The organism is Pelagibius sp. (assembly GCF_028289705.1).
Classification (GTDB): domain Bacteria; phylum Pseudomonadota; class Alphaproteobacteria; order Kiloniellales; family Kiloniellaceae; genus Pelagibius.
Genome location: NZ_JANQOI010000184.1, coordinates 1 through 52,442 on the forward strand (window position 1 = coordinate 1; position 52,442 = coordinate 52,442).

The window sequence follows — 52,442 nt, forward strand, 5'->3', positions numbered from 1 at the left end:
TCGGTGATCACCATTCCGGCGACCGAACAGGTGGCCTACCTGCGCGACGTCCTGAGCGTCTCGCGGGCCTACCAGGACCCGCCCCAGGCCCTCGCCTACTACAACGGCCAGCCGGCCATCGTGCTCGCGGTCTCGATGCAGAAAAAGGGCGTGAACGTGCTCGACTTCGGGCCGCGCGTGAAAGCCAAGGTGGCCGAGATCGAAGCGGAGCTGCCCATCGGTTATGCCCTCGACTTCGCGACCTACCAGGCCGACTACGTGGCCGAGTCCGTGGACGGCGTCACCCTCAACGTCTACGAGACCCTGGGTATCGTGCTGGCCATGGTCATGCTGTTCCTGGGCTGGCGCACCGGCCTCATCGTCGGCTCCATCGTGCCGCTGACCATGCTAGTCTCGCTGGTCTTCATGAGCGTGCTGGGCATCGAGCTGGAGCGGGTCAGCCTGGCCACCATGATCATCGCCCTCGGCCTGCTGGTCGACAACGGTATCGTCATCGCCGAGGACATCGGCCGGCGCATGGCCGCGGGCGCGAGCCGGCAGGAGGCCGCCCTCGGGACCGGCCGCCAGCTCAGCCTGCCGCTGCTGACCTCCTCCCTGACGACGATCCTCGCCTTCCTGCCGCTGATGCTGGCGAGCGACAGCTCCGGCGAATACATGCGCTCCATGTCGCTGGTGATCATGATCGCGCTGATGAGCTCCTGGCTGCTGGCCATGTGCTTCACGCCGCTGCTCTGCGTCTGGTTCATGGGTGAGCCGAAGACGACGCCGGCCCAGGTCAAGGCGGCCTACGACGGCCGGGTCTATCAAATCTACAAAGCGGTTCTGCGGTGGCTGCTGCGCGCGCGCATTCCCTTCGTGATCGCCGTCGCCGCGGGACTGGTCGGCGGCTTCACGCTGCTGGCGCAGGTGCCCCAGCAGTTCTTCCCGGAATCCTCGCGCAACCAGTTCTACATCTACCTCGACCTGCCCAACGGCGCGACCACCAAGGCCACGGCCGAGACGGTGCAAAAGGTGGTCGCCTGGCTGGGCGACGAGGAGGTGAACCCGGAGGTGGTGTCCAACGTCGCCTATGTCGGTTACGGCGGCCCGCGCTTTTTCGTGCCCCTGGCGCCGCGCGACGAGGACCCCCACGTCGCCTTCATCCTGGTCACCGCCAGCGATGTGGAAGCCGTGGACCCCCTAATCGAGCGGTCCCGCCTCTATCTCGCGGAGAACCACCCCGAGGCCTATGGCCGGCTGAAGAAGTTCTTCCTCGGCAATTCCGAAACCGGACTCCTGGAGGTGCGGCTGCGCGGTCGCGACCTCGAGACCGTGGCCGCTTACGGCAAGGAGGTCGAGGCAGCCCTGCGGGCGGTTCCCGGGGCCCTGGACATCCACAACAACTGGGAGAACCGCACCACCAAGGTGCTGGTGGAGATCGACCAGGTGCGCGCGCGCCGGGCCGGCGTCACCTCCGAGGAGATCGCCCAGAGCCTCAACACCTTCTTCACCGGCGAGGCGGTCACCGCCTACCGCGAGGGCGACCAGATCATCCCCATCGTCCTGCGGGCCAACGACGCGGAGCGCACCAATATGGACCGCCTGCGCTCCATTGAGGTCTATTCCGCCAGCGGCGGGCACAGCGTCCTGCTGTCGGAGGTGGCCGACTTCGTGCCGGTCAACCAATACAGCCGCATCGAGCGCTATAACCTCAAGCGCACCGTCACGGTGCAGGCCAAGCACTCCTGGCTGCAGGCGGTGGAGCTGCTGGCCGCTGTCGAGCCGGCGCTGCAGCGGATCGAGGCGAGGCTTCCGGCCGGCTACAGCATCGAGGTGGGCGGCGAACCGGAGGACGCGGCCAAGGGCGAGCAGGCGCTCTTCGAGTTCGTGCCGCACTGTCTGGCGCTGATCGTGCTGATCCTGGTCTGGCAGTTCAATTCCTTCACCAAGCCGGTGATCATCTTCATCACCATTCCGCTGTCCTTCGTCGGGGCCGCCGTCGGCCTGCTGGCGACGGGTGCTTTCATGGGCTTCATGGCCATGCTCGGCTTCCTCAGCCTGGCAGGGATCATCATCAACAACGCCATCGTGCTGTTGGATCAGATCAAGGTGGAGATCGAACAGGGGGCGACGCCCTACGACGCCGTGATCAACGCCTCGGTCAGCCGCCTGCAGCCGGTGATGATGACCACCCTGACCACGATCCTCGGCCTCTTGCCGCTGATGCTGCCGCCGGACCCGCTGTTCTTCGCCATGGCCGTGGTCATCGCCGCCGGGCTGTCGGTGGGCACGATCCTCACACTCGCGACGGTGCCGGTGCTCTACACCCTGTTCAACGGCGTGAAGATCCCCAGCAAGACGCCGGCCGCGAAGCCGACACCAGCAGCGGCGTGACCACCCCGCGGCCTGTCAACCAGGGCCGCCCTGTCTACTGCGTCGCAGTCGGCGGTTCCAAGGTGACCAGCATCACGCGGTTGGTGCCGCTCTGGTGGATCAGCAGGTTGCCGTCGCGGGTCGGGCGCATGTGCCGGATAATCCCGGCATAGACGCCGCCGGAGGGAATGGCCCAGCTCTGGAACCGCTCGCTTGCCGGGTCGAAGCGCACCAGCGTGTCCGGGCGCTTGCCCGACTCGTTGTACCAGACGATGCCGTCGACAATGGCCAGGGCGTAGGGGTGAGAGGCCGGCCCGCTGGGCGAGGGCCATTCCCGGATCGCGCCGCTCACCGGGTCGAGCCGCCCGAGCCGCCCCTGCGACGAGTTGACGTACCAGATCATGCCGTCTTCGGCGATATCCAGGCGCCGCACCGTGGTCGCGGGAATCGGCAGGTCGACCACCGTCAGGGCCATGGTGGCCGGATCGACCTTCACCAGGCAGTTGCTGCCGTTACATGCGAACCAGGGATTTCCCTCGGCGTCGATCTTGATGCCGTAAGGCCGCGCGCCGGGGCGCGTCATGGTCACCAGCCTGACCGCGCCGCTCACCGGGTCGAGCCGTCCGATCATGTTGCTGTGCTGCAGGGTGAACCACAGGATCCCCTCGGCATCGAAGATCGCCGAGTGCGGGTCCCGCGCGGCGGGATCCGGCATCTTGTAGACGGTGATCTCGGCGGTCGCCGGGTCGAGCTTGCCCATGGTGCCGTTCTTGTTTCCGGTGAACCAGACGTTGCCGGCCCGGTCGAGGGTGACGGTGTGCGGCATCGAGCGCTCGGGCAGAGCATACTCCTGCATGGCGCCGGTGGCGGGATCGATGCGGCCGATCAGGTTGCCCCACTGGCCGGCCCACCAGACGGTGCCGTCGGCCGCTTCGATGGGGTCGCGCGGCCGCTGGCCCAGGGTCGGGACCACCCATTCCTTGAAGGCGACCCGCGCCTCGCCGGGCACCAGCCTCGGCGTCCGCCGGTCGTTGGGCGGGAACTGCGCCGCCAGATAGGTGAGAATCTGATCCTGTTCCGCAGGGCTGGCGGAGAGATCGACCATTGTGTCCGCCAGTTCCCGCCAGTCCGCGTGACTGTAACCTGAGCTGCGGGTGATGCGGTTGACCGGATGGCAGCTCGTGCAGACCGCCTCGACGAGATCCTTGCCGGCGGCCTCAGGCAGGCCGGCGGCGTGACTCCCGGGCGATGCGAGCAGAGCGCAGAACGTTGCGGCGATGACGAGAGGACGGCTGGACATGACCACCTCCAATGCGCCTTGGTTGTGGTAGCGGTCTCCAGCCTCCCGCCGGCTGTGGCGGGGAGTCAAGTGAAAGCTTGATGATCGGCCCGGTGCGCGGATGCCGGAAATCCCGGACAAGGGCACGGCCAACGGATAAACTGTTCGCCTTTTTGCTCAGCGAGGGAGGACAGGCGGGTGGCCGTACCTTTTTGGATTGCTCTGGCCTGCGTCGGCGTCGGCGGGATCGCCCTGGCCCTGCAGGCCCCGATCAACGCCGCGCTCGGCGACCGGGTGGGCGACGGCGTGCTCGCCGCCACCATCTCCTTCGGCATCGGCTTCGTTCTGCTGCTGGGCCTGACCAGCACCCGCGGCCCGCTGCCCTCCCTCGGCGTTCTGAAGGCCGTGCCCTGGTGGTGTTGGATCGGCGGGGCCCTGGGCGCCTACTTCGTCTGGGCGATGCTGTGGAGCGTGCCCAAGCTGGGCGTGGTCACCACCTTCGCCGCGGTGATCCTGGGCCAGCTCACGGCGGCCTTGATCCTGGACGCCGTCGGCGCCTTCGGACTTCCGGTCCAGGAGATCACCCTGCCGCGGGTCGGCGCGGTCGCGCTGGTCTGCGCCGGGCTGATCCTCTCCCGCCTCTGAGCGAAAGCCTTCTAACTGGTTGCCGAACAGGCAGCCTTGCGGAGCACGCCACCCTTCGAGACGGGCCTGTCGGCCCTCCTCAGGGTGAGGCAAGGCAATGGATTGATTGGCCTCATGCTGAGGAACCGGCGAAGTCGGTGGCTCGAAGCACGAGGCCAATCACAAAACTGGCTCTTCCAACAGCCTGCTAAAGGGACTTCATTGCGGCCGCGATGCAGTCCAGCGTGCGATCGATGTCGTCGGCGTTGTTGTAGGCGTGGAGCGCGAATCGGAGCTGGCCGCGCCGGATGGTGTGGGCCACCTTGGCCTCGCGCAGATAGGCCGAAAGCGGCGCAATCATAGGATCGCTGGAGAAGCCATGCCCGCCGGCATCCAGCGCACCGAAGGTCACCACGTGTGACTGGCTGGGCCCCTTGCTGGGAACCGCCGGCGTGAGGCCATGCGCCGCGCCGCCCTCGGTCAGCGCGCCCGCCAGCGGCAGCACCCGCTCCTCGATGGCCGCGATGCCGAGGTCCAGCAGGAGGTCGAGGGCCGCATCGGCAGCATAGGCCCCGGCCAGGTTGTAACTGCCGACCTCGAAGCGGCGGCTGTCCGGCTGCAGTTCGTAGTCGTGTCCGCCCATGGTCGAGTGGTCGTCGGTGAGCATCTTGACCGCCGGGCGGGAGAGGTAGGCCGGCTCCAGCCGCTCGATCCACTTCGGTGAAACGTAGAGGAAACCGAAACCGTAGAGCCCCAGAAGCCCCTTGGAGGTGGAGGTTGCCAGGCCGTCGATGGGCTCGGCGGAAAGGTCGTGGGCCAGGATGCCGGCGGACTGCACCCCGTCGACCAGCAGGAAGACGTCGCGCGCGCGGCAGGCCTCGCCCAGCCGCGCAATGTCGCTGCGGTGGCCCGGGGCGAAGGTGACCGAGGCACAGCTCACGATCCGGGTGCGCGCATCGATCGCCGCGATCATCGCATCGATGTCGAGGGAGCCGTCGGGCCGCGGCGCGACCATCCGCGCCTCGTTACCCCGCCGCCCCAGCCTCAGCCAGGGATAGAGGTTGTTGGGATGTTCCGCATCGGCGCTGACCACGACGTTGTCGCCCTCGGCCATGGGCATGGCCCAGGCCACGGTGTTGATCCCGTCGGAGACGTTGCGGACGGCGGCGATGGTCGCCGGCGCGACGTTCATCAGCCGGGCGAACTTCGCCCGCGCGCCCGTCACCATCTGTTCGTGGCCGTCGCGGTCCGCGGTTGCCATGGCGAGGCGGTCGAGAAAAAGCTCGACGCCGCGCCGCACCGCGTCGTGCAGGATCATCTTTTCGCAAATCGACAGATAGGTCTGCTCGCGCAAGGCCGGGAATCCCGCACGGAAGGTCTCGAAGGGGTCCGCTTCAGGCTGCTGGAGGATGGCTTCGCTGGTCATGGCTGTGCGTCGGTTCCCTGGCTCTGTCGTGGTCGCATCTTGTGGCATGCGCGCGCGGATCAGTGAAGGATCTGGCTGAGAAACAGTTTCGTCCGCTCGTTGCGCGCGTCGGCGAAGAACTGCTCCGGCGGTGCCGCCTCGACGATCTCCCCCTCGTCCATGAAGACAACCAGATCCGCCACCTTACGGGCAAAGCCCATCTCGTGGGTGACACAGATCATGGTCATGCCCTCCTGCGCCAGCTCGACCATCACCTCCAGCACCTCGCTGATCATTTCGGGATCGAGGGCGGAGGTCGGCTCGTCGAACAGCATCACCTTGGGCCGCAGCATCAGCGCCCGGGCAATGGCCACCCGCTGCTGCTGGCCGCCGGAAAGCTGGCCGGGGTACTTCCAGGCCTGATCGGGGATCTTGACCCGTTCCAGAAGCTCCATGGCACCGGCCTCGGCGGCCTCCTGCGGGGTTCCCTGCACCAGGATCGGCCCGAGGGTCAGGTTGTCCATTACCGTGAGATGGGGAAAGAGATTGAAGCTCTGAAAGACCATGCCGACCTGGCGGCGGATCGCCTCGATCCGGCGCACGTCCGGCACCAGTTCCACGCCGTCGACGAAGATCTCGCCTTCCTGATGTTCTTCCAGGCGGTTGATGCAGCGGATCAGGGTCGACTTGCCCGAGCCCGAAGGCCCGCAGATCACAACCTTTTCGCCCCGGCCCACGGTGAGGGTCACATCGCGCAGCACGTGGAAGTCGCTGTACCACTTGTTGACGTCGCGCAGCTCGACGATGGGCGCGCCGGCCCCGGAGGCGCCGTCTTCGATCAGGCTCATAGGTTCCGTCCCTTGCTCAGATCCCGCTCCACCCGCTCGCTGTACTTCGACATGGCGTAGCAGAAGACGAAGTAGAGCACGAAGATGAAGACATAGGCCTCCAACGCGTAGAGCACCCAGAGCGGGTCCTCCAGCGCCGTTGCGGTGGCGCCGAGTACGTCGAAGAGGCCGATGATGGATACGAAGGTGGTGTTCTTGAAGGCGCGGATGATGTCGTTCATCAGCGCCGGCAGCACGATCCGCAGGGCCTGGGGCAGGACGATGCGGCCGGTCTTCTGCCAATAGCCGAGCCCGATGGCATCGGCGGCCTCGTACTGGCCGCGCGGAATGGCCTGCAGCCCGCCGCGCACGATCTCCGCCGCATAGGCGGCGAAGAACAGGATCATGCCGATCTGCGCGCGCAGAAACTTGTCGATGGTCAGCCCTTCCGGCATGAACAGCGGGAACATCAGCGATGCCATGAACAGCACGGTGATCAGGGGCACGCCCCGCACGATCTCGATGAAGCCGATGCAGATCGCCTTGATCGCCGGCAGCGAGGAGCGGCGGCCCAGCGCCAGCATGATCGCCAGCGGCATCCCGCCGACCACGGTGCCGACGAACATCAGGAGTGTGAGCGGCAGGCCGCCCCACTGATGGGTGCCCGTCGGCGTGAGGCCGAAGAGACCGCCCAGAAGCAGCAGCAAGACGATGCCGGTCGCCCCCAGCCAGGCGACGAAGAGCCAATAGGACCAGAAGCGTTTGAAGACCGAAACGATGGCCATGGCGATCACCACGGCGATCACCGCGACGGCACGCCAGTGCTCGTCGTAGGGAAAGGTGCCGAAGAGCATCACCCGGTGTTTTTCCGCCACCACCGCCCAGCAGGCGCCGGCCGCCGCCCGGCAGGCCGCCGGATCGTCGGTCTGCCAGACGGCATCGACGAAAGCCCAGGCGACGAAGTCCGGGATGGTGACGAAGAGCGCCCAGAGGGCAAGCAGCGTCAGGGCACTGTTGTAGACGGAACTGAAAAGGTTCTTGCGCAGCCACAGCAGCACCCCGGCTTCCCGGGCCGGCGGGTCCCGCCGCGGTGCGGAGCGCGGAACGGCGAAGGAAATGGAGCCTGTAGTGCTCATCTCTTCATCGCTCCTTGATCTGAACGGCTCTGTTGTAGAGGTTCATGACCACCGCGATGGAAAAGGAGATCGAGAGATAGATCGCCATCATCATCGCGATGGCCTCTGTGGTATGGCCGCTCAAGGTGACGATGGTGTTGTTGACGTTGAACAGCTCCGGATAGCCGATGGCGACCCCGAGAGAGCTGTTCTTCACCAGGCTGACGTACTGCGCCGCCGTCGGCGGCACGATGACGCGCAGCGCCTGGGGCAGGATGACCTTGCGGTAGGTGTCGGACGGCCGCAGGCAGATGCTGCGCGAGGCCTCGATCTGCCCCTTGCCCACCGACTGGATGCCGGAGCGCACGATCTCCGCGATGAAGGCGGCGATGTAGAGCGACAGACCCAGCAACAGCGCCAGGAACTCCGGCGAGACGGCCAGGCCGCCGGTGAAGTTGAAGCCCTTCAGGTAGGGGATGGAGACCGCCGTCGGCGCGCCGCCGAGGGACCACACCAGAAGCGGCGCGGCCAGGATCAGGCCGAGGTTCCACCAGACCACCCGCACCCGGCGCCCGGTGCGGCGGCGCAAGCGGTCCGCCCAGCGCAGCAGGAGGACCGCCGCCCCGCAGGCGCAGACCAAGGCCAGCGCGGTCCAGAGATAGACCGGATCGGCTTCCGGCCAGGGCAGAATGAGCCCGCGGTTGGTGAGGAACACCGCATCGAAAAGACTGAACGCCTGCTTGGGCGCGGGAAGCTGGGTGATGAGGGTGTACCAGAAGATGATCTGCACGAGCTGCGGGGTGTTGCGGAAGATCTCCACATAGGCCGCGGAGAGCTTCGCCACCAGAACGTTGCTGGAGAGGCGGGCGATGCCGAGGACGACGCCGATCAGGGTCGCGAAGAGGATGCTGAAGACCGAGACCTTGAGGGTGTTCAGGACGGCGACGCCGTAGGCGCGCAGGAAGGAGTTCTCCGAGTTGAAGGCAATCAGCGACTCGCCGATGTCGAAGCCGGCTTCCTCCCCCAGGAAGCCGAAGCCTGTGGCGATGCCGCGCCGCTCCATGGCGTCCTGGGCGTTGCCCACCATGTAGACGGCCATGCCGATGACCGCGGCGACCACCGCGATCTGATAGGCCCAGGAGCGAACGGCGAGGCTATGCCAAAGCCCGCTCAGGCTTAGAGGGGGCCGCTTGGCCGGCGCCTGCCGCCGCGGGGCATGGGAGATCTGCTCGATCATCGTCCGGCCCTGTCAAAAGGCTGCCGGTTTCGAGGCGCCCGTCAGGCACCTCGAAACTGGGCGGCGACAGAAGCGGCTACTTGAACGGCGGAGCGTAGAGCAGGCCGCCCTGGGTCCAGAGGCTGTTGATGCCGCGGGCCAGTTTCAGCGGCGAGCCGTCGCCAACGTTGCGCTCGAAGACCTCACCGTAGTTGCCGACCTGCTTGACGATGCGGTAGGCCCAGTCGTTGTCGAGGCCGAGGGTCTCCCCGAGATTGCCCTTGCCGCCCAGCAGGCGAACGGTTTCGGCATCCGTCGAGCCCTTCATGTCGTCGGCGTTCGCCGAGGTCACGCCCAGTTCCTCGGCGCTCATCATGGCATAGACCGACCAGGCGACGATGTCGCGCCACTGGGCGTCGCCCTGGCGCACCACCGGCCCCATGGGGTCCTTGCCGTAGACGCCCGGCAGGATGATGTAGTCGTCCGGGTTCGGCGCCACCGTGGCCCGGGCCGAGCTGAGGCCCGAGGTCGACTGCACATGCACGTCGCAGCGCCCGCCGAAGAAGGCGGTGTTCAGCTCCTTCTTGCTCTCGATCACCACCGGGGTGTAGCTCAGGCCGTTGGCCTTGAAGACGTCGGCAGCGACCTTTTCCGAGGTCGAGCCGGGCAGCACGCAGACCGTGGCCCCGTCCAGGTCCTTGACGCTCTCCGCGCCGGTGTTCCTGTTCACCATGAAACCCTGGCCGTCGTAGAAGGTCGGCGCGACGAAATCGATGCCGAGCTTGGCGTCGCGGCTGAGGGTCCAGGTCACGTTTCGGGTCAGCACGTCGATCTCGCCGGTCTGCAGGGCGGTAAAGCGGGTCTGGCTGGTCGTCTTTACGAACTGCACCTTGCTGCCGTCGCCCAGCACGGCGGCGGCAATGGCCTTGCAGGTATCGACGTCCATCCCGGACCATTCGCCGCGGCTGTCCAAGGCGGAGAAGCCCGCCCGGTTGCCGTTGACACCGCAGATGACGGCGCCGCGCTCGACAACGGCATCCAGGGTCGGCCCCGCGTTCGCCGCGCCCGGCAGGGTCGCCGCGAGGGCAAGAGCGATTGTGCTTACAGTGACTACCCGTTTCATGACTTTGCTCCCTGTTTTTCTTTCATGTGATTGATTTCAAGATCGCATGTACCGGGGTCGGCCAAGTGCCGCCCGCTAGTGCGTCGTAACGATCGTTTCCGGGCCGGGGCGGCTGATGCCCTGGAAGAGTCGGGTGCGCACCTCCAGCCCTTTGTGCAGGTGATCGCAGATCAGCCGCTGCGCCTCCTCGCCGTTGCGTGCCTCGATGGCCTCGAGAATCTCCAGGTGCTCGGCGGCGGACTTGAAGACCCGCTGCGGGTCGTGATGCCGCGGCATGCCGAGCGCGATGCGGAACCGCAGGCGGATCGGCCGGTAGATCTCAAGCAGGTTGCGGTTGCCGGCGCAGCGGAAGACTTCCAGGTGAAAGTCCGCGCCCTGGTCGTAGACCTCCGCCACCTCGCAGGTCTCCGGCGTCTCGATGGCGGCGCGAAAGCGCGGCCCGAAATCCAGCAGTGCCTGCGTCGGCCCGCGCTCGGCCGCCAGAAAGGCCGCCAGCCCCTCGATGGCGTAGCGGACCTGATAGATCTCCTGCACGTCCCGCAGCGAGAGCTGGCGCACGAAGGTACCGCGGGTGGGATGCGCCTCCAGCACCCCCTCGCGCACCAGATCCTTGATCGCCTCGCGCACCGGCGTGCGCCCGATGCGCAGGGAGTCCGCCAGCCGGCGTTCGGCCAGCGGCTCCTCCGGCGAGATCTTTCCGCGAAGGATCAGATCCAGCAGACGGGCGTAGGCCCTGTCCTTTTCCGAACTCTTCGTCTTTGGCATGACAGTGGTATACCATCACAACACCACCGGCATGTCAACATGGGCACCGCGCGGTCTCCAGGCGCCGGCCCAGGGGCCGGGCCGCCTGCGCGCAGTCTTCAGTGTCTGAGGGAGTGAGGGGGCCCCGCCGCTCAGGCGCTGCGCTTGGGACGCAGCACGTGGACGTGGGAGGGATCGTAGAGGCGGCTGTCGCTGAAGTCGGTCTCGTCGAGGACCCGGCCCACCAGGATCAGCGCCGTGCGGGTGATCTTCGCGGCGCGCACCTTCCCGCGGATGTCCGCCAGGGTGCCGCGGAGGATCTGCTGGTCCGGCCAGGAGGCGCGGTAGACCACGGCCACCGGACAGTCGGCGCCGTAGAAAGGCGTCAGCTCCGCTTCGATGTGCTTCAGGTTGCGCACCGAGAGGTGGATGGCCAGGGTGGCGCCGGAGCGGGCCAGGGTCGCCAGATCCTCGCCCTCCGGCATGGCCGAGGCCTTCATGGCCGTGCGGGTGAGGATCAGGGTCTGGCTGATCTCCGGCAGGGTAAGCTCGCACTCCAGGGCGGCGGCAGCGGCAGCATAGGCCGGCACGCCGGGCACGATCTCGAAGGGAATTCCCAGCGCGCGCAGGCGGCGGATCTGCTCGGCGATGGCGCCGTAGAGGGAGGGGTCGCCGGAATGCACCCGCGCCACGTCCTGTCCGTCGCGATGCGCCGCCTCGATCTCTTCGAGAATGGCATCGAGGGTCATGGGCGCGGTGTCCAGCACCTTTGCGCCCTCTTGGGCGAAGCCCACCACCTCCGCCGGTACCAGTGAGCCGGCGTAGAGCACCACGGGGCAGCGGGCGATGAGGTCGCGCCCGCGGAGGGTGATGAGGTCCGGCGCACCGGGGCCGGCGCCGATGAAGTAGACGGTCATGCCGCGTCCTCCGAGCCCTTCTTGGCTTTGGCCGCATAGCCGCGGGGGGTATAGATCCAAGTACCGCCGTCGCCGCGCGCCACCCGCCGCGTCTCGCTGGAGCCCACCAGCACCACCGTCAGCATGTCCACCATCTCCGGGGTCAGGTCCGACAGGTCCACCGTGGTCAGGCTCTCGCCGTCGCGGCCCAGATTGCGCGCCAGGATCACCGGCGTGTCGTCGGGGCGGTGGCGCCTCAGGATCTCGGCCGCCGCCGCAAGCTGCCGGGTACGGCGCCTGGAGACCGGATTGTAGAAGGCGACCACGAAGTCGCCCTCCGCCGCCGCCCGCACCCGCCGTTCGATGACCTCCCAGGGCGTCAGCAGATCGGAGAGGGAGATGGTGCAGAAGTCGTGACCGAGAGGCGCGCCGGCGCGGGCGGCGGCCGCCTGCAGCGCCGAAAGGCCCGGCATGACGGAGACGGCGATGCGCCGCCAGGCCGGGTCCGTTTCCCGCTCCAGCAGTTCGAAGACCAGCGCCGCCATGGCGTAGATGCCCGGATCGCCGGAGCAGACCAGGGCGACGTCGCGGCCCTCGGCGGCGAGTTCCAGGGCGACCCGCACGCGGGCCTCCTCCTCGCCCAATTCATAGGCGTGGCGGGCCTTGCCGGCGGCGAGCGGGCCCAGCAGGTCGAGGTAGAGACCGTAGCCCACGAGGTCGCCGGCCCGCAGCACGGCGGCCTCCACCTCGGGCGTCCGCCAGACCGGATCGCCGGGGCCGGTGCCGACCACGGCGAGGCTGCCGCGACCGCGGCCCAAACTGTCCGCGTCGATGATCTCCGGCGCCAGGGCGACGGCGCAGGTGGCGCGCCGCGACTTGGTCTTGGCGACCAGGAGCTTGCCCTCCGGCCCGGCGGCGGCCAGGGCCGCGCCCTCGGCCACGCCGTGACAACCGACCTCGCGGAACACCAGCGCCGACGGATTGGCAAGGCGCGGCGTCTGCGCCTCCAGCGCCGCCGCGGTGAAGAAGCGCGCGGGCACGCCGAGACCCTCGGCCAGATCCAGCACCGCGGCCTCGTCGGCTTTCACGTCGATGGAGAAGACCCCGGCGACGGCCTGGGGCGACAGCCCCGCGCTGTCCAGGGTGGATCGCACAAGCTCGGCCAGTTCCGCCGGCGCCGTGCCGCGCTCGCAGCCGACGCCGAGGGCCAGCACCGCCGGATGATAAACCAGTTGAACTTCGCCCGGATTTCCCGCTTTTTCAGTCACTTGGATGGCCAGGCTGCCGCTCTCAGTGAACGGCAGGCCGCTCTCCGAAAGCCACCGCGCTTCACCCTCCATCTTAACGTCCGCACCGGAGAGAAGAGCGGCGGCGAAACCTTTGTAATGTTGAGAATTTCCCAGACGCCAGCCCGGCGGCGGCGCGTCCAGCGCCACGGCGAAGCGGCGGTCGCCGGCGGTGGTGACGGCGGCTTCGATGCCCAGCGCCACCGCGATCCGCCGAGCCAGGGCATTGGCGCCGCGATGGCCGCCCAGGAGAGGCACGACGGCGCCGCCGTCCTCCGCCACCGCCACCACCGGCGGCTCGCCATGCTTGTCGGCAATGAGCGGTGCCAGGGCGCGGATCAGGGTGCCGGCGGCGGCGATGCCGACGATGGGCCGTCCTTGCAGGAAGGCGGCCCGGACCTCGGCACCGAAGTCTTCGAAGACGACATCCGCATGTTCGACCCGGCCCTCGCGCCCATAGATCAGCGCCGTCGGCAGGACGGCCTTCAGGCGCGCCGCCAAAGCGCCACCGCCGGAGGTCAGCACGATCAGGGCCGGCGCCAGGTCCGTCATGCCCAGGCCTCCCCCCGGCTGTGCACCAGGATCATGGAGAAGTAGGGCGCATTCGCCTCGTCCAGGCTGTCCAGAGGAAGAATGCGCTGGCTGCCCATGGTGGCCCGTTCGACGTAGCGGGCGCGGTCCAGCAGCTCCAACTCGGTGAGCACCTTGCGCACCTTCTGCAGGTGGCGTCCCACCTTGATCACCGCCGCCGCCTCCACGCCGCGCAGCCGCGCCGCCAGGTCGGCTTCGTCCAGGGGTGCGGGCACCACGGTCAGCACGTCGTTGCGGGCCGCCAGAGGCGCGCCGAGAACAGCGGCGCAGGCAGTGAGGGAGGAGACTCCCGGCACCACCTCCACCGGAAAGCGCTCCGCCATGCGGCCGAAGAGATACATGAAGGAGCCGTAGAAGAAGGGATCGCCCTCGCAGAGCACCGCCACGTCGCGGCCCGCTTCCAGGTGGCCGCCGATCTCCTCCGCCGCCCAGTCGTAGACCTCCTGCGCCGGAAAGCGCGCGGCGACCATGGGCATGCGCAGCACGATCTCCGTCTGGCCGCCGGGCAGGTGCTCGGCGACGATGGCGCGGGCCAGGCTCTCCCCCTCTTCCGGCGCCGGATAGGCCAGCACCGGCGCCGCCTGCAGAAGGCGCAGAGCCTTCACCGTGATCAGCTCGGGATCGCCGGGCCCGGTGCCGAGGCCGTAGAGAGTGCCGCTCATGGCTTGGTCGCCGCGTACTGGGTGACCGGCATCAACGGCCGCCAGCCCTGGAAGGGCCCGACGGGCTCGGCCCGGGACACGGCAAGGCGGGTGAGCGATCCGCCCTTGGCCTTCTGCCAGGCCAGGAGCGCCTGCTCGCCCTCCAGGGTCACGGCGTTGGCCACCAGGCGGCCGCCGGGCTTCAGGGCCTGCCAGCAAGCTTCGATCAATCCCGGCTCGGAGGCACCGCCGCCGACGAAGACCGCGTCGGGAGCCTCCAGTCCTTCGAGGGCGTCCGGCGCCGTGCCGGCGACGATCTTCAGCAGCGGCGCACCCAGGGCCTCGGCATTCTCGGCGATCATGGCGCGGCGCTCGGCCTTGCGCTCGATGGCGACGGCGCGGGCCCTCGGCACCGCGCGCATCCATTCCACGGCGATGGAGCCACAGCCGGCCCCGACGTCCCAGAGCAATTGCCCGGCGACGGGCGCCAGGGCCGCCAGGGTGACGGCCCGCGCCTCCCGCTTGGTCATCTGGCCGTCGTGGCGAAAGGCCGTATCGGGCAGGCCCGGCACCCGCGGCAGCAGGGCCGCCTCCGGCCCGGCGGCACAGTCGACGGCGAGTGTATTGAGATCGGCGATATCGTTGGCCTGCCAGTCGGCGGCCTTTCCGTCCAGGCGCCGCTCCTCCGGCCCGTCGAGATGTTCGAGCACGGTCATCGCGCTGTCGCCGTAGCCACGGTCGCGCAGCAGCGCCGCCACCGCCGCCGGGGTCGCCGCGCCGTCGCTCAGGATCAGGAGCTTGGCCCTCGGCTGCACGAAGGGCTGCAGCAGCGCGAGGGGACGTCCGTGCAGGGTCAGGGTCTCCACCTCCGCCAGCGGCCAACCGAGCCGGGCAGCGGCCAGCGCGAAGGCCGAGCGCCCAGGCAGGATCGCCATCTCCGACCGCGGGATGCGCTTCAGCAGCGAAACGCCAACGCCGTACCAGAGGGGATCGCCGGTGGCGAGCACACAGACCCGCTGGCCGCGCCGCCCGGCAATCTCCTCGACCAGCGCCGTCAGCGGGCTCGGCCAGGCCAGCCGCTCGCGGCCGTCGTCGGGCACCATGGCGAGATGGCGTTCCCCGCCGATCAGCACCTCGGCATCGTCCACAAGGGTGCGGGCGGGCGCGGTCAGGCCGGCGAGCCCGTCCTCGCCGATGCCGACGAGGGAAAGCCAGGGTGTGTGCGTTTCCAGCACGGGCCCCGCTCCCTAGAGCCCGGCCCGCGCCAGGGCGTTGACGGCGGCGGCGGCCATGGCACTGCCGCCGCGACGGCCGCGCAGCGTCAGATAGGGCACGCCCAGGTCGGCGCCGACCAGCGCCTCCTTGGACTCGGCGGCGCCGACGAAACCGACGGGAAAGGCGAGGATCGCCGCCGGGCGCGGCGCACCGTCGCGCAGCAGTTCCAGCAGGCGGAACAGCGCCGTGGGCGCATTGCCGATGGCCACAACAGACCCTTCGAGGTCGTCGCGCCAGAGGTCGACGGCGGCGGCGGAGCGGGTGGTCTTCCCGTCTCGCGCCAGATCCGGCGTGCGCGGGTCGTTCAAGGTGCAGAGCACGGGATTGTCCGCCGGCAGGCGCGCCCGGGTCACACCGTCGGCGACCATGGCGCAGTCCGCCAGGACCGGCGCACCGGCCTCCAAGGCGCGGCGGCCCTTGCCCACCAGGTCGCCGCCGAAGGCGAGATCGCCGGCGATCTCTGGCATGCCGCAGGCGTGCACCACCCGCAGCGCGATGTCGGCGATGTCCTCGGGGAAGCGGCTGAGATCGGTTTCCGCGCGCACGATGGCGAAGGAGCGCCGGGTGATCTCCCGCGGATCGCGGAGGTAGTCGTCGAGCGCCGTGGTCACGCCACGCTCCTCGTTGCCCCCGGGCTTGTTCCGAGGGTCCATCGCTCAGCCGTTCCGGTCCTGGCCCCAACCATGGATGCTCGGGACAAGCCCGAGCATGACGGTTGGACGGCTTGTGGCGTGCTGCGAAACACGATGTTCGAGATCACGCGCAGGTACCGCCACTCTTTTTCCGTCACCCTCGGACTTGTTCCGAGGGTCCATCGCTCAGCCGTTCCGGTCCTGGCCGCGGCCATGGATGCTCGGGTCAAGCCCGAGCATGACAAGGTTGGCGATCTTCGCACGGCGGACGGCGTGTCACCCCCACCCCATCCCTCCCCCATCAAGGGGGAGGGGGTGCCATTGAGATCTGCAACACCCTTCCCTCCCCCCTTGCGGGGGAGGGTTAGGGAGGGGGGTGTGCCGCAGGCAGTCACGCCGACTTCTTGTTCATGCTGACCGGCCCCAGGGGGTGGTCGGCGTGGGGATAGGGATGGTGATGGTGGTCATGGCCATGATCATGCCCGTGGCCGTGGTCATGACTATGGTCGTGGTCGTGACCATGATGGTGGTGATGATGGTCGTGATCGTGCCCATGATCGTGTGCGGGGCCGGTGCCGATGCCTTCGACGTGGTGGTGGTGGCTTTCCTGGGGCAGGCCGACCTCCGCCTCGAAGCCCAGAACCTGCTCGCGATACTTGCAGAGCTTGCAGTTCATCAGATTCTCGCCGTCGAGGATCTCCTGCACCCTCTCGGCGAAGGCGTCGAGCACCGCCGGATGGTCGTTGAGGTAAGAGGCCTTGACGAACTCGATCTCCGGATGGCGCGCCGCCACCTGATCGGTGTAGTCGTAGATGCGCTTCACCAGGATGCCGGTGAAAAGGAAGTAGGGGAACACCACGATACGCCGGTAGCCCAAGCGGGCGGCATGCTCCAGCCCCGGCTCCACCAGCGGGAAGGTGACCCCGGAATAGCAGGTCTCCCCCCAGCCGAAGCCGTGCCCCTCCCAGAGCATGCGCATGACCTTGGCGACGTTGGAGTTGGCGTCGGGGTCGGAGGCGCCGCGGCCCACCACCATGAGCAGAGTCTCGTGGCGCGGCACGTCATCGCCGGCGGCCTGCAGCGCCGCCTCCACGCGGTCGCCGGCGGCGCGCAGCAGCTTCGGGTCGATGGCCAGTTCGCGGCCGTAGTCGATGCTCATCTCCGGGTGCTGGGTCTGATAGGTGTTGAGCACCGAGGGGATGTCGTTCTTGGCGTGGCCGGCGGCAAAGAGCATGCCGGGCACCGCGAGGCAGCGGGTGACGCCCTGGGCGCGCAGCTTGTCCAGGCCGTCGCGGATGATGGGCGTGGCGAACTCCAGGAAACCGCTTTCCACGGGGTACTGGGGCAGGCGTTCGCGGATGCCCCGGGCCACCGCCTCGAACTGCCGCACCGCGCCCTCGTCGCGGCTGCCGTGGCCGCAGACCATCACGCCGATCTTGCTCATCCGTCTCTCCTAAAACGCCCGTTGCGCCGCCTGTCTTCTTGGCCGGACTTTACGGGGCCCGCCGGGGGCGGGGCAAAGGGAATTGTTCGACGCCGCGGCGCCGGGCGATCTCCAGAATCCCTTCGAGATCCAGGTGCGCTTCCAGGTGCGCCGCCAGGGCGTCCAGAGTCGCCTCCACCATCGCTTCATAGGCGAGGCCGGAATGGTCCCGTTCGCTCAGTGCGGCGAGAAAGGCCTGGCGAAAGGCATCGTCGGCGAAGATCCCATGCAGATAGCAGCCGGCCACCTTGCCGTCCGCCGAAACGGCGCCTTCCGGGCGCCCGGCGAGATCGAGGAAAGGCCGGGCGGTCCCCTCCCCCGTCGTCACCCCCACATGCATCTCGTAGCCGTGCACAGGCGTACCGCTTTCCAGATGCCTGCCGTCGACAGCCTCCAGGGTCTTCTCGCCGGTGAGACGGGTTTCCACCTCCAGGAGCCCCAGCCCCTCCGCCACCGCGCCTTTCGGTCCCTCGATGCCGTCGGGGTCCGCGAGGCGCCGGCCAAGCATCTGATAGCCAGCGCAGAGCCCCAGGACCCGGCCGCCGCGGCGCAGGTGCGCGGCGAGATCCAGGTCCCAGCCCTGCGCGCGGAAGAAGGCAAGATCGGCGAGGGTGGCCTTGGAGCCGGGCAGGATCACCAGATCGGCATCCCCCGGCAGCGCCCGGCCCGGCGCCACGAAGTCGACGGCCACGTCGGGCTCGGCGATCAGCGGGTCGAAGTCGTCGAAGTTGGCGATGCGCGCCAGCCGCGGCACGGCGATTTTGATCGCCCGCCCCGAGACCGCTTCGGTGTTGTCCAGGGCCACCGCGTCTTCCGCCGGGAGATTGCGGGCCTCGGCGAAAAACGGCACCACGCCCAGAGCGGGCCAGCCGGTGTGGCCGGAGATGATGCCCAGCCCCTCGTCGAAGAGGCTCACATCGCCACGGAACTTGTTGATGACGTAGCCGGCCACACGCCGCGCATCTACGGCCTCCATGACGGCATGGCTGCCCACCAGGGAGGCGATGACGCCGCCGCGGTCGATGTCGGCGACCAGCAGCACCGGAACCTCGGCGGCCTCGGCGAATCCCATGTTGGCGATGTCGCCGGCCCGCAGGTTGACCTCCGCCGGGCTGCCGGCCCCTTCCACGATCACCAGATCGGCGGCCGCCTCCAGGCGCGCGAAACTCTCCAGCACCCTGGGCAGCAGTTCGCCCTTCATGGCCTGATAGGCGCGGGCCTTGGCGTTGCCCCGGACCTTCCCCTGCACCACGACCTGGGCACCGACTTCGCTTTGCGGCTTCAAGAGCACCGGGTTCATGTCGGTGGCGGGCGCCAGGCCGCAGGCCCGCGCCTGCAGCGCCTGGGCCCGGCCGATCTCGCCGCCGTCGGCCGTGACCGCCGCGTTGTTGGACATGTTCTGCGGCTTGAAGGGTCGCACTGCCAGCCCGCGCCGGGTGAAGGCGCGGCAGAGCCCGGCCACCAGCAGGGACTTGCCGACGTCGGAGCCGGTGCCCTGCAGCATGATGGCCGGCGTCACGCTCAAAACTCGACCCCGACCTGGGCTTTCACGCCCTGCTCCCGGAAGGGGTGCTTCACCTGGGTCATCTCGGTGACGAGATCGGCGGCCTCGATGAGCTCCGGCTTGGCGTTGCGGCCGGTGACGATGACGTGCAGCATCTCCGGCCGGTTGCCGAGCACCGCCAGCACTTCGTCCAGCGGCAGATAGTCGTAGCGCAGCACGATGTTCAGTTCGTCCAGCAGGATCATGTCGTAGGGCCGATCCGGACCCCGGCAGGCCTCGATCATCTCCTTGGACTTTTCCCAGGCGGCCTTGGCGGCGGCGATGTCGCGGGCGCGGTCCTGGGTATCCCAGGTGAAGCCTTCGCCCATGGCGCGGATGGTCACCTGATCGCCGAACTTCTCCAGGGCGTGGCGCTCCCCGGTTTCCCACTTGCCTTTCACGTACTGCACGATGCCGACGCGCATGCCGTTGCCCAGGGCGCGGAACACCAGGCCGAAGGCCGCCGTCGACTTGCCCTTGCCCTTGCCGGTGTGGACGATCAGGAGGCCCTTTTCCTTGGTCTTGTCGGCCAGCATCCTTTCGCGCGCGGCCTTACGCTTGCGCGCCTTTTCGTTGGCCCGCGCGTTGATTTCGTCTTCGGTGGGTTCGGACATTACTCGGCGACCTCCAGGCCTCTCAGGCTCGTCAGTTCGGCGGCGGCGGAGTTGGAGCGGGCGCGCCAGAGGCCGCGCTCCTGGGCCTCGGCCAGTCTGTCGGCCATCTCGGCCAGGGCCGCCGGGTTGTTGTCTTCCAGGAAGGATCGCACAGCCGGGTCTTCCAGGTAAGCCTCGTAGACGGCATCGAAGTGATGATCGGCGACGGCCCCGGTGGTCGCCGCGAAGGCGAAGAGATAGTCCACCGTCGCCGCCATCTCGAAGGCGCCCTTGTAGCCGTGGCGCATGACGCCGGCGATCCACTTGGGATTGACCGCCCGGGCGCGGACCACGCGGGCGATCTCCTCCTCCAGGGTACGGATCTTCGGGCTTTCCGGGCGCGAGTGGTCGTTGTGGTAGACCCGCGGCCGGGCGCCGGAGAGGTGTTCCACCGCCGCCGTCAGGCCGCCCTCGAACTGGTAGTAGTCGTCGGAGTCCAGCAGGTCGTGCTCGCGGTTGTCCTGGTTGTGCACCACGGCCTCCACCTTGCCGAGGCGGTCTTCGAAGAGGCCCTGCTCCGCCGCGCCGCCGGCCCCGGCGCCGTAGGCATAGCCGCCCCAGGCGAGATAGGCCTTGGCGAGGTCCGCCGCCTCGCGCCAGCCGCGCTCGTCAATGAGCGCCTGCAGCCCCGCCCCGTAAGCACCGGGCTTGGACCCGAAAACCCGGAAGCCGGCGCGGCGCGCGGCGTCCTGTTCCGAGGTGCCGGTGGCCATCAGCCGCGCCTTGTCTTCCGCCACCTGGGCGGCCAGGGGGTTCTGCTCCGGCGGTTCGTCGAGGGCGGCCACCGCCCGGGCCGCGGAGTCGACCAGATCGATCTGCGCCGGGAAGGCGTCACGGAAAAAGCCGGAGACGCGGAGCGTCACGTCGATGCGCGGCCGGTCGAGCACGGAGAGCGGCAGGATCTCGAAGCCGGTGATGCGGCGCGAGGCGGTCTCCCAGGTCGGCTTCACCCCCATCAGCGCCAGGGCCTGGGCGATGTCGTCGCCGCCGGTGCGCATGTTGGCCGTCCCCCAGGCCGAGAGCGCCAGGCGGCGCGGCCAGGCCCCCTCCTCCTGCCGATGGCGTAGCAGCAGCCGCTCGGCCGAGGCCCAGCCGAGCTGCCAGGCTGCAGGCGTCGGCACCGTGCGGGTGTCGACGGAATAGAAGTTGCGGCCCGTGGGCAGCACGTCCAGGCGGCCGCGGGTCGGCGCGCCGGAGGGACCGGGCTCGACGAAGCGTCCGTCGAGGCCGGTGAGCAGGCCAGCGATCTCCGCAGGGCCGGAGGCGGCAACGGCGGGGCGCACGCGCGTCTCGATCTCGTCCAGAACCGCCCTCGTGCGCGACCAATCCGTCTCGGGTTGGCGTGCGCCCGCCACCAGCGCCTCCGCCAGTTCCTCCAGGCGCTCCACCGTGTCGCCCCGACTGCGCCAGCCTTCCGGTGTGCCGAGGGCCGCCGGACGCGGCCCCTCCCAAGCCTCCCCAAGCACGCAGTCCAGAGGATCGAAACCGTCGAGGCCGAGGTCGGCGGCCAGCGCGCGGATCAGGGAGGCCTCGCCCCCCTCCCCGCGCCCGCGCGGCAGGCGAGTCAGCGCCACCAGCAGGTCGGTTTCCTGGCGGTCGCCGGGGGCCTCGCCGAAGACATGCAGGCCGTCGCGGATCTGCATTTCCTTCAGTTCGCAGAGATGGTTGTCCAGCTTGCCCAGGGCCGTGTCCGGATCGTCCTCCGCGGCAATGCCGCAGTCCTTGTCCAGCCCGGCGCGCGCCGAAAGCTCCAGAATCTCCTCGCGCAGAACCTTGAGGCGCCGCGGGTCGAGCCCGGCGGCGTCGTAGTACTCGTCCACCAGGCGCTCCAGCTCGGCCAGCGGGCCGTAGGTCTCGGCGCGGGTGAGCGGCGGCGTCAGGTGGTCGACGATCACCGCCTGGGCGCGGCGCTTGGCCTGGGTCCCCTCCCCCGGATCGTTGACGATGAAGGGGTAGAGATGCGGCAGCGGGCCGAAAACGGCCTCGGGAAAGCAGGCTTCGGAAAGCGCCAGGGCCTTGCCGGGCAGCCACTCCATGTTGCCGTGCTTGCCCATGTGGACGACCGCCTGCACGCCCACCACTTCCCGCAGCCAGGCATAGAAGGCGAGATAGCCGTGGGGCGGCACCAGGTCGGGGTCGTGGTAGCTGGCGACGGGATCGATGTTATAGCCGCGGGCCGGCTGCAGCCCGACCACGATTTTGCCCAGGCGGAAGGCCGCCAGGCGGAAGCTCTCTCCCTCGACGAAGGGGTCGGCCTCCGGCGCACCCCAGCGCTCGACCACCGCGTCTCGAACCGCCTGCGGCAGGCTCGCGAAGAAGCGCTTGTAGGCGGTCAGCAGATAGGCCTCGCCGCCGGGGCGCCGCGCCCGCTCCGTCAGATCGTTGGTCGGCCCGGCGGCGAGGCGTTCGATCAGCGCCTGCCCGTCGGCGGGCAGCGCGCCGGTGTGGTAGCCGGCGGCCTGCAGCGCCTTCAGGACGTTGAAGGTCCCCGCCGGCGTGTCCAGCCCCACGCCGTTGCCGAGCCGGCCGTCCTTGTTGGGATAGTTGGCGAGAATCAGCGCGACCGAGCGCTTGCCCGCCGGCAGACGGCGCAGGCGCAGCCAGTTGCGCGCCAGTTGCGCCACGAAGTCGATGCGGTCGGCCTGCGGCTCGTAGGCGACGACAGAGGTCTGGGTCGCTTCGTCGAAGCGGGCCTCCCCCTTGAAGGAGACGGCACGGGTGAGCAGCCGCCCGTCCACCTCCGGCAGGGCGACGTTCATGGCGATGTCGCGGGCCGACAGGCCGGTGGTGCCCTCCGCCCAAGCATTTGCGTTGCCGCCGGAGAAGACCACCTGCAGGACCGGCCCGTCGCAGGCGTCGAAGGGCGTCTCGGCGCGCGACGCCCCGGGCGCGGTCAGCGCGAAGCCGGTGGCGTTCAGCACGATCTCCGCCTTGGCCTCGCTGAGCAGGCTGCGCACCACCTCGGCGCACTGCGGATCCTTCAGGCTGCTGCAGAACAGCGGCAGCGGATTGATTCCGCGCGCCCGCAGGGCGGCGATCAGCGCATCGACCGGCGCCAGGTTGCCGGCCTGCAGCAGCGCCCGGTAGAAGACCAGGGCGGCCACCGGCGCGGCGGTCTTCCAGGTCTGCCGCAGGTCCGCCAGGCTCGGCTGGTCTGTACCGGGCCAGTAGAGGCCGGCGCGCAGCAGGGGGCGCGGCTCCCGCCAGCCGCTCTCCCACCCCAGCAGACTCGCGGCATAGGCCAGGAAGTTGCGGGCGTTCTCCGGCCCGCCCTCGATGCAGTAACGCCAGAGACGGAAGGCCGCCTCCTCTTCCAGGGTCGAGTAGGCCGCAAGACCGGGGTCCGGCTGCTCATCGCCGGGCAGCATGGCGAGCCTGATTCCCTCGGCACGGCATGCCGCATGGATCTGCTCGACACCGTAGGGCCAGTAACTCTCCCCGCCCAGGAGCCGCACCACCACCAGCTTCGCCCCGGCGATGACCTGCTCGACATAGAGGTCGACCGAGAGGTTGTGGCCGAGCTGCATGAGGTTGGCGAGACGCAGGCTCGGCTGTCCTTCGCCCAGCGCCACTTGGGCCGCGGCCAGGGCCGCCAGCTCCGTATCCGCGGCGGAGAGAAAGACGATGTCGCCCGGCGTCTGGCCGAGATCGACGGCTTCCGATCCGTCGGCGATGGCTCCGGGCGTTGCCTGGAGGAGGTGCATGGGCCTAGCCGGTCTTTAGCCGGCGAGGGCGGCCCGGATCGCAGCCTCGTCCAGGCCGGTCTCGCCGATGATGACGAGGCGGGTGGCGCGGGTCTCGTCCGGGCGCCAGTCGCGGTCGTAGTAGTGCTGCAGGCGCCCGCCGACCCCCTGGATCACCAGGCGCATGGCCTTGCCGGTGACGGCGGCGAAGCCCTTCACGCGCAAGATGCCATGCTCGGCGATGACGGGCAAAAGGCGCTCCAGGAGCGCTTCCGGCGCAGCGGTCTCGGCCAGTTCGACCGAGAAGGTGGTGAAATCGTCGTGGTCGTGCTCGCCGGCCAGGTCGATGTGGGAGGGGCGGGAGTCCAGATCGTCCTCCGCCGCCGCCGCAAGGCCCAGCAGCACCGAGACGTCGATGGCGCCATGGCTGGCGCGCACGGCCTTGACCGCCGGGCGCAGATGGCGGGCGACCTGTGACTCGACCTCACCCAGACGCGCGTCGTCCAGCAGGTCGGTCTTGTTGATCACCACCATGTCGGCGCAGGCAAGCTGCTCCTCGAAGAGTTCCTCCAGCGGCGTCTCATGATCCAGGGACTCGTCGGCCGCGCGCTGGGCGGCCACCGCCTCGGGATCGCCGGCGAAAAGCCCCTCGGCCACCGCCGGACCGTCGATCACGGTGATCACCCCATCGACTGTGGTCCGGGTGCGTACCTCCGGCCAGGCAAAGGCCTTCACCAGCGGCTTGGGCAAGGCCAGGCCCGAAGTCTCGATGACGATGTGGTCGGGCGGATCGGCGCGGTCCAGCAGCGCCTGGATGGTGGGCAGGAAGTCGTCGGCCACGGTGCAGCAGATGCAGCCGTTGGCCAACTCCACCACATCGTCCTCGCCGCAGTCCTCGATGCCACAGCCCTTCAGGATCTCGCCGTCGACGCCGAGGTCGCCGAACTCGTTGATCACCAAGGCGATGCGCCGGCCCCTGGCGTTTTCCAGCAGATGGCGGATGGCGCTGGTCTTGCCGGCGCCCAGAAAGCCGGTGATGACGGTGGCGGGAATCTTGCTCCGGTTTTCCATAAACCCTCTGAATTCCTTGCAGGAATGGGCCCTCGAGGGACCCGGCCGGGACCATTAGGGACCAGAGCGCCAGACCGGGCTGTCCCGGCTGCGACGCCTATCGGCGCAGAAGCGGGACTGCCCGGCGGTTTCCGCGTCTAGCTCGCTTCCAGGGCCTTGACGATGTGCTCGCACATCTTCTTGGCGTCGTCGAACAGCATCATGGTGTTGTCGCGGAAGAACAGCTCGTTCTGGACGCCGGCGTAGCCGCTGGCCATGGAGCGCTTGACGAAGAGCACCGTCCCGGAGTTTTCCACGTCGAGGATCGGCATGCCGTAAATCGGCGAGGCCGGGTCAGTCTTCGCGGCCGGGTTGGTGATGTCATTGGCGCCGATGACGAAGGCCACGTCGGTGCCGTTGAAATCCCGGTTGATCTCGTCCATCTCGAAGACTTCGTCGTAGGGCACGTTGGCCTCGGCCAGCAGCACGTTCATATGCCCGGGCATGCGTCCGGCCACCGGATGGATGGCGTAGCGCACGTCGACACCTTCCTTCTTCAGGAAGTCCGCCATCTCGCGCAGGGCATGCTGGGCCTGGGCGACGGCCATGCCGTAGCCTGGCACGATGATGACCTTGCCGGCGTTCTTCATCAGGAAGGCGGCATCGTCCGCCGAGCCGGACTTGACGGTGCGGTCCTCGTCGCCGCCCGCCGCCGGGCCCGCCGTCTCGCCGCCGAAGCCGCCGAGAATGACGTTGATGATGGAGCGGTTCATCCCCTTGCACATGATGTAGCTGAGGATGGCGCCCGAGGAGCCGACCAGCGCGCCGGTGATGATCAGCAGGTTGTTCTGCAGGGTGAAGCCGATGCCGCAGGCCGCCCAGCCGGAATAGGAGTTCAGCATGGAGACCACGACCGGCATGTCGGCGCCGCCGATGGGCAGGATGAGCAGGAAGCCGAGCACCAGGGCGATCAACACGATCAGCCAGAACACCAGGCCCGACTGGCCGAGGCAAAGCGCCACGATCAGCACCACCAGCAGGATGCCGAGGGCGGCATTCAGCGGGTGCTGCAGTGGGAAAACCAACGGCTTGCCGCTGACCAGACCCTGCAGCTTGGCGAAGGCGACCACGGAGCCGGTGAAGGTGATGGCGCCGATGGCCACGCCGAGCGACATCTCGATCAGGCTGGCAATGCTGATGTCGCCCGGCACGCCGATGCCGTAGGCCTGCGGCTTGTAGAAGGCCGCGGCGGCGACGAAAACCGCCGCCAAGCCGACCAGGGAGTGAAAGGCGGCGACGAGCTGCGGCAGCGCCGTCATCTGAATGCGCAGGGCGATGACGGTGCCGATGGCGCCGCCGATCAGCATGCCGACGATGATGAGCGCGTAGCTCACCACCCCCGGCATCGCCAGGGTGGTGATGATGGCGATGGTCATGCCGACCATGCCGTAGAGGTTGCCGGTGCGGCTGGTCGTCGGATGTGACAGCCCGCGCAGGGCCATGACGAAGCAGACCGATGCGACGAGATAGAGCAGCGCGGCGAGATCAGCGTTCATGGTTGTCCGGCCCCCTTATTTCTTCTTCTTGAACATGGACAGCATGCGCTGGGTCACGATGAAGCCGCCGAAGATGTTGACCGATGCCAGGACGACGGCGAGGAAGCCCATGACCTCGCTGAAGCCGAAGTCCGCCGGTCCCGCGGCGATCAGGGCGCCGACGATAATCACCGAGGAAATGGCGTTGGTCACCGCCATGAGGGGGGAATGCAGTGCCGGCGTGACGCGCCAGACCACGTGATAGCCGACAAAAACGGCGAGCACGAAGACCGTAAGGCCGATCACCAGGGAAGAGGTGCCGCCGGTCGCCGCGCTTTCGGCCGAAAGCCGGCCGGCCTCCACCGCGAGGGAGGCGACTTCGTTGGCCAGTTCGCGGGCCTCGTTGGCGATCTCCGCCGCCCTCTCCGAGAAGGTCTCGTTTGCCATGACCGTCAGCCTCCCTGCTTGTCGCCGCTGGTTTCGGGCGCGGACTCCGCGGACTCCTCCGAACCGGCCTCAGCTTCTGTTTCGGCCGCCGCGGGTTCCGCAGCCGCCGCTTCAGGCTCGGGCTCGGGCTCGGCCTTCGGGGCCAGGGCCGGATGGACGAGCTGGCCGTCGCGGATGATGCAGGTCTCGGCGACGATCTGGTCTTCCCAGTCGAGCGCCAGGGCCTTTGCCTCCTTGTCGACCAGAAGCTCGATGAAGTTGTAGATGTTACGGGCGTAAAGGGCGGAGGCGTCGGCGGCCAGACGGCCCGGCACGTTGAGATGGCCGACGATCTGCACATCGTTGTGCTCGACCACCTTGCCGGCCTCCGACAGCTCGCAGTTGCCGCCTGTCTCCACCGCAAGATCGACGATCACCGACCCGGGCTTCATGGACTCGACCATCTCGGCGGAGACCAGCTTCGGGGCCGGGCGCCCGGGAATCAGCGCGGTGGTGATCACCATGTCCATCTTCTTGATGGTCTCGGCGATCAGATCCGCCTGCTTCTTCTGGTATTCGGGGCTCATCTCCTTGGCGTAGCCGCCGGCGGTCTCGGCCTGCTTGAACTCCTCGTCCTCCACTGCAACGAAGGTCCCGCCCAGGCTCTCCACCTGTTCCTTGGCCGCCGGGCGCACGTCGGTGGCCGAGACCACGGCGCCGAGCCGCTTGGCGGTGGCAATGGCCTGCAGGCCGGCGACACCGGCGCCCATCACCAGGACCTTGGCCGGCGGCACCGTCCCCGCCGCCGTCATCATCATGGGAAAGGCCCGGCCGTAGACGGCGGCTCCGTCCAGAACCGCCTTGTAGCCGGCCAGGTTGGACTGGGAAGACAGAACGTCCATGGACTGGGCCCGGGTGATGCGCGGGATGAGATCCATGGCGAAGGCGGTGACGCCCGCCTCTTGCATGGGTTGCAGTTCGTCGCCGGCGCGGAAGGGATCGACGATGGCGACCAGCAGGGCGCCGGGCTTGATGCCCTTCAGCTCATCGGCCTGTGGCCGGCGGACCCGGGCGACCACATCGGCCTCGCCATAGGCGACCGTGGCGTCCGGGGCGATGGTGGCGCCGGCGGCGCTGTAGGCCTCATCGGTGATGGCCGCGCCCACGCCTGCCCCTGTTTCCACCGAAACCTCGAAGCCCAGGTTGATCAGCTTCTTCACGGTCTCCGGCGAGGCGGCAACCCGCGATTCGTCCGGGCGCTGCTCCCTGGGAATGGCGATCTTCATGCGTTGGATGCCCCCCTTCACTGCCCCATACGCGACGCACGGCATGGGCTTATGCACCGATCCTTAAGTGCCCCGATCGCCCGGCAGGCGCCGGAGACGCAAAACCCCCGAAAAGGCGAGCCCACTTCTTCGTTCGACCGGGAACCCTTGTGTTTTGAACGGCGCGAGCCGGGGATTCAACCGAAATCTGCGCCTCGGCGCTGCTTCGGGCCAATTGGGCAGCCCGGAGAAACCGTCACCCCGGCGGTGGCTAGTGCACGACCGCCACGAATTGACGGCCAGCCGGTGGACAAGCCCCCCGGCGGCCGATATGCAGGACGGGCCACACCACGCGGTCGACCGGGAGATTCGGCCAATGCAACTGATGACGGGCGCCGCAACCCTTCAGGCGCGCCTGGAAACCGTCGGCCTGTTCATCGTGACGGGGGTGACCAAGTCGGGTACCACCTGGCTGCAGCGGCTGCTGAACAGCCATCCGCAGATCGCCTGTGGCGGCGAGAGTAAGCTGAACGTGCTGCTGACACAGCTGGCGCCGGCGATCCGCGAATACAACGACGCCCTCACCAAGACCAACCGGAAGATCTACAAGGAGCAGGCGGTCTATCAGACCCTCGGCCAGCCGCAGCTCCTGGCGGCGATGCAGTACTTCTTCCTGGACCGTCTCGCGGCCGTCCAGCAGAGCGCGGAGGCGGCGGGCAAGGCCGCCGATCTGCGCTGGATCGGCGACAAGGACCCGGACTACAAACGCGACCTCACCGCCTGGCGCGCCATCCTGCCGGACGCCAGGATCATCTCGACGATCCGCGATGGGCGCGATTGCTACGTCTCGCTCTGGTTCCATCTCTACCCCGACCGCGAACCCCTGGCGGCGGCGAACCGGGCGGACTTTCTGGGGCGCATCGAAAACCATGCCGCGACATGGCGCAGCACGATCACGAAGCTTCGCAAGGACAAGACCGAAGACCCGGACCGGCATTTCTCCGTGCGCTACGAGGCCATGCTGGAGGACGCGGCGCGGGAGATGACGGCGCTCTTCGAGTGGCTGGGTTGCGATGCGAGGGCGGAGACGGTTTCGGGCCTGGTCGCCCACAACGCCTTTACCGCGCTTTCCGGCGGGCGCCAGCCGGGCGAGGCCGATGCCGGCAGCTTCCTGCGCAAAGGCATCGCCGGCGACTGGAAAAACCACTTCGACGAAGCCTGCAACGCGGCCTATTGCAGGGTGGCCGGCGACGCCCTGGCGGAAGCGGGCTACGAGGTGTGATGACACCAACCTACGTCGTCACCGATATCGAGGTGAACGGGCCGACACCCGGCGAACACTCCATGCTTGCCTTCGCCTCGGTCGCGCTGGATGCGGAAGGACAGGAGGTCGAGTCCTTCGAGGCCGTCCTGGAGACCCTGCCGGAAGCGGGCGAGGACCCCATCACCCGGCAGTGGTTTCGAAACTTTCCCGAGGCCTGGACTGCGGCCACCACCAACCCGCAGCCGCCCGAAGAGGTGATGCAGCGCTATGCCGCCTGGGTGCGCACCCTGCCCGGCCAGCCGGTCTTCGCCGCCCACCCCCTGGCGTTCGACGGGGCCTGGATCGACTACTACCTCAGGCGCTTCCTGGGCATTCGCATGCTGAAGGGTCCCTGGATCGGCGAGCGGCTGTTCTATACGCCCGGGCTGTGCATCCAGGCCTTCGCCGCCGGGCGGACCGGCCGGCGGTTCGAGAGCTGTACCTCAGAGGCCTTTCCGCCGGAATGGCTCGGCCATGTGCCGCACAGCCATATCTCGATCGAGGATGCCCGTGGCTCGGCGAACCTGCTGAGGACCCTGCTCAAGATGACGGCGCCGGGAGAGCCGCCGCCAGACCAACGCAGGCACCCTTAAAATCTTTCGCGTTTTGACGGCACCGGCCCGACGTAAGTCGGAAACGCTTTAATCCATCGCGTAGAAGATGAAGCCGCTGTCGCAGTCGTCGATCTCGTCGGCCAGCGGCCCGGCCTCCTCCACCGCCAGAGAGCCGACCTCGAAGAAGACGTCCTTCATTTTCGGAGAGGAGCGGATCTCGGCTTCCAAGTCGAAGAGAGCCAACTTCTCCGCTGTCGGCTGGTCCGCGGCGGTGGCCGTGCGCACGATGTAGAACCCCATCCAAGCTGGCGCCCCCCGCGCGTCGTTCATGAGGAAGTTCTCGCCCTTCAGGATCACGGCAAAGCGCTGCAATTCCGCTGGGCTGTGATGGTAGCGCTCGGCAATCATGGGCCTTCGGATCGAACAGCAGTCCAAGAGCTTGGCGAGGGGCTATTGGACCCTGCCGGGGTTAAGGCTTCGATAAGGGCAAAGGCGCAATAGCGGCCGCATTAAACAAACCGCAAATTGAAACCGAGAGCCGCCGTGAGGCGACAGGCGCGGGAGCTGGAGCCGCGGGATCGCCTGTTAAAGATTTAGGAAGAATTGAATGACGAAGGCGTTGGTGATGTCGACGAAAAAGGCGCCCACGAGCGGCAGGATGATAAAGGCCGTCGGTGCCGGGCCGTGCGACTTGGTGACCGCCGTCATATTGGCGATGGCCGTGGGCGTCGCACCCAGGCAGAAACCGGCAAAGCCGGCACTCAGCACGGTGGCCAGGTAGTCGCGGCCCATCAGCGGAAACAGCACGAAGAGAATGAAGACGACGGTGGCCACCGCCTGCAGGCCCAGCATCAGCAAAAGGGGCCCGGCAAGATCGGCAATCGACCAGAGCTGCATACCCATCAGCGACATGGCGATGAACAGCCCGAGGGAAAAGTCGGAAACCACGGCAAGCGCCCGGGTGCGTGCCGGCCAGTGCATCCGCGGCAGCAGGTAGGGCACGCTGTTGGACAGCAGGATCGCGACCAGCAGGCAGGAGACGAAGAGCGGCAGCTTCAGTCCCGCCTCCTCCAGCGATTGATTGATCACATAGCCGATGATGATGGCGATGTGCAGGACCAGCAGCACCGACATGATGCTGATGTGGTTGATCTGCTCCGTGTCCTCCTTCTCGTGGGAGATGCCGACCAGCAGGCCGTCGGCCTTGCTGTCGGCGATACCGTGACGCGCCATCAGATACTTCGCGACGGGGCCGCCGAGCAGGCTTGCGAGCACCAGGCCGAGGGTCGCCGCCGCGATGCCGATTTCCAGGGCATTTGGCACGCCGTGGTCCGCCGCGATCTCCGGCGCCCAGGCGATGGCCGTGCCGTGGCCGCCGATCAGGGAGGCCGAGCCGGCGAGCACCCCCACGGCCGCGGGCTGGCCGACCACCAGCGCCGCCGAAACCCCGATCACGTTCTGGAACACAATGTAGGCGAGGGTCAGCCCCAACAGGATGGCCAGCGGCCGCCCGCCGGCCAGGAGGTCGGAAACCCTGGCATTCAGCCCGATTGCCGTGAAGAAGTAGACCAGCAACTGGTCGCGGGTTTCCAACTCGTACTGGATCTCGGCCCCGGTGACCAGAAACACCGCCAGCCCCGCCAGGGCGGCGAGGATTCCACCGGTGACCGGCTCGGGAATGTTGTAAGCGCGCAGAACGGCAATCCGCTCGTTCAACTGCATGCCGATAAAAAAGACGACGATACCGATGGTGTAGGTGATGAAATCGACGATGGGTATGATGTTGTCTGTCATTGCGCCCCTGCAGCGAATCGTGGCCACCGCCCCGCAGCGTCAAGCCTTGCCACAACGGCAGGCGTTCGCCTAAACAATTCGTTCTAACAATTGCGCTGTCGACCCAAGGGGCGCATTGGCGCAGAATAAGCGGTTACAAAGGAACGCGGCGCGTGAGTCTCGGGCGCCGGATCTGCGCGGAATTGGGGAGCAATCGTGACACGCGACGTATTCAGCTTCGTCATGATCAAGCCGACCCACTATGACGACGAGGGCTATCCGATCCAGTGGATGACCTCGGCCATCCCCTCCAACACCCTGGCCGCCCTCAACGGTCTGGCCATCGACTGCAAGCAGCGCCGGGTTCTGGGCGAAGACGTTGAGCTGCGGCTCTCCACCTACGACGAAACCAACGCCCGGGTTCACCCGCCGAAGATCATCAAGGCCCTCAAGACCGTGCGGGGCAAGGCGCTGATCGCCCTGGTGGGGGTGCAATCCAACCAGTTTCCCCGCGCCATGGACATCGCCCGCCCGTTCCGCGAGGCGGGTTTCCAAGTGGCCATCGGCGGATTCCACGTCTCCGGCTGCATTTCCATGCTGAAGGACCTGCCGGCCGACATCCAGGAAGCCCGGGATCTCGGGATCACGATTTTCGCCGGCGAGGCCGAGGAGCGCCGCCTCGACGCGGTGCTGCGCGATGCCCAGGCCGGCACGCTGAAGCCGATCTACAACTGGATGGCGGCCCTGCCCAGCGTCGCCGGCGAACCGATCCCCATCCTGCCGGCCAAACATATCAAGCGCACCGCCGGCTCCCACTCCTCCTTCGACCTGGGCCGCGGATGCCCTTTCCAGTGCTCCTTCTGCACCATCATCAACGTCCAGGGCCGCAAGTCCCGCTTCCGCACGCCCGACGATCTGGAAGAGATCATCCGCGAGAACTACGCCCAGGGCATCAACCACTTTTTCATCACCGACGACAACTTCGCCCGCAACAAGGACTGGGAGAGCTTCGTCGACCGGCTGATCGAGCTGCGCCACGGCGAGGGGATGCGGATCAAGTTCGTGATCCAGGTGGACACCCTCTGCCACCGCATTCCCAACTTCATCGAGAAGTGCACCCGCGCCGGCATCAACCGCGTGTTCATCGGGCTGGAGAACATCAACCCCGAGAACCTGGCCGCCGCCAAGAAGACGCAGAACCGCATCGTCGAATACCGCGACATGATCCAGGCCTGGAAGCGCCACAAGGCCATCACCTATGCCGGCTACATCCTCGGGTTCCCGGGCGACAGCTACGAGTCGATCATGCGGGACATCGAGATCATCAAGAAGGAACTGCCCCTCGACCTGCTGGAGTTCTTCTTCCTGACGCCGCTGCCGGGCTCGGAGGATCACAAGCGGCTGCTGGAAAAAGGGGTCTGGATGGACCCCGACATGAACAAGTACGACCTGAACCACCGGGTCAGCCACCACCCGACCATGAGCGATGCGGACTGGGAGCGGGCCTATCGCGATGCCTGGGCTGCCTACTACAGCCCCGAACACATGCAGACCATCATGCGCCGTTTCGCCGCCAACGGGCGCTCGCCCATCAACATCCTCTGGCTGATGCTGTGGTTTGCCGGCTGCGTGCAGATCGAGGGGGTGCATCCCCTGGAAGGCGGATTCTTCCGGCGCAAGGCACGCCGTGACCGCCGCCCGGGCCTGCCCATCGAGCCGGCCTGGTCGTTCTACCCGAAATACATCTACGGCCTGCTGCGCGACCAGTGCCGCTGGCTGGCGCTGCTGGCCCGGGTCTGGCCCTATTACCTTAAGGTCAAGCGCGACCCCGACCGCCAGGCCTATCGCGATCTGGCGCTGACACCCTCCAGCGACGAAACGCTGGAGGAGTTGGAGATGATCACCGGCACCCGCGGCGGCGAAGAGGCCCTCGCCAAGTCCCGCCGCGACAAGCAGTTGCGCGAGAAAGTCCGCGAGAAGATGCGCGCCTAGCCCGCAACGCTCTGATCCGGACGTGACCCTCGGCCGGACTCTCGATCTGGCCGGCACCGCCTGACGAGCCAGGCAAACACCGCGCGGTGGCCCACGGCCCGGCAGGTTCTGCCAAGCGCCATGTAGTGCGTCGTGTCGATCGACCCATCCTTGCGGCGGCGGATTTCCTTGCTGCTGACCACGCCAATCCCCCTGCTCTCTGGCCCCCACATCCATGACGTGGGTACGCTAGCGCCCGCGGGTTCTTGACGCTTGGAGGGAACCTTCATTTACTCTGGAGAATCCCTGGATTTGTCGCCGCGCCGGTCAGGAACCACCTGTGATTTACCACTTTGCGGAGTTTTCGCTTCATCCCGAGCAGTGCGAACTGCGCCGCGGCGGCGCGCCGGTTCCGCTCGAACCCCAGGTCTTCAACCTCCTGGTCTATCTGGTCGAGAACCGCGGGCGGGTGGTGTCCAAGGACGACCTGATCGCGACCGTCTGGGGCGGCCGCATCGTCTCCGACGCGACGCTCAGCAGCCGCATCTCCGCGGCGCGCCACGCGCTGGACGATTCCGGCGAGGCGCAGCGGGTCATTCGCACCATGCCGCGGCTTGGCTTTCGCTTCGTCGCGGAGGTTGCCGTCGAAGACGACGGAGCGCCTGAACCCGCCGTCGAAGAGGCCGCCCCGGACCTGCCCGATCAGACGGTCCGTTTCTGCCGCGCCGCCGACGGCGTCAGCATCGCCTATGCCACCAGCGGCAAGGGCCCGCCCCTGGTAAAGGCCGCCAACTGGCTGAGCCACCTCGAGTTCGATTGGGAGAGCCCGGTCTGGCGCCCGCTGATGAGCGCCTTCACGCGGGATTTCTTCTTCGTCCGCTACGACGAACGGGGCAACGGGCTGTCCGACTGGGCGGTGGCAGACTTTTCGCTGGACGCCTTCGTCGCCGATTTGGAGGCGGTGGTGGAGGCCGCCGGCATCGACCGCTTCGCCCTCTATGGCGAATCCCATGGCTGCCCGGTGTCCATCGCCTATGCCGTGCGGCACCCGGAGCGCGTCTCCCGGCTGGTCCTATACGGCGGCTTCGCCCAAGGCGCCCGCAGCCGCGGCAGCCGGATCGACGTCGCGCGGGAAGAAGCCATCACCACGCTGGTGCGCGAAGGCTGGGGTCAGGACAACCCGGCCTTCCGCCAGATCTTCACCTCGCAGCTCATGCCCGACGCCACCGCCGAGCAGATGGGCTGGTTCAACGACCTGCAGCGGAAAACCACCTCGCCGGAGAACGCCGCGAGACTGCGCATTGCCATCGACGAGATCGACGTGACGGAACTGCTTTCCCAGGTGCGGGTGCCGACCCTGGTGCTGCACCGGCGCGGCGACTCGCGCCAGCCCTTCGAGGAAGGCCGGCGCCTGGGCGCCATGATCCCCGACGCCCAGTTCGTGGCCCTAGAGGGCCGCAACCACATCATCCTGGAACACGAACCGGAGTGGCCACGCTTCCTCTGCGAGGTACGCCAGTTCGTGCTGGACTGAAGGCGCTCAACCGGGCAAGGCGCCGGCGACACATCGGCTGAAGCGCATGATCAAGGGCGCGAACTCTTAGCCGTTGTCCTGCTCTCCGCCTTCTTCGCCTGCGATGTAGCTGTCGAGGTCCCGGCTGTCGTGTGGCAGACCTTCGATCTGGATGGTTTCCCCTATTTGAGTGTAGAGGATCTGATGCCGGCCGGATGCATACAATCTGAGCCCCGGCCGGAGACGATCTTGCGACCGGCCGAGTTCGGGAAATTGCCGCAGGAGTTTGAAGCTCTGTTCGAGTTGCTGATGGTAGAGATCAGCCTGTGCCAAGCCGAAGGTGTCAAGCGTGTAGAGGTAGATATCGCGGAGCTCGTTCCTGACCCTATGGGTTAAGATCAGCTTCTTCATGAGCCTCCGCGCGGATGGACCTAAAAAACGCTGTGATCTCTTCTTCCGACTCCAGGCTGATGGTCTGCCCGGATGCAATCTGGCTCGAGCCCTGCTCGAGGTAGGATTTCAGCCAGGCCCGCTTCTCGTCCAGTGACAGCCGGTCAAACTCCGCATCCGGGATGGCGGCACTCTTGAGCCTGGCTGTTGTCGTCTCCGTCATAAGCAGATCTCCTTCCAGTAAGCATAGCAAATCCAACCCCGTTTCAAACCCTCACTATCTCGCTGGGGAAACGGAAACCGCTCTAGCAAATGTCGGCAACGTCGGCGCGCCTCCGGCCTTATTCGCCGATCCGCGTCACTTCGACTTCGTGCAGGATCGTGGCGCCGTCCGGCAGGCGCTTCAGCCGCGCGGCGTTCTCCCGCAGGCTCGCCGCCGCGCCCGGATCGGCATGGACGACGCCGATGCGGTAGACGTAGCCGATGTCGGCCGGACCGGGACGCCCATAGCTGAGATCCTGAACGGACCAGGACCCCCGGGCGCCCTCCCCCAGTCTGATCGGCCGCAGGTGATACCACCGCGGCAGCGGGCTGAAACTGAACAGCCAAAGCTCCGACCCGGCCTCCAGGCCATCGTAGGAGCCATAGGCCGCGGAACCGCGCCTGACGTCGGCCCCGTGGTCGGGGTATTCGATCACGGCGCGGGCCGTGGCGCCGGGTCGGGCGGGAACGATGGCCGCGCCGCCGCTCGTCTTGTTGTCTTCCAGGGTCTTGTTCGCCGCTTCTCCGGCGCCTTCGTTGATGAAAGCCTCATAGCGGTAGGCGCCGGCCATGACCGGACCGGGGTCCCACTCGAAGAAGACCTGGGCGGCGTCCTGCGCCTCCAGGCGGCCCAGCGCGCAAGACGCCGTCTCGCCGACCACCACGCAAGGCACTCGGCGCAGGGGCTTCTCGCCGTCATCCAGGTTCGGAACGATGGCATAGGCGTCCTTCAGGTAGCGGACTCCCGTTTCCATGGCCTGTCGCGCGGTCACATCGAGGACGAGCTTCAGGCCCACGTTCTCCTGGGCGATGGTTCCGCCGTTCTCGACCCAGAGGTCGAAGGACTGCGGCGCACCTGCCTGCGCGTCGCGAACCGTTTGAGCGTTGAAGACGCGGAGGTCGGCGAGCGTCTTTCCGGTCGCCTTGATCGCCGCTCCGCCCTTTAGCAGATTGTCCTTGGTCAGGGCCGCGTCGCCCCGCTCACCCAGCCCCTCGCTGACGGCAGCGGTGTAAACGTAAGAGCCGGCGTTCACCGCGCCGGAGGTCCACTCGAAAAGGATCGAGGCCGGGTTCCGCGGCGCGAGGCGGCCGAGGTCGCAGGTCGCCTCGTTCGCCGTCACACGGCAGGGAACCTGGCGGATGTCCGCCGGATCGTCCGGATCGGAGAGCAGCGCGGCCGCCCGCAAGAGGTGAGCGCTGTCGCTGGACCGGCTGCCGCTCTCGTCGAAAACGTCGACGCGCAGGGACAGTGCCGCATCCTCCGCCGGCCAGGTTCCCTTGTTGCCGACTTCGATCTGCATCACTTCAGGAATGCCGGGTTCGGCTTCGTAGGCCGGGATGTACTCGGCGACGAAGAGGTCCGCGAGACGCGGCGCGACACGGTAGCGTTCGGAGCCGCGATCGTTCGCCGTCGAGGCATAGGGAAAGCTGTGGCCCGGTACTTCCAGTGTCCAGGCCAGCCCCAGCCTTGCGCCCACCGCCGCTTCGGGGACCGGGCTGAGGACGACCGCGACCGTCGCCGGCTCCGCCGAGGAGAAAGCGCCCAGCTCGCAGATCGTGAGGCCGGACTGGGCATTCACGGCCTTGCAGCCGTCGATCCGGTCGATGACAAAGCCCTCATGGCCCGCATTTAGGGCCTCGAGTTTGAGTGTGGCGCTGCCGATGCGGTCGCGCCCGCGATTCTTGACCTCGAAGCGGGCGGAAATCTCCTGGCCCGGGCCGACGGCGGCGGCCGGCGGCGGCGAGAAAGCCGCGGTGAGCACGGGATCGACGTCGACGCCGGTCTCATAGAAATGCTCCAGCTGCGATCCATCGTGACTTATGGAAGCCTCCGCCATGAAGCGGCGCCCGTATGTAAAGGTGGCGTCGACCTCGACGGTATCGCCGGGCCCCAGATCGCCAATCACACAGTCCGCCATCCGCCGGTCAGTCACCTTCGGCCGGCCACAGGGCACCGCTTCGCCCGAAGGCAAGGCGACCGAGGCCACTTCCCCCGTCCGCGTGAAGAACGAGAGCTCCAGGTCTTCGACGCTGCCGCCTTCGGCGCTGTTGCGGATCGCGTAGCGCAGGGTGATCTCGCCGCCTTCGTGGAGCGGCAGCCTGGGGTCGGTGCTGTAGCCGTAGGGCTCCGGCGTCGTGCTGACGAGTCTCAGGCCCAGGATGGGCCCGACGATCTCCGCCGTGCGGGCGTCCGTCGCCTCGATCTTGTCGCCCTCCCCCTGCGTGGCGGCCGCGAGGGCCGTCACCGTCACCGGGCCGGTCCTTTGCGGGGTAAACTCGAACACGATGGCGCGTTCCTCGCCCGGCTCCAGGTAGGTCCTGCCAGCCTCGCTGCGGTCGGCGTAGCCGAGCGGGCAGTGGGCGGAAACAGACCGCAGATCGCAGACGATGTCGAAGAAGGCGGCATCCTCGTCCTTGCGCGGGAAGGCGGGCTCGGCCTTGAGCGCATTTGCCTCCGCCACGGCCGCCCCGGAGAGTTCGATCTTGAGCCTGGGATTGAACAGCCGAGCCTCGGTCTCGTTCGTCACCGTCACCACGAGGTCCATCGGCTCCTTGGTGAAGCCCTGACCACTCCCAGCAATGTTCTCCAAGGGCGACATCTCGAGGCTGAGGACAACGCCGGGGTCGGTCTCCGCCACCTCCTGCGGTGCATCGCCTGCGCTGTTCAGCGCCTCCACCGCGTCGATATCGGCCCCCGGGCGCGCGCCTTCGCAGAAGCTCTTCGCGTCGGTGATGCGCACGAAGCGAAAGATCTCGTCTCCGGCGGCGATCGCCGACAGATCGAAGCTGCTGTTGCCGCCCTCCGCGCGCCCCAGCTTCTGCCACTCGGCGCCGTCGACCGAGACCTCGACGCTGTAGGCCTCCCTGTCTCCCGGCTCGAAGATCCGCAGATCGGCGCCCGGGCCGTCGACCAGATCGTTGTCGCTGAACATCACGGTGAGCTGCCCGCCGCAGCCCAGCGTCATGAGTCCGGGGTCCCTGTGGCTGCCGGTGTAGTCGGGCGCTCCCAGGGCGAAGCTTGGCCTGGAGGGGCCCTCGCTGGACCGCGGACTGCCGAAGGCCCAGCCGATGACCTCGTCGGCGTAGGGGTCGGGCCCCTCGGCATCGTCGCACTGCGCGGCCGACGCCGGCACCGCGTTGGCTTCTCCAATCCGCTGCCCGTCAACACGGCCCAGCGACAGCGGTTTGTTGTTCGGCTGACTGACCGTGCCGGTGTAGGCATCCTTGCGCTGCCGGACCATCGTCAGGTGCGTCTCAAAATCGTCGTGCAGGAGAAACTCGAGCTCGCTGGCATTGATGCGCAGAATCTCGGCATATTCGGGGCCGCGCCTGCCGAATCGGATGCCGTAGTCGTTGCAGGATCGAACGACCTCGAAGTACCACTCCCAAACGTCGGTGGTTTGGTTATAGCTCGACACACCGGACCACTTGCCGAGCCAACTGTCCGCCGGTTGGAAAGCAGCACGATCCGCAGGGACTCCTGCCGGGGTGGCATCCGTGCCACTGCCCAGCACCTCGACCGCGTCGATGTCGGCGCCGGCCCAGTCGCCGCTGCAGAGCTCGCCCAGATCGGTGATGCGCAGGTAGCGGTAGGCCCGGTCGCTCGGCGCACCTTCGGCGATGTCGAACTCCGCCGTCCCGCCTTGGGAGACGCCGACGGCATACCAGGTTTCCAGGTCGCTCGAGATCTCAATGCTGTGGTCCTCGAACGACCGAGCCGAGGTGGCGCCGATCTCGTAAGTCCGCAGATCGGGGCCCTCGCGGTCCACCACGCCGTCCCCGGCCAGGCGCAGGACAATACTGCCGCGGCAGCCCAGGGTGACGAAGGTGGGGACGCTGTCGTCGTCGACGTAGTCCGGCGGGCCCAGGGCGCTGGCGGGATCGAAGCCACCCTTTATGGGTCCGGGGGACCCCAGGGAAAACTCAACCACCTCTACCGCGAAGGTGCTTCCTGTTGGGCCCGATTGGTTGTGGTTGTCCGCCTCTGCGGCTGTCGCCGCCAGAATGAGAGCACTGGCCAGCACCGCTGGTGACCTGAACATTCGGCCTTCCCCCTTCCTGGCGAGGCCGGCGCGGCGTGACCGCCCCGCAGACCAGCCTCCTCCCTTTGCTGAGTCCAAATGAGGCTCTGGCGAGCCCAATTAGACGCGATCTCCGGGTTTTGGGCAAATCGGCCGCTGGGCCGTCAGTCCGGCAGTGGCAGGTCCAGGGACTGGAGGACGTCGGTCTGGCGCTGCTCCAGCGCGTCGACGTCGAAGCCGCTGATCAGGTCGTGGAACATCTGGTGCCAGTTGATCTCGGCGTCCAGGTGCATGAAGACCGAGCCAAGGCCGACGGCGGCGCGGTCCATCAGCACGAACTCCCGTGGCGGCCGGACGCCGCCGAGGCGGCGCAGTTCCTGGTGCACCTCGCCGGCCACCTTGGCGCCGTAGAGGCTTTCCTTGTCGCCCATGATCTTCTGCGGCTTGTCCTCCAGCAGCGGCGCGTAGAGGAAGGCCGCCCAGAGGTTCAGGGCCGCCAGCAGCTCCTTGCTGAGATCCTGGAAGCCCCAGGTGCGGTAGGCGTGTACTGCCAGGTCGGGGTCGTCCCGCTCCAGCGCAAAGTAGAGGTCGATCACGCCCTTGACGAACTTCGGCTGGAAGACGCGGATACAGCCGAAGTCCAGCAGGTTCACCGTGCCGTCCTCGCGGATGGTGTAGTTGCCCAGGTGCGGATCGCCGTGGATGATGCCGTAGTAGTAGAAGGGCACGTACCAGGCGCGGAACATGTTCATGGCCACCGCGTTGCGCTGCTCGACGTCGTCGCAGCCCTTGACGAAGTCCAGCAGCGGCTTGCCCTCCAGCCAGGTCATGGTGAGCAGGCGCTGGGTGGAGAGCTCCGGCAAGAGGTCGGCCACGTGCACGCCCTTCTCCGCCGCCAGCATGCGCTGGTAGAGCTCCATGTGGCGGCCTTCGCGGGCGTAGTCCAGTTCCTCGCGCAGCCGCTCCGAAAGCTCGTGGTAGATGTTCGAGGGGTCGATGGCGCGGTCGTAACGGCGGTAGATGCCGAAGAGGATCTTGAGCTGGCGCAGGTCGGCCTCCACCGCCGAAAGCATGTCCGGATATTGGAGCTTGCAGGCCAGCGCGCGCCCGTCGGGGGCCACCGCGCGGTGCACCTGGCCCAGAGAGGCGGCGGCCGCCGCCTCGTGCTCGAAGGACTTGAACTTCTTCTGCCAGGCTGCGCCCAGTTCGCTGCGCATGCGGCGCTTGACGAAGGGCCAGCCCATGGAGGGGGCGTTGGACTGGAGTTGGCGCAGCTCCTCGGCATACTCGCGCGGCAGGGCATCGGGGATGGTGGCGAGGATCTGCGCGGCCTTCATGAGCGGGCCCTTGAGCCCGCCCAGCGCCGCCTTCAGCTCCGCCGAATGGCGCCCCCGGTCGAGGTCGAGACCCAGGTAGCGCGCGCCCACCACCTGCGCCGCCAGCCCGCCCACGGAGGTGCCGACCCGCGCGTAGCGGCGCATCCGGCCGGAAAGGCGCGACGACTCAGATTCGTTAAGCTCTTGGTTTTCGCCGTCAATCTCCGACATGGGTAGAACTTGGGCCCGCGGGTGGCGGATGTCCAGTGATAGCCGTCCGACCAGCGCGATTCCAGGCCTCCGAAGAACGGCCCCGGACGCGCCGCCTCAGTCCATGGCTTCCAGTTCGTCGATGAAGCTCTCGATGAGCGACAGGCCCCGCGCCCAGAAGGCAGGGTCGGAGGCATCCAGCCCGAAGGGCGCCAGCAGCTCGCGGTGCCGCTTGCTGCCGCCGGCACCGAGCATCTCCAGGTACTTCTCGGCGAAGCCCGCCTCGGCCCCCTGATAGACCGCATAGAGAGAGTTCACCAGACAGTCCCCGAAGGCATAGGCATAGACATAGAAGGGGACATGGACGAAATGCGGGATGTAGGCCCAGAAGTGGCGGTAGTCCTCGTCGAAGGCGATCGCCGGGCCGAGGCTCGCCGACTGGGTTTCCAGCCAGATCTCGCCCAGGCGCTCCGGCAGCAGTTCGCCGCCGCGGCGTTCGTCATGGACCCGGGTCTCGAAGGCATGCATGGCGATCTGGCGGACCACCGTGTTGAGCATGTCCTCCACCTTGGAGGCCAGCATGATTTTGCGCCGCCGCGGATCGCTCTCCGCCTTCAGCATCGACTGAAAGGTCAGCATCTCGCCGAAGACCGAGGCGGTTTCCGCCAAGGTCAGCGGCGTCTCCGCCATCAGGTGGCCCTGCGGCCCAGCCAGGACCTGATGCACGCCGTGGCCCAGTTCGTGGGCCAAGGTCATGACGTCGCGGGTGCGCCCCTGATAGTTCAGCAGCAGATAGGGATGGGCGCTGGGCACCGTGGGATGGGCGAAAGCGCCCGGTGCCTTGCCGGGGCGCACCGGCGCGTCGATCCAGGACTGGTCGAAGAAGCGCTTGCCGATGGCCGCCAGCGCCGGCGAGAACTCGGCATAGGCGGAGAGCACGAGCTGGCGGGCGTCCTGCCAGGGAATCAGCCGGTCGTCGTCGTCGGGCAGCGGTGCGTTGCGGTCCCAATAGGGCAGGGTTTCGACGCCGAACCACTTGGCCTTCAGGGCATAGTAGCGGTGGGAGAGCTGGGGATAGGCATCCTGGACCGTGCCGACCAGCGCATCGACCACCTCGTCCTCGACGAAGTTGGCGAGGTTGCGCGAGGAAACCGGGCGGGGAAAGTCGCGCCAGCCGTCCTCGATTTCCTTGTCCTTGATCAGCGTGTTGGTGATCAGGGCGAAGATACGGATGTTGTCGCCCAACACGTGGCCCAGGGACTTGGCCGCCTCGCGCCGGGCCGCGGGGTCGCGGTCGGTCAGACGGTTGATCACCTCGGCGGAGGTCAGGGTCTCGCCGCGAAAGGGGAACCGCAGCGCCGCCATGGTTTCGTCGAACAGCCGTGTCCAGGCCGCCCGTCCCGCCACGTACTTCTCGTGCAGCAGGCGTTCGATCTCGTCGGAAAGCTGATGGGGCCGCATGGCGCGCAGGTCGCGCAGCCAGGGTTCATAGCGGGCAAGGGCCGGTGCCTTCAACTGTGCGTCCAAGGCCGCATCGTCGAGCCGGTTCAGCTCCAGGGTAAAGAACAGCAGGTTGCTGGAAATCGCCGTCGAGCGTTCCTGCATGCTCTGAAAGAAGCGCGCCACCTCCGGATCGCTCATGTCCCCGGAGTAGACGAGCTGCGCGTAACTCAGGATGCGGCCGAGGGACTCCTGGATCTCCTCGAAGCGCGCAATGGCCGCCCCCAGCTCTTCGCCGCTCAGCGCCGCCAGCTTGCCGGCATAGTCCTTGCGAAAGGCCGTGGCCCGTTCGTCGCTGCGCGCCAGATCCTGCTTCAGGCAGTCCGAGTCCTGGCCGGGATAGAGGTCGCTCAGGTCCCAGGCCGGAAGCTCGCCCAGGGCCTTGTCGACTACGGGTTTTGCGTCCAATTCGTCACCTCTTACAGCAACTTCGAATGAAAGGGTCACGACAACAGCTTGACCCTTTGCGATATAGTCCGCAAATACAGGGGAACCAAGCGTAAAGCCGCCGGGGCCCGGATGGAGCCACCCTCCACCCTAACGATAGCGGCGGGGGATTGGCAGGGGCAAGCGAACGTCCCCAAGGGAGGATGCATGGATTTCTCGGCCTGGCCGTCGCTCACGGCCGTGTTCTTCGAACAGGCCACGGCGCGCGCCGAGCAGAACTTTCTTTGGGACAAGCGCGACGGCACCTACCGTCCGCAGACCTGGGGCAGCATTGCCGCACAGGTGAAGGACCTGTCCCGCGGGATGCGCGACCTGGGCCTGCAGCCCGGGGACCGCGTCGTGCTGGTCGCGGAGAACCGTCCGGAATGGCTGGTGGCGGATCTGGCGATCATGGCCGCCGGCGGCATCACCGTGCCCGCCTACACCACCAATCTCCCCAGCGACCATCTGCACATCCTGACCAACAGCGGTGCCGCCGGGGCCATCGTCTCGACCCATGCCCTGGCACAGAAACTGATCCCCGCTGTGATGGACGCGCCGGACTGCAAGTGGGTGGTGGCGATGGAGGATCTGCAGCAGGGCCAGGCCGGCCCCAAGGCGGTCCACCAATGGCAGGCGGTGATGGAGCGCGGCCATGCCATGCCCGACGACGTGGAGAGCTTCGCCGCGCAGGCCAAGCGCAGCGACACCGCCTGCATCATCTACACCTCCGGCACCGGGGGCGTGCCGCGCGGGGTGATGCTCAGCCACGGCGCCATTCTCTGCAACTGCATGGGCGCCTTTCGCCTGCTGGAGCAGATCGGCCTGGGCCGGGAGATCTTCCTCTGCTTCCTGCCGCTGTCGCATGCTTACGAACACACCGCCGGCCAGTTCTTCCCGATCTCCATCGGCGCGGAGATCTACTACGCCGAGGGCGTCGATCAACTGCTGCGCAACCTGGGCGAGGCGCGGCCGACGATCCTGACCGCCGTGCCGCGGCTCTATGAGTCCATGCACCTGCGGATCCGCCGGGCCATCGAGAAGGAGGGCGGCTTCAAGGCGAAGCTCTTCGCCAAGGCGGAAGAGCTCGGGCGCAAACGCTACCTGGCGCCGGAGAAGCTCACCCTGCTGGACAAGCTGCAGGACCTCTTCCTGGACGTCCTGGTGCGCAACAAGATCCGCAAGCGCTTCGGCGGCCGGATCAAGGCCATCGTCTCCGGCGGCGCGGCTCTCAACTTCGACATCGGCCTGTTCTTCACCGCCCTCGGCCTGCCGCTCCTGCAGGGCTACGGGCAGACGGAATCGGCACCGATCGTCTCGGCCAACCCGCCCTGGAAGGTGAAGCTCCACACCGTCGGCCCGCCCTTCGAGGGGGTCGAGGTGAAAATCGCCGAGGACGGCGAGATCCTGCTGCGCGGCGAACTGGTGATGAACGGCTATTGGCGCGACGAGGCGGCGACGGCCCAGGTGCTCAAGGACGGCTGGCTGCACACCGGCGACGTCGGCAAGCTGGACGAGGACGGCTACCTCATCATCACCGACCGCAAGAAGGACATCATTGTGCTTTCCGGCGGCGACAACGTCTCCCCGGCACGGGTCGAGGGAATCCTGACCCTGCAGACGGAGATCGTTCAGGCCATGGTGTCCGGCGACAAGCGGCCCCATCTCGTGGCCCTGCTGGTGCCCGACGAGGACTTCGTCGCCGATTGGGCCCACCGCCACGGCAAGCCCGCCAATCTGGCCGCCCTGTCGGAGGACCCGGACTTCCGGGCCGCACTCTCCGCCGTTCTCGACCGGGTGAACGGCGAGCTCTCGCCGATCGAGAAGATCCGCCGCTTTGCGGTTCTGCCGGAAGCTTTTTCAGTGGCCAACGGCATGATGACACCGACCCTCAAGATCCGCCGCTACAAGATCCGCGAAACCTACGGCGGACTGCTGGAGAGCCTTTACGACAAGCGGTGAGTCCGCCCAATGCGGTGCGCAGACGACCGTATAGTCACCCTTTGTTCCCTCTGATTGTTTCCTCCGGGCGGCGCGAAAAGGCCCTCGGCGCTGGATCGGCGCGGCGAGCTGTGACATAAGGGAAGCAAGGTTCTTGCCCTGCATGCCAAAGTAGGGAAGATTCGGAGACTTCGTTCGGGGCCGTTCTGAATTGGGGGATTCCTGCGGTGACTAGACGCTTGGCGCTCTTGGCAGCCTTGTTCTGCCTTGCTTTCTCGAGCTTCGGCGAGCGCGCTGCCGCGCAGGTCGCCCTCAACGAAACCCCTGCGGTGATCAGCGGCGGCGTCGGCTGGTTCGACCTGGTCGACAGCGAAGACGAAGCGGTTGATTTCCGCCTGGAGTACCGCCACGGCGACGATTTCCTCTGGCTGAAGCCCTGGGCCGGGATCGAGGCCACCACCGACGGCTCCGTCTGGGGCGGCATCGGCGTCCTGATGGATATCGTTTTCTTCGAGCGGCTGGTCCTGACCGGCAGCTTCGCGCCGGGCCTCTACGAAGACGGCGACGGCAAGGACCTGGGCCACACGGTGGAGTTCCGCAGCCAAGTCGAGCTGGGCTTCCAGTTCGAGAACCAGTCCCGGGTCTCGGTCGCCTTCAGCCACCTCTCCAATGCCGGGCTCGACGACGAAAACCCCGGCGTCGAGGTGCTCAACCTCTACTACCACCTGCCGCTGGACGTGTTGTTCTAGACAGCAGCCGGCCAGAGCGCACCAGGGCTGCCGTCGCGACAAAAGACCGGTCCCGATCTGGGGCCTGTTTACATTCATTTCGCCGTCGTGGCGGCTTCGGAAAACCTCTTTGGGAACCATAGGGAACACCCTATAGTCCCGACCGCGTGTTCTGCCGGTCCCGGTGGATGCAGCGTTTGCAAGGCGCCCTGAGAGCGCCGGCTCAAAACTAGGAGGAGGAAAATGATGCGAAGAATCCCCACTGCGCTCATCGTTGCCGCCCTGGCCCTCGGCGCCAGCAATCAAGCCATCGCCGACACGTCTGGCAAGCGTATCGCACTATCGAACAACTACGCCGGAAACTCGTGGCGCCAGGCAATGCTGCGCAGTTGGGACAAGGTGACAAGCCAGGCCGTGGAAAAGGGTGTCGTGTCCGCCGCTGATGCCTTCACGACGGCAGAAAACCAGGTGACCGAGCAGGCCGCCCAGATTCAGAATCTGATCCTCCAAGGCTATGACGCTATCGTCATCAACGCCGCTTCGCCCGAAGGTTTGAACGGCGCCGTGAAGGAAGCCTGCGATGCCGGCGTGACCGTCGTCTCCTTCGACGGGGTGGTGACGGAGCCCTGTGCCTGGCGCATTGCCGTGGACTTCAAGCAAATGGGCAAGGACGAAGTGCTCTATCTTGCAGACCGGCTTCCTGACGGCGGCAATCTGCTGGAAATCCGCGGTCTTGCCGGGGTCTTCGTCGACGACGAGATCTCGGCCGGCATCCATGATGGCGTCGCGGAGACCGGCAAGTTCAAGATCGTCGGGTCGGTTCACGGCAATTGGGCCCAGGACGTGGCGCAGAAAGCAGTCGCCGGCATCCTGCCGAGCCTGCCGGAGATCGCGGCGGTGGTAACCCAGGGCGGCGATGGTTACGGTGCAGCGCAGGCCTTCAAGGCCGCGGGGCGGCCAACGCCGGTGATCGTGATGGGCAATCGTCACGACGAACTCACCTGGTGGAAAGAGCAGAAGGACGCCAACAACTACGAGACCATGTCCGTCTCGATCGCGCCCGGCGTTTCGACCCTCGCCTTCTGGGTCGCCCAGCAGGTTCTGGACGGTCAGAGCGTGCCCAAGGATCTCGTGGTGCCCTTCTTGCGCATCGATCAGGACAATCTCGAAGAAAATCTCGCCACTACGGAGGCGGGCGGCGTGGCCAATGTCGAGTACTCGCTCGAAGACGCCAAGGCGGTGATCTCGGCGGCGGGAGGCTGAGGACGCCAAACGCGCCACGCGCGATCGAAATGGCTGTTCCCTCCGGTTCAGCCGCGGAGTTGGACGGCGTCGACAAGAGCTTCGGCGCTGTCCGGGCGCTTGCCGGCGTCAGTCTGGCTCTGCACAACGGCGAGTGTCTGGGGCTTGTCGGGCACAACGGCGCCGGAAAATCCACGCTGATGAATGTCCTGGCGGGGGTCCTGGTCCCGGACGCCGGGCGCATCGCGGTCGGCGGAACCGACTTGACCGGGCGCTTCGACGCCGCGGCGGCGCATCAGGCGGGCGTACGCTGTGTGTTTCAGGAGCTGTCGCTTTGTCCCAATCTGACGGTGGCGGAGAACGCCCGGATCATCCATCCGGCGATCCGCGGCATCGGCTGGCGGCGACAAGCCCGCGACCTGATCGAGGGTCAACTCGACAAGGTCTTTCCCGGTCACGGTATCGATCCCGATACACTGGTCGGTGATCTTTCAATTGCGCGGCGGCAGATGGTGGAGATCGCACGCGCCTTCTCCGTGACGGAATCGCCGGCAAGGGTGGTGATTCTGGACGAGCCGACCTCCTCCCTCGACACGGTGGTCGCCGGGCAGCTTCTCGACTTCGTGCGGCGCTATGTTTCCGACGGCGGCGCCTGCGTCCTGATCTCCCATCTTCTGGGAGAGGTTCTTTCCGCCGCCGACAGGATCGCGGTGATGCGTGACGGCGGCGTGGTGGCGCTGGACCGTGCCAGCGCCTTCGACCGCGGGTCACTCGTAGCCGCGATGGGCAGCGTCGCGGAGGAACGCGGAATCGAAGCCGCCGCCTCGAAACGCGCCAGTGGTGCGCCGGTCGTTCGGGCAAAGCCAAAGGCCCAATCGGACGCGGTCGAACTGATTGCCCATCGCGGCGAAGTGGTCGGGCTGGCAGGGCTGAGCGGGCACGGCCAGACCGATTTGATCGTGCAGGTGTTCGAAGGATCGGGCGGCGCCGAGGTGTCTGGGGCCGTTGCGCTGGTGGCCGGCGACCGGCAGAGCGACGGTGTCTTTCCGCTTTGGTCGATTGCCGAGAACATCTCGATCGGCTCGCTGCGGCGATTCCTGTCCGGTCTCCTTCTCGACCGGGGGGGAGAACGGACCTTCGCGGAGGACTGGCGCCAGAAGATCGGCATTCGCACCCCCGATGTCAGCGCGCCGATCCTGTCGCTTTCCGGCGGCAACCAGCAGAAAGCGCTTTTCGCCAGGGCACTCGGCTCCGCCGCGGAGATCGTGGTGATGGACGATCCCATGCGCGGCGTCGACATCGGCACCAAGCAGGAGGTCTACGCGATGATCCGGGACGAAGCCGCCAAGGGCCGCACCTTCCTTTGGTACACCACCGAAATGGATGAGCTGCGGAATTGCGATCACGTCTATGTCTTCCGCGACGGAGTCATCGCTGCCGACCTCGCCCGCGGCGAAATGACCGAGGAAAAGGTCCTCCACTCCTCTTTCCGGGCAGACGCATGATCGCACGGGTTCTGACGCCCCGGGCCATCAGGAGCGCGCTGCCCGTCATTGCGCTGGCCGTGATCCTGGTGGCGATCTTTTGGCTGCAACCGCGCACCATGAGCTATTTCGGGCTCAACCTGCTTCTCAACCTGGCAATCCCGATTGCGCTGGCGACGATCGCGCAGATGTTCATTCTCTGCGTCAACGATCTCGACCTGTCGATCGGCGCTTTCGTCAGCCTCGTCGCCTGCATCACGGCCACCTGGCTGCACGACTCGCCGCTATTGGGCACCTTGGCGCTTGCCGGACTGGTTCTGGTCTATGCCGGCGTCGGCGCCCTGATCCATCTCCGCAACCTGCCTTCCATCGTGGTCACGCTTGGCATGTCGTTCGTCTGGCTGGGCCTCGCGGTTCTGGTCCTGCCCACGCCGGGCGGCAAGGCGCCGGAGTGGATCCGCGCGCTGATGACCCTGAAGCCCGCTTACGTGCCGTTTCCGATCATCGCCTCCGTGCTGATCGCCGGCGTCGTGCACTTCGCGCTCATGCGCTCGGCCTACGGGACGGTGCTGCGCGGGGCGGGCGGCAATCCGAAGTCCCTGGAGCGGGCCGGCTGGTCGATGCTGAAGATCAAAATGACCATGTTCGCGCTGGCCGGCTTCTTCGGCGTTCTCTCCGGCATGGCCCTGGTGGGATTGACCACTTCGGCGGATGCCAACATCGCCCTGCGCTACACGCTCCTCTCCATCGCCGGGGTCATCCTCGGCGGGGGCGAGTTCGTCGGCGGCCGGATATCGCCGGTCGGCGCCGTCGTCGGCGCCATCGTCCTGACCCTGGCGGGCTCTTTCCTCTCCTTTCTGCGTCTCAATCCGGATTGGCAGATCGGCGCCCAGGGGGCAATTCTCATCATCGTGCTGGCGCTGCGTGTCCTGATCTCTCGGGCGGAGGCGCGGCCATGACCTACCTCGCCCGAATCGGCCGGCAGCCCTGGCTTTGGGCCTGGATCGCGGCGCTCACCGTTTGGCTGGCCACAGCGCTCTTCACCGGCGGCCAGGGGGCGGCCGAGGTGATGAGCGCGGCCACGACCTTCGGTGCCTTCTTCGTCATCGTGGCCCTCGGCCAGATGTTCGTCATCACCCTGGGCCCCGGCAACGTCGATCTCTCCATCCCGGCAACGATGACCCTGGCCGGCACGGTGGCGATGAAGGTGATGGACGGCGCGAACGCCATGATACCTGTCGGCTTCCTGCTGGCCGTCGCCGTCGGGCTCGGCGTCGGCGCGATCAACTACGGCCTCATCCGCTTTTTGAGGATTCCGCCGATCATCGCGACGCTGTCATCGAGCTTTATCTTTCAGTCCGCCGCGATCTGGTACAATCGGGGCCTGCGCATCAAACCGCCCGAGGCCCTTGCCGATTTTGCGACGGCGAAGATCCTGGGGGTGCCGGTCCTGGCGGTCGTTGTCGTGCTGCTGGCCGTGGTGATGCACTTCGTCCTCGTCCGCACGGTCTACGGCCGCGGCGTCATCGCCATCGGGCAGAACCAGCGCGCGGCCCATCTGGCCGGGGTGCCCGTCGAACGGACGCGTGCGACCACCTACGTGATGTGCGCTGTCTTCGCGTCCTGCTGCGGTTACGTTCTCGGCGCCTTTTCCGGCGGGGCCGCCCTCAATATGGGCGAGGAGTACCTGCTCTCCTCCATCGCGGTCGTGGTGATCGGCGGCACCTCGGTCGCCGGCGGCTATGCCAACGTGCCTGGGCTCTGGGGCGCGGCGCTGTTCCTCTTCCTCCTGGTGACGATGCTGAACACCTTCGGCGCCGGGGCGGGCGTGCGTCTGGTGCTGACCGGCCTCATCATCATCGCCGTGATCGTGGCGGCAAGCGGCGGGCGCAAGAGGGATGGCTAGAGCGTTTCCGACTCACGTCGAAGCGGTTCCAGCCCGCTCCCCCTAGGCTGAGCTCCCACCCAAGAACTTCACCCGGAACTCCTCGTTGTAGTAACGCTCGCCGATTTTCAGCGCGCGAAGTTCCATGCCGTAAGGTTCAAAGCCCATCTTGCCGTAGAACTGCCGGGCGCGCTCGTTGTCCTCGATGACCGAGAGCAGGATCTGCTCGACCTTGTCCTTGGCATGGTCGACGACGGCCTCCACCATGGCGGCGGCAAGGCCGGTGCCCCGGGCGGCCTCCGTGACGTACATCCCCCACATCAGGCCCTTGTGGCTGATCTTCGGGTTTCGCAGCGGATAGAAGCCGACGAAGCCGCAGAGCGCGCCATCGACGAAGCCGCCGAAGAGCGCGTATTGGCGCAGGCGCTGGCGAAAGGCATCCAGAGGCAGCTCCGCCGCGCTTTCATAGGTCGCCTGAAAGGTCTCGGGATGACGCTCCAGCGCCTCCAAGCGGATTTCGCGGAATATCTCGGCGTCGTCCTGCGTCAAGCGCCGCACGTCCATGGCCATGGCTTGCCTCCCAATCCTTGAGGGCGCGCGGCACCCGCGGCCCGCCCCCCTTGACCTGACCTGTTCGGCAAAACCCTAGCACAGGCAGAGTTGCCGATATATCTCACGCTGCAGGCGAGAGCGTCGATGCGGCGAGTGTCGATACGGGGCCGGGGATAAAGCGCACGTCAGTTCCTGGCCTTCAGCGCGTCCAGGTAGGCGTCCAGACTGCCGTAGTAAGCGATCAGCGCAGACTCCACGTTCTGGCAGGTCCGGCTGTAGTCCGTCTCCAGCGGGATGATGCCGTTGAGACAGTCCCTCAGAACCGCGTGCATCTCGTCGAGTTCTTCGGGGGTCGGGTTCTCTGGAAAGGTCTGCGCACAGCCGGCGATCAGGCAGATCGGCGCGGCCACCAACAGGTGTTTCATCCTCATGCGATTGCCCCTTTCTCACATCAGGGCATCAGCCAGGCAAGACGACGGAGAGTCTATGGCCTGAATCGAGGATCGGGCAAATACGGAGTCACGCCGATTTGCGTTCTCTAAGCCGCGCCGGCTTCTTCCTTGGGCGGAAAGGTCGGCGGCAGGGAGCCGAGGCGCTTGGCCTCGTCCATGATGGGCACCAGGTCGCTGGTCACCAGATCGTAGAGCTGCTGCGCCGACTCGATGACGTAGTAGACGCTCTGGAAGATGTCGATGCGGTAGGGTGTGCGGAATACGGTCAGGGCATCGAAGGGGCGGCGCTCCGGTTCCGCGCTTTCCACCGCATAGGGCGTCTCCCCGGCAGAGGAGGCGATCCCGGCGCCGTAGATGCGGATACCCTCCTCGGTGCGGATCAGCCCGAACTCCACGGTGAACCAGAACAGCCGCTGCATCATCCAGATGTAGGACTTGTCGAGCTGCAGCGCCTTCTCGCCGTACTTCTGCAGGAAGTCGGCATAGGTCGGCAGGGTCAGCATGGGGCAGTGGCCGAAGATCTCGTGGAAGACGTCCGGCTCCTGCAGGTAGTCGAATTCCTTGCGGCGGCGGATGAAGGTGGCGGCGGGGAACTTGCGTTCGGCCAGGAGGGTGAAGAAGCGCTTGGGGGAGATCAGCGCCGGCACCGGCTCCACGCCGAAGCCGCTGATCTCATTGAGGCGCGCGTTCACGTCCTTGAGTTGGGGCACGCGGTCCGCCGGCAGGTCCAGCATCTCCAGGCCGTTCAGGAAAGCGCCGCAGACGCGGCCCGGCAGCAGCTTGCTCTGGCGGAGACGCAGGTCGCGCCAGACCGCGTTTTCCGCATCGCTGTAGGCGATGATCCCGCGGCTATCGGGGATCTTGGATTCGTAGCTGGTCGACTTTGCCATGATGTCTTCTCCTTCCCCCTTCTTCAGGGGAAGCGGTGATCAACGTAGGGGCACCGACCTGGACCCAGCTTGACAGCCAGGCCCTTACCCAATGCTTAACCGCCAACTTTGGCTCGAATGCCGGACATAGGCCCCGATGCACGGCCCTCAGAGCCTGATCCGAAACGATGCCTTGTCCGTCGAAGGGTTGTCGCCCTCCGCCCACCCAAAATCGTCATTGCCGGACTTGTTCCGGCAATCCATCGAGGTTCGAGACTCGGTCTTTCCATGGACCCTCGGGACAAGCCCACTGCTGTCCGGTTTAGGCATAAGCGAGTTCCAGGGGCAATTGGGGATCGCTTGGAGGATGGTGGTTTTGGGGTTTGAGCAGTCGGTCGATGCGTTT

Annotated in this window: 43 protein-coding genes; 13 read left to right on the top strand and 30 right to left on the bottom strand. The window is 67.2% G+C overall.

Annotation, left to right across the window (positions count from 1 at the left end; translation table 11 throughout):
* On the top strand, positions 1-2,373 hold a 2,373-nt coding region (locus Q0996_RS23570), incomplete at its 5' end, for an efflux RND transporter permease subunit (RefSeq protein ID WP_299625971.1).
* A 34-nt stretch (positions 2,374-2,407) separates the two neighbouring features.
* On the opposite strand, the gene Q0996_RS23575 is transcribed toward Q0996_RS23570, so the two are convergent.
* Complete coding sequence (locus Q0996_RS23575; RefSeq protein WP_299625976.1) at positions 2,408-3,652, bottom strand: hypothetical protein; 1,245 nt, start codon at positions 3,650-3,652, stop codon at positions 2,408-2,410.
* Positions 3,653-3,829: 177 nt separating this feature from the next.
* Between Q0996_RS23575 and Q0996_RS23580 the strand changes: the two genes are divergently transcribed.
* Positions 3,830-4,276 (top strand): DMT family transporter, encoded by a 447-nt coding sequence (locus Q0996_RS23580; protein WP_299625979.1) that lies wholly within the window; start codon positions 3,830-3,832, stop codon positions 4,274-4,276.
* Positions 4,277-4,463: 187 nt separating this feature from the next.
* Here the strand turns inward: Q0996_RS23580 and Q0996_RS23585 are convergent, their stop codons facing one another.
* The 19 genes from Q0996_RS23585 to Q0996_RS23675 form a co-directional block, all read right to left on the bottom strand.
* Entirely contained in the window at positions 4,464-5,681 is a 1,218-nt protein-coding gene (locus Q0996_RS23585; RefSeq protein ID WP_299625982.1) for an aminotransferase class V-fold PLP-dependent enzyme, read from the bottom strand.
* A gap of 59 nt (positions 5,682-5,740) precedes the next feature.
* A complete protein-coding gene (locus Q0996_RS23590) occupies positions 5,741-6,508 on the bottom strand; it encodes an amino acid ABC transporter ATP-binding protein (protein WP_299625985.1) in 768 nt (255 codons plus the stop codon).
* Positions 6,505-7,623 carry an amino acid ABC transporter permease gene (locus Q0996_RS23595; protein ID WP_299625988.1) on the bottom strand — a complete coding sequence of 373 codons (1,119 nt, stop codon included), beginning with the start codon at positions 7,621-7,623 and terminating at the stop codon, positions 6,505-6,507. The genes Q0996_RS23590 and Q0996_RS23595 overlap by 4 nt, the downstream gene beginning before the upstream one ends.
* A gap of 4 nt (positions 7,624-7,627) precedes the next feature.
* Entirely contained in the window at positions 7,628-8,839 is a 1,212-nt protein-coding gene (locus tag Q0996_RS23600; protein WP_299625991.1) for an amino acid ABC transporter permease, read from the bottom strand.
* Between the two features lie 76 nt (positions 8,840-8,915).
* A complete protein-coding gene (locus Q0996_RS23605; RefSeq protein ID WP_299625994.1) occupies positions 8,916-9,941 on the bottom strand; it encodes an amino acid ABC transporter substrate-binding protein in 1,026 nt (341 codons plus the stop codon).
* 75 nt (positions 9,942-10,016) lie between these two features.
* Complete coding sequence (locus tag Q0996_RS23610; protein ID WP_299625997.1) at positions 10,017-10,706, bottom strand: GntR family transcriptional regulator; 690 nt, start codon at positions 10,704-10,706, stop codon at positions 10,017-10,019.
* 131 nt (positions 10,707-10,837) lie between these two features.
* On the bottom strand, positions 10,838-11,602 hold the full coding sequence (cobM, locus tag Q0996_RS23615) for a precorrin-4 C(11)-methyltransferase (protein WP_299625999.1): 765 nt from the start codon (positions 11,600-11,602) through the stop codon (positions 10,838-10,840).
* Positions 11,599-13,419, bottom strand: a complete 1,821-nt coding sequence (gene cobJ / locus Q0996_RS23620; protein ID WP_299626002.1) for a precorrin-3B C(17)-methyltransferase — start codon at positions 13,417-13,419, stop codon at positions 11,599-11,601. Before cobJ ends, cobM begins: the two co-directional genes overlap by 4 nt.
* The gene (locus Q0996_RS23625) at positions 13,416-14,120 is read right to left on the bottom strand and encodes a precorrin-2 C(20)-methyltransferase (protein WP_299626005.1); all 705 of its coding nucleotides are present in this window, start codon (positions 14,118-14,120) and stop codon (positions 13,416-13,418) included. Before Q0996_RS23625 ends, cobJ begins: the two co-directional genes overlap by 4 nt.
* Positions 14,117-15,334 (bottom strand): precorrin-6y C5,15-methyltransferase (decarboxylating) subunit CbiE, encoded by a 1,218-nt coding sequence (gene cbiE, locus Q0996_RS23630; RefSeq protein ID WP_322096794.1) that lies wholly within the window; start codon positions 15,332-15,334, stop codon positions 14,117-14,119. Before cbiE ends, Q0996_RS23625 begins: the two co-directional genes overlap by 4 nt.
* Before the next feature lie 12 nt (positions 15,335-15,346).
* The gene (locus Q0996_RS23635; protein ID WP_299626008.1) at positions 15,347-16,027 is read right to left on the bottom strand and encodes a precorrin-8X methylmutase; all 681 of its coding nucleotides are present in this window, start codon (positions 16,025-16,027) and stop codon (positions 15,347-15,349) included.
* A 370-nt stretch (positions 16,028-16,397) separates the two neighbouring features.
* The gene (locus tag Q0996_RS23640) at positions 16,398-17,450 is read right to left on the bottom strand and encodes a sirohydrochlorin chelatase (protein ID WP_299626011.1); all 1,053 of its coding nucleotides are present in this window, start codon (positions 17,448-17,450) and stop codon (positions 16,398-16,400) included.
* 49 nt (positions 17,451-17,499) lie between these two features.
* Positions 17,500-18,993, bottom strand: a complete 1,494-nt coding sequence (locus Q0996_RS23645; protein WP_322096797.1) for a cobyric acid synthase — start codon at positions 18,991-18,993, stop codon at positions 17,500-17,502.
* Between the two features lie 17 nt (positions 18,994-19,010).
* Positions 19,011-19,646, bottom strand: a complete 636-nt coding sequence (cobO, locus tag Q0996_RS23650) for a cob(I)yrinic acid a,c-diamide adenosyltransferase (RefSeq protein WP_299626017.1) — start codon at positions 19,644-19,646, stop codon at positions 19,011-19,013.
* Positions 19,646-23,389 carry a cobaltochelatase subunit CobN gene (cobN, locus tag Q0996_RS23655; protein WP_299626020.1) on the bottom strand — a complete coding sequence of 1,248 codons (3,744 nt, stop codon included), beginning with the start codon at positions 23,387-23,389 and terminating at the stop codon, positions 19,646-19,648. The genes cobO and cobN overlap by 1 nt, the downstream gene beginning before the upstream one ends.
* A gap of 15 nt (positions 23,390-23,404) precedes the next feature.
* The gene (gene cobW / locus Q0996_RS23660) at positions 23,405-24,439 is read right to left on the bottom strand and encodes a cobalamin biosynthesis protein CobW (protein ID WP_299626022.1); all 1,035 of its coding nucleotides are present in this window, start codon (positions 24,437-24,439) and stop codon (positions 23,405-23,407) included.
* A 137-nt stretch (positions 24,440-24,576) separates the two neighbouring features.
* Positions 24,577-25,974: an NAD(P)(+) transhydrogenase (Re/Si-specific) subunit beta gene (locus Q0996_RS23665; protein WP_299626024.1), complete on the bottom strand. Its 1,398-nt coding sequence runs from the start codon at positions 25,972-25,974 to the stop codon at positions 24,577-24,579.
* Positions 25,975-25,989: 15 nt separating this feature from the next.
* Positions 25,990-26,400 carry an NAD(P) transhydrogenase subunit alpha gene (locus tag Q0996_RS23670; RefSeq protein ID WP_299626026.1) on the bottom strand — a complete coding sequence of 137 codons (411 nt, stop codon included), beginning with the start codon at positions 26,398-26,400 and terminating at the stop codon, positions 25,990-25,992.
* Positions 26,401-26,405: 5 nt separating this feature from the next.
* Complete coding sequence (locus Q0996_RS23675) at positions 26,406-27,665, bottom strand: Re/Si-specific NAD(P)(+) transhydrogenase subunit alpha (protein ID WP_299626028.1); 1,260 nt, start codon at positions 27,663-27,665, stop codon at positions 26,406-26,408.
* Between the two features lie 355 nt (positions 27,666-28,020).
* On the opposite strand from Q0996_RS23675, the gene Q0996_RS23680 reads away from it, so the two are divergent.
* Together Q0996_RS23680 and Q0996_RS23685 are read left to right on the top strand one after the other, a co-directional pair.
* Positions 28,021-28,926, top strand: a complete 906-nt coding sequence (locus Q0996_RS23680; protein WP_299626030.1) for a sulfotransferase — start codon at positions 28,021-28,023, stop codon at positions 28,924-28,926.
* Positions 28,926-29,540, top strand: a complete 615-nt coding sequence (locus Q0996_RS23685) for a DNA polymerase III subunit epsilon (RefSeq protein WP_299626032.1) — start codon at positions 28,926-28,928, stop codon at positions 29,538-29,540. The genes Q0996_RS23680 and Q0996_RS23685 overlap by 1 nt, the downstream gene beginning before the upstream one ends.
* 48 nt (positions 29,541-29,588) lie before the next feature.
* On the opposite strand, the gene Q0996_RS23690 is transcribed toward Q0996_RS23685, so the two are convergent.
* Both Q0996_RS23690 and gltS read right to left on the bottom strand, forming a co-directional pair.
* Positions 29,589-29,909, bottom strand: a complete 321-nt coding sequence (locus tag Q0996_RS23690; protein ID WP_299626034.1) for a hypothetical protein — start codon at positions 29,907-29,909, stop codon at positions 29,589-29,591.
* Positions 29,910-30,086: 177 nt separating this feature from the next.
* A complete protein-coding gene (gene gltS, locus Q0996_RS23695; protein ID WP_299626036.1) occupies positions 30,087-31,295 on the bottom strand; it encodes a sodium/glutamate symporter in 1,209 nt (402 codons plus the stop codon).
* 195 nt (positions 31,296-31,490) lie between these two features.
* Between gltS and Q0996_RS23700 the strand changes: the two genes are divergently transcribed.
* Positions 31,491-33,266: a radical SAM protein gene (locus tag Q0996_RS23700; protein WP_322096795.1), complete on the top strand. Its 1,776-nt coding sequence runs from the start codon at positions 31,491-31,493 to the stop codon at positions 33,264-33,266.
* Between the two features lie 319 nt (positions 33,267-33,585).
* A complete protein-coding gene (locus Q0996_RS23705; RefSeq protein WP_299626038.1) occupies positions 33,586-34,779 on the top strand; it encodes an alpha/beta fold hydrolase in 1,194 nt (397 codons plus the stop codon).
* A 66-nt stretch (positions 34,780-34,845) separates the two neighbouring features.
* On the opposite strand, the gene Q0996_RS23710 is transcribed toward Q0996_RS23705, so the two are convergent.
* The 5 genes from Q0996_RS23710 to Q0996_RS23730 form a co-directional block, all read right to left on the bottom strand.
* Entirely contained in the window at positions 34,846-35,169 is a 324-nt protein-coding gene (locus Q0996_RS23710) for a type II toxin-antitoxin system RelE/ParE family toxin (protein ID WP_299626040.1), read from the bottom strand.
* On the bottom strand, positions 35,144-35,371 hold the full coding sequence (locus Q0996_RS23715; protein WP_299626043.1) for a hypothetical protein: 228 nt from the start codon (positions 35,369-35,371) through the stop codon (positions 35,144-35,146). Before Q0996_RS23715 ends, Q0996_RS23710 begins: the two co-directional genes overlap by 26 nt.
* A 118-nt stretch (positions 35,372-35,489) precedes the next feature.
* Positions 35,490-39,452, bottom strand: coding sequence for a hypothetical protein (locus Q0996_RS23720; RefSeq protein WP_299626046.1), 3,963 nt, complete (start codon positions 39,450-39,452; stop codon positions 35,490-35,492).
* A 143-nt stretch (positions 39,453-39,595) separates the two neighbouring features.
* Positions 39,596-40,978 (bottom strand): AarF/ABC1/UbiB kinase family protein, encoded by a 1,383-nt coding sequence (locus Q0996_RS23725; RefSeq protein WP_299626049.1) that lies wholly within the window; start codon positions 40,976-40,978, stop codon positions 39,596-39,598.
* A gap of 96 nt (positions 40,979-41,074) precedes the next feature.
* Positions 41,075-42,865 (bottom strand): M3 family oligoendopeptidase, encoded by a 1,791-nt coding sequence (locus Q0996_RS23730; RefSeq protein WP_299626052.1) that lies wholly within the window; start codon positions 42,863-42,865, stop codon positions 41,075-41,077.
* Positions 42,866-43,051: 186 nt separating this feature from the next.
* Here Q0996_RS23730 and Q0996_RS23735 point away from each other — a divergent pair, with 186 nt between their 5' ends.
* The 6 genes from Q0996_RS23735 (at position 43,052) to Q0996_RS23760 (ending at position 50,184) form a co-directional block, all read left to right on the top strand.
* Complete coding sequence (locus tag Q0996_RS23735; protein WP_299626055.1) at positions 43,052-44,845, top strand: long-chain fatty acid--CoA ligase; 1,794 nt, start codon at positions 43,052-43,054, stop codon at positions 44,843-44,845.
* Positions 44,846-45,051: 206 nt separating this feature from the next.
* Positions 45,052-45,573, top strand: a complete 522-nt coding sequence (locus tag Q0996_RS23740) for an acyloxyacyl hydrolase (protein WP_299626058.1) — start codon at positions 45,052-45,054, stop codon at positions 45,571-45,573.
* Positions 45,574-45,795: 222 nt separating this feature from the next.
* Complete coding sequence (locus Q0996_RS23745) at positions 45,796-46,815, top strand: ABC transporter substrate-binding protein (protein WP_322096796.1); 1,020 nt, start codon at positions 45,796-45,798, stop codon at positions 46,813-46,815.
* 29 nt (positions 46,816-46,844) lie between these two features.
* Positions 46,845-48,299, top strand: a complete 1,455-nt coding sequence (locus Q0996_RS23750) for a sugar ABC transporter ATP-binding protein (protein WP_299626061.1) — start codon at positions 46,845-46,847, stop codon at positions 48,297-48,299.
* The gene (locus tag Q0996_RS23755; protein WP_299626064.1) at positions 48,296-49,237 is read left to right on the top strand and encodes an ABC transporter permease; all 942 of its coding nucleotides are present in this window, start codon (positions 48,296-48,298) and stop codon (positions 49,235-49,237) included. The genes Q0996_RS23750 and Q0996_RS23755 overlap by 4 nt, the downstream gene beginning before the upstream one ends.
* Positions 49,234-50,184 (top strand): ABC transporter permease, encoded by a 951-nt coding sequence (locus Q0996_RS23760; RefSeq protein ID WP_299626067.1) that lies wholly within the window; start codon positions 49,234-49,236, stop codon positions 50,182-50,184. The genes Q0996_RS23755 and Q0996_RS23760 overlap by 4 nt, the downstream gene beginning before the upstream one ends.
* Before the next feature lie 42 nt (positions 50,185-50,226).
* On the opposite strand, the gene Q0996_RS23765 is transcribed toward Q0996_RS23760, so the two are convergent.
* The 3 genes from Q0996_RS23765 to phhA form a co-directional block, all read right to left on the bottom strand.
* Entirely contained in the window at positions 50,227-50,733 is a 507-nt protein-coding gene (locus Q0996_RS23765; RefSeq protein WP_299626070.1) for a GNAT family N-acetyltransferase, read from the bottom strand.
* Between the two features lie 167 nt (positions 50,734-50,900).
* Complete coding sequence (locus Q0996_RS23770; protein WP_299626073.1) at positions 50,901-51,146, bottom strand: hypothetical protein; 246 nt, start codon at positions 51,144-51,146, stop codon at positions 50,901-50,903.
* 107 nt (positions 51,147-51,253) lie between these two features.
* Positions 51,254-52,057: a phenylalanine 4-monooxygenase gene (gene phhA, locus Q0996_RS23775; protein ID WP_299626076.1), complete on the bottom strand. Its 804-nt coding sequence runs from the start codon at positions 52,055-52,057 to the stop codon at positions 51,254-51,256.
* A 136-nt stretch (positions 52,058-52,193) separates the two neighbouring features.
* Between phhA and Q0996_RS23780 the strand changes: the two genes are divergently transcribed.
* The coding region (locus tag Q0996_RS23780) for a hypothetical protein (protein ID WP_299626079.1) at positions 52,194-52,442 on the top strand (249 nt) is incomplete at its 3' end.

What these genes read in the sequence shown, in the direction of transcription:
- Q0996_RS23610 (WP_299625997.1), bottom strand. Translation starts at nt 10,706, where the DNA reads ATGCCAAAGACGAAGAGTTCGGAAAAGGACAGGGCCTACGCCCGTCTG.
- Q0996_RS23720 (WP_299626046.1), bottom strand. Translation starts at nt 39,452, where the DNA reads ATGTTCAGGTCACCAGCGGTGCTGGCCAGTGCTCTCATTCTGGCGGCG.
- cobW (WP_299626022.1), bottom strand. Translation starts at nt 24,439, where the DNA reads ATGGAAAACCGGAGCAAGATTCCCGCCACCGTCATCACCGGCTTTCTG.
- Q0996_RS23670 (WP_299626026.1), bottom strand. Translation starts at nt 26,400, where the DNA reads ATGGCAAACGAGACCTTCTCGGAGAGGGCGGCGGAGATCGCCAACGAG.
- Q0996_RS23765 (WP_299626070.1), bottom strand. Translation starts at nt 50,733, where the DNA reads ATGGCCATGGACGTGCGGCGCTTGACGCAGGACGACGCCGAGATATTC.
- Q0996_RS23685 (WP_299626032.1), top strand. Translation starts at nt 28,926, where the DNA reads ATGACACCAACCTACGTCGTCACCGATATCGAGGTGAACGGGCCGACA.
- Q0996_RS23665 (WP_299626024.1), bottom strand. Translation starts at nt 25,974, where the DNA reads ATGAACGCTGATCTCGCCGCGCTGCTCTATCTCGTCGCATCGGTCTGC.
- cobM (WP_299625999.1), bottom strand. Translation starts at nt 11,602, where the DNA reads ATGACCGTCTACTTCATCGGCGCCGGCCCCGGTGCGCCGGACCTCATC.
- Q0996_RS23680 (WP_299626030.1), top strand. Translation starts at nt 28,021, where the DNA reads ATGCAACTGATGACGGGCGCCGCAACCCTTCAGGCGCGCCTGGAAACC.
- Q0996_RS23715 (WP_299626043.1), bottom strand. Translation starts at nt 35,371, where the DNA reads ATGACGGAGACGACAACAGCCAGGCTCAAGAGTGCCGCCATCCCGGAT.
- Q0996_RS23645 (WP_322096797.1), bottom strand. Translation starts at nt 18,993, where the DNA reads ATGCTGCAGGGCACCGGCTCCGACGTCGGCAAGTCCCTGCTGGTGGCC.
- Q0996_RS23625 (WP_299626005.1), bottom strand. Translation starts at nt 14,120, where the DNA reads ATGAGCGGCACTCTCTACGGCCTCGGCACCGGGCCCGGCGATCCCGAG.
- Q0996_RS23640 (WP_299626011.1), bottom strand. Translation starts at nt 17,450, where the DNA reads ATGAGCAAGATCGGCGTGATGGTCTGCGGCCACGGCAGCCGCGACGAG.
- Q0996_RS23725 (WP_299626049.1), bottom strand. Translation starts at nt 40,978, where the DNA reads ATGTCGGAGATTGACGGCGAAAACCAAGAGCTTAACGAATCTGAGTCG.
- Q0996_RS23575 (WP_299625976.1), bottom strand. Translation starts at nt 3,652, where the DNA reads ATGTCCAGCCGTCCTCTCGTCATCGCCGCAACGTTCTGCGCTCTGCTC.
- phhA (WP_299626076.1), bottom strand. Translation starts at nt 52,057, where the DNA reads ATGGCAAAGTCGACCAGCTACGAATCCAAGATCCCCGATAGCCGCGGG.
- Q0996_RS23595 (WP_299625988.1), bottom strand. Translation starts at nt 7,623, where the DNA reads ATGAGCACTACAGGCTCCATTTCCTTCGCCGTTCCGCGCTCCGCACCG.
- Q0996_RS23735 (WP_299626055.1), top strand. Translation starts at nt 43,052, where the DNA reads ATGGATTTCTCGGCCTGGCCGTCGCTCACGGCCGTGTTCTTCGAACAG.
- cobN (WP_299626020.1), bottom strand. Translation starts at nt 23,389, where the DNA reads ATGCACCTCCTCCAGGCAACGCCCGGAGCCATCGCCGACGGATCGGAA.
- Q0996_RS23605 (WP_299625994.1), bottom strand. Translation starts at nt 9,941, where the DNA reads ATGAAACGGGTAGTCACTGTAAGCACAATCGCTCTTGCCCTCGCGGCG.
- cobJ (WP_299626002.1), bottom strand. Translation starts at nt 13,419, where the DNA reads ATGACGGACCTGGCGCCGGCCCTGATCGTGCTGACCTCCGGCGGTGGC.
- Q0996_RS23770 (WP_299626073.1), bottom strand. Translation starts at nt 51,146, where the DNA reads ATGAGGATGAAACACCTGTTGGTGGCCGCGCCGATCTGCCTGATCGCC.
- Q0996_RS23750 (WP_299626061.1), top strand. Translation starts at nt 46,845, where the DNA reads ATGGCTGTTCCCTCCGGTTCAGCCGCGGAGTTGGACGGCGTCGACAAG.
- cobO (WP_299626017.1), bottom strand. Translation starts at nt 19,646, where the DNA reads ATGTCCGAACCCACCGAAGACGAAATCAACGCGCGGGCCAACGAAAAG.
- Q0996_RS23600 (WP_299625991.1), bottom strand. Translation starts at nt 8,839, where the DNA reads ATGATCGAGCAGATCTCCCATGCCCCGCGGCGGCAGGCGCCGGCCAAG.
- Q0996_RS23585 (WP_299625982.1), bottom strand. Translation starts at nt 5,681, where the DNA reads ATGACCAGCGAAGCCATCCTCCAGCAGCCTGAAGCGGACCCCTTCGAG.
- Q0996_RS23675 (WP_299626028.1), bottom strand. Translation starts at nt 27,665, where the DNA reads ATGAAGATCGCCATTCCCAGGGAGCAGCGCCCGGACGAATCGCGGGTT.
- Q0996_RS23710 (WP_299626040.1), bottom strand. Translation starts at nt 35,169, where the DNA reads ATGAAGAAGCTGATCTTAACCCATAGGGTCAGGAACGAGCTCCGCGAT.
- Q0996_RS23760 (WP_299626067.1), top strand. Translation starts at nt 49,234, where the DNA reads ATGACCTACCTCGCCCGAATCGGCCGGCAGCCCTGGCTTTGGGCCTGG.
- Q0996_RS23755 (WP_299626064.1), top strand. Translation starts at nt 48,296, where the DNA reads ATGATCGCACGGGTTCTGACGCCCCGGGCCATCAGGAGCGCGCTGCCC.
- Q0996_RS23590 (WP_299625985.1), bottom strand. Translation starts at nt 6,508, where the DNA reads ATGAGCCTGATCGAAGACGGCGCCTCCGGGGCCGGCGCGCCCATCGTC.
- gltS (WP_299626036.1), bottom strand. Translation starts at nt 31,295, where the DNA reads ATGACAGACAACATCATACCCATCGTCGATTTCATCACCTACACCATC.
- Q0996_RS23635 (WP_299626008.1), bottom strand. Translation starts at nt 16,027, where the DNA reads ATGGACCCTCGGAACAAGCCCGGGGGCAACGAGGAGCGTGGCGTGACC.
- Q0996_RS23690 (WP_299626034.1), bottom strand. Translation starts at nt 29,909, where the DNA reads ATGATTGCCGAGCGCTACCATCACAGCCCAGCGGAATTGCAGCGCTTT.
- Q0996_RS23745 (WP_322096796.1), top strand. Translation starts at nt 45,796, where the DNA reads ATGATGCGAAGAATCCCCACTGCGCTCATCGTTGCCGCCCTGGCCCTC.